Below are 57671 nucleotides of genomic sequence, written 5' to 3'. Positions count from 1 at the left end.
CGAGCGGGCACGCAAAGAGTCGGTGGGTGATGCCGGTTCGTTACAGTCTCTTTGCTGGGGAGCAACCGCTGTTGGCGGAATTCTCACTGCCTACTTCAGTGGCTCTCTACTCCAGCACTTCAGTACCCGCACGGTCTTCGGCATTACAGCCACTTTTCCCTTGATCGTGACTCTGGTAGCTCTGCTGATCAACGAGTCTAGGATTACGGAACAAGCCAACTGGGCGGTCGTGCGGCAACAGTTTGGACAACTGCGGCAGGCAGTCAGCCAGAAGGTAATCTGGATGCCAACGGTGTTTTTGTTTCTGTGGCAGGCAACCCCAACGGCTGAATCCGCCTTCTTTTTCTTTACGACCAATGAGTTGGGGTTTGACCCAGAGTTTTTAGGGCGGGTACGCCTGGTGACCAGTCTGGCTTCCTTACTAGGTGTATGGACGTTTCAGCGTTTCTTGCGTAACGTTCCCTATCGAACCATTTTTGGCTGGTCTACGGTGATTTCAGCCGTTTTGGGATTGACCATGTTGATCCTGGTGACCCATGCCAATCGATCGCTGGGAATTAGCGATCGCTGGTTCAGTATTGGCGACAGCCTCGTACTCACCGTCATGGGACAAATTGCCTTTATGCCAGTGCTGGTGCTAGCGGCGCGACTGTGTCCCCCTGGGGTTGAAGCGACGTTGTTTGCGTTGCTGATGTCTGTGGTCAACCTGGCGGGGTTGCTTTCCTACGAATCGGGTGCCCTGCTGATGCACTGGATGGGCATTACGGAAAACAATTTTTCCAACCTGGCGCTGCTAGTTGTGATTACCAACCTCAGTACTCTGCTACCACTGCCGCTACTGGGATTGCTACCTTCTCCGTCTGACCAATCAGCGGATGCGGCAGCGTCTACACTCCGACTTCAAACAGTGCCTGTGGCATTGGACTTTGACTCTTCCGCCTCCAAACACCTTGAGCAGCCTTTTATTCCAGACCTGGTGACTGAACTCGTCCATTCAGCAAACCGGGAAACCGAGGAAACCCTATTGATCCCTGACGATTGAGGGCAAGATAAGAATGTCCTCGCCAAGGGGAATTTTGTGGATCAGTCTTTGGATGTTGCAGCGCAAATTCAATCCCTCATCAGATTAGACAGGGGATTGCTAAATAGCAGGATGAAGTGAAAACTTTGTTTCATTTCATCCTGCTCTAAATTCATCCTTAGAATCAGCAACGCTCGTTAGACATACCAACTGGGGTAGATGCCGAAGATTTTCTTAGCATTCATCCTGCTTTCAAGAAGACAGATTATTGTGTGCCGCCTCGTGCCTGTATCTTTCTCTTAATTTTGCCATAACTATAATCCCTGAATCCCCATGCAAACCCTGACTGATACCCCCATCTCTTTTAATCGTGAAGACTGGCAAAGGGGTTACAACTCTTTGCAGCAAGAGTTTGACTACTGGATTGAGGATATAGAGGGAAAAATTCCGCCTGACCTTTACGGAACCCTGTTTCGGAATGGTCCCGGTTTGCTGGATGTAAATGGGGAGCGTCTTCACCATCCCTTCGATGGCGACGGCATGATCTGTGCGGTCTCATTTAAAGACGGTCGTGCCCATTTTCGGAACCGCTTCGTGCGCACGGAAGGTTATGTCCAGGAGCAGCAAGCGGGACGCATTCTCTACCGGGGGGTATTTGGGACTCAAAAGTCTGGGGGCTGGTTGACAAATGCCTTTGACTTTCGGCTGAAAAATATTGCCAATACCCATGTCGTTTACTGGGGCGGAAAACTACTGGCACTGTGGGAAGCTGCCGAGCCACACCGGCTTGATCCGTCCACATTGGAAACATTGGGACTGGATTATCTGGATGGCGTGCTGCAACCTGGCGATGCGTTTGGTGCCCATCCCCGCATTGACCCGGCTTGCGATCGCAACCATGGCGAACCTTGCCTGGTCAACTTTTCCATCAAGCCAGGACTGTCTTCAACCTTTACAATTTATGAATTCAACTCACTGGGTCGGCTGATCTCTAACTACTCTCAGGTCGTTCCCGGCTTTGCCTTTGTGCACGATTTTGTGATTACCCCTAACTACTGCATCTTTTTCCAAAATCCTGTCAGCTTTAACCCACTGCCCTATGTGATCGGTATCCGTGCTGCTGGACAGTGCATTACCTTTCACCCGGAGCAGCCAACTAAGATTGTGCTGATTCCAAGGGAGTCAGGAATGCAAGCTCAGACAGGAGGCAGCGAGCAAGCGAACAAAAACCAGGAATGGACCGTAGGGAAGAAACGAGCAAAAACCTTTGAGGTGTCGGCTGGTTTTGTCTTCCATCATGTCAATGCTTTTGAGCAGGACGATGAACTGGTAATCGACTCGGTGTGCTATGAGTCTTTGCCAGCCGTAGAACCTGAAGCTGACTATCGACAGACCGACTTTGACGCGATCGCACCAGGGCAGCTCTGGCGCTTTCAGCTAAACCTGAAGACGGGAGAGATTCAGCGTCAACCGTTGGAAAGCCGCTGCTGTGAATTCCCATCCATCCATCCCAACTATGTGGGGAGACCCTACCGCTACACCTATATGGCAGCGGCGCATACACCAATCGGTAATGCACCAAACCAGGCAATTTTGAAGGTCGATGTCGAGTCAAATCAGCGCCAGATCTGGAGTGCTGCCCCCAGAGGGTTTGTCAGTGAGCCAGTTTTTGTGCCCAACCCAAGTGGGAAAGAAGATGACGGTTGGCTATTGGCACTGGTGTTTGATGCGGCATGCGATCGCTCCGATGTGGTAATTCTGGATGCCCAAAACCTGGACCGGGGACCCGTTGCCCGCCTGCATCTGAAACACCATGTACCCTATGGTTTACATGGCAGTTTTACCCCTCAATGGTTCATAGATTGATGCAGGTTGGCAAAAATTACAGTCCATTCGCCCCAGGGGAGGCAGGTTGATCCGCTGCCCCACTTATTCCAGCAATCATGGTTCCTGATGTGGTTCGGGATGAAAGGGGATGACATTTAAATCGAGTGTATCGTGGATCATAGGCAGACGATAGCAACAGAGGTCAATCACGATGACCCAAATTCTAGACAAACCCACTGAACAGCGATTTATCCAAACTGGAGTTAGTTGGGAGAGCTTTAAGGCGATTCAAAGCGGGTTCGCTGACTCACCTGGAGTTCGTCTGTTCTATTACAAGGGGGAGCTAGAGATTTTGTCTACTTCGCCAGAATATGAGATTGTGAAAGGCAATATTGGCTATTTGCTTGAAGATTTCATGCTCAATCAGAGTTTAGAATTTGTTGCCACTGGTTCTTTCTCCCAGGAAAAGGAAGCAGTCGCTTCAGCCCAAGCAGATGAATCCTATTGTTTTGGTGCAAGAAAGCCAATTCCAGACCTGGAGATCGAAGTTGTCATCACTAGCGGTGGACCTAACAAGCTGAAGCGGTATAAGGCGTTAGGAGTTCAGGAAGTCTGGTTTTGGGAGGATGGCGCGATTAGTATTTATCAGTTGGCTCCGACAGACTACCAGAAGGTGAATGAAAGCCAATTCATTAATGGTATCAATCTTGACCAACTAGCCAAGTGTGCAGCGATTGAGTCTCGCCCTCAAGCAGTGAAAGCGTTTAGGCAAAGCGGATAACTCAGCCTTGAATGAGATCGATGCTGTGAGATTTTTACACTCGATCATCAGTTTCTTTAGTCCCATATCCTTAATCGGAAAATATGAGATTTGATGGGTGGCGAAGACCATCCGCGTAGTTCATCTGCATGGAGCAAATCGCATGACTTACCTTAGGGATTAACGGCAAAAAGGAATCGGTTTTCCCAGACTTAGATCCTTTGAGGTCAAGATCTGATTTGCACTGGCATCACTAGATAGGTCATCTTCACCCCACCTAGAGGAGTCAAGATCGCCGGACTGGTTGCCGTATTCAATTGCATTTGCACTTCTGAAGTTGTTACCACCTTCAGTCCATCCATCAGGTATTTCACGTTGAAGGCAATATCCAGGTCATCTCCAGTAATTTGAGCTGGAATGGTTTCCTTACCACTACCCACATCCTGCGCGTCCACCGATAGGGAAAGCTGCTGATTAACACTATCCATCGTCAATTTGACAATATTGTTCTTCTGGTCTGCCAGTACCGCAATTCGTTCCAAGGCACTTAAAAAGAGGCGGCGATCGCAGGTCATCTGGCGGGCAAACTGACGGGGAACAAGCTGCTGGTAGTTGGGATACTGCCCTTCCAGTAAGCGACTGGTCAGCCGCTGATCCGTCCATTCAACGACAAGCTGGCTCTGGTCAAACTTGACTGCCACTGAATCACCCGTCTGCCGCTCTAACATCTTCATCAACTCTTGCAGCGCCTTTGCCGGAATCGTGACATCCAGTTGGGCTGTGGATTCCTCAGCAGGTAAATCCTTTGCCCCCGTCTTACCTTTTCCCTTCGCAGGCTTCGAGGACTCCTCTCGCTCCTCAGAATTCACGGTTTGCACCACAGCCAACCGATGCCCATCCGTTGCAGCAAACTCCAAACCATCGGGCTGAATCGTTAAATGCACCCCCGTTAACACCTGCTTTGTCTCATCACCGCTAGCCGCAAATAGCGAACTCCGTAAGCCTTCAATCACACTTTCTACAGACAACTGGATTGCACTTCCATCTTCCACCACTGGCAGTTCAGGAAACTCTTCCGCCCCCATCCCCCGCACCTGATAGCGTCCTGAGGAGCAGGTTAGCGTTACCACATGGGTTGCATCCGCTGGATTCTCCTCCTCCCCAGCCTCCAGGGTAATTTCACCATCTGGCAATCGCGACACAATGTCGTTCAACAACTTTGCAGGCAGCGTCAGCTTTCCGCCTACTTGCACATCTGCGCCAAAACTGGTTTGAATCCCCAAACTGAGATCAAAAGCACTGAGCTTGACCTGTTGCGCATCTTCATCAGCTACCAGCAACACATTTGCCAAAACTGGATGACTGGGACGGGCAGAAACGGCACGGCTAACCAGAGAAAGATTGGAGCTAAGGCTGTTTTGGGAGCAGACCAGTTTCATGGGATTCAACCTTTTGAGGAGGAATAAAAAGTTGGGCAAGTGGCTGTAGCTGGGGATAACGGCATCTGGAAACCACTAGATTTAGTGTTCTGAAGCGTTGCTTGGGTATGTTAGCACCCTTGTCTCCATCGATCTAGAGGCAATTTTTACATGCTGTCCAGCCTCTCCGGATCGATCCCTACTTAAGAAATTCTTATTTAAACAGTAGTAGTAGAGGCTGTGGAAAATGTGGAAAAAGTTGTGGAGTGTTGGTAATTCGACCTTTAAGGAGGTTTTAAACCTGTGGAAAACCTGTGGAAAAAAACGGGAGTTATTCACATAGTATTTATACTCATCTAGCTTTTCCACGATCGCCCAGTGGTTATTTACAGGTTTTCCCCAAAGTTTTCCACAGAAATCATCTGTGTTTTCCACAGCCTGATTTACCTGTTTAAAACCTCTCAAATGCAAGAATTGTTGAAAATTAATAATTCAATAGAATCCTTAGAAAACAAAAAAGAACTGTTATAGATCTTCATCTGGAGTGTGGAATTGATAAGGAGAGGTGATCGTTCAATTGCGTTCAAGAACCGACTCATGCAAGCTAAGAGGTGCCCAATCAAACCCAAACGGCAAACAGGTTTTAGCCCCCCAGAATCAAGATTCTGGGGGGCTGGGTAAAAGCAAAAACTGTTGAGAACTTATTAGCTAAGTCTCAGCCGCACTGCTCGCAGGAACGCTTACTCCCTAGGCAACCTATTTTTTCCCTGACTTGCCGTATTAATGCGATCGCTCAACTGCCTTAATGTTTGTGTCATTGAAGGATCGTTATCCTTAAGCTGGGCAATCTTATCGCAACTATAGAGGACGGTTGTGTGGTCTTTACCCCCAAACTCTTCACCAATTTTGGGCAGGCTGAGGTCGGTATGCTGCCGCATTAAATACATGCCAATCTGCCGCGCCACACTAATTTCACGCCTGCGAGAATTGCCTTTTAAGTCTTCAATCGAGACATCAAAGGCTTCTGCAATGATTACAATGACCGATTCAGGAGAAGCCTCTACCTTTTCTACCGGAGGATTGAGCACAGGTGCAATATTCTCCACGGTCATCGGTAGTCCTGAGATAGAGATATAGGCAACTGCCCGAATCAAGGCTCCTTCCAGTTCTCGAATGTTGGAGGTGTAGCTTGAAGCAATGTACTCAATCACCTCACGGGGCAGACGCATGTTTTCATACTCTGCCTTCTTTTGCAGAATTGCCATTCGGGTTTCCAGATCCGGTGGTTGAATATCAGCAATCAGCCCCATAGAAAACCGAGAACAGAGTCGTTCCTGAAGGCGGGGAATCTGGTTAGGGGGGCGATCGGACGCAAGCACAACCTGCTTTCCGGCTTCGTGCAGCGTATTAAACGTGTGAAAAAACTCTTCCTGGGTGTATTCCTTCCCTTCAATGAACTGGATGTCATCCACCAATAGCACATCGGCTGCCCGGTAGTGCTCCCGAAAGCTTTGCATACTGTCCTTACGGATAGCGGCAATCAGGTCGTTGGTGAACTGTTCAGTGGAAACGTAAAACACCCGCGAACTTGGGCAAATATCCAGGCGATAATGCCCGATCGCCTGCATCAGGTGCGTTTTGCCTAGACCAACACCGCCGCACAGGAAGAGGGGATTAAACTCGCGTCCAGGAGACTCTGCCACTGCCAGGGATGCTGCATGAGCCATCCGGTTATTCGAGCCAACAACCAGGCGTGAAAACACATACTTTGGATTGAGGTCGCTGCGGTTGCCGCTATTTCCATTCGCCGCAGGAGGTTGAACGATTGCAGGTACTTCTGGCGGACTATCATCCAGCGTCGGGCGAGGCCAAAACATTTCAAAATCTTCGACTGCCGCACTATCCCCTTGAGCAATGGTGATGTGGATGTCAACCGGATGTCCTACGACTTCCTGAACGACTTCTGTGATGGTTTTGATGTAATACTTCTGGAGCCAGTTGCGGGCAAAGGGATGGGGAGTTCGGATCACCAGGCAACCGTTTTCTAATTGCTCAACCTTGGCAGTTTTAATCCAGGTCTCAAAGGTAGGGCGATTCAACTGGAGCTGCAAGCGATCGAGCACCTGTGTCCAAATATTTTCAAGCGTAGTTTCCACCGCAACCCCTAACCCTCATGATGAGGATGGCTAATGTTCAACAAATCTACAAGTAGAAGAAAAAGTCTTCCCAGGCAGGGAGCATGACCAGTTCATTATCTGAAAAAGGCACCCAAGAATTTGCCAATCCAGAGATCAGCAGTGAGCGTGGGGCTAACCACATATAGCGTTTAGTTTGATTCATCCATGCTACGCATAGTGTATCAGGTCGTTATCCGAAATCAAGCTTTGCCGGATGTTGTCCAGAATCGAGGATAAACCAAAACGCTAGAATCCTTGACTGATGAAGTTTACCTGATTTTTCCACAGGCTGGTGATAAGCTTTGTCCTTCTTTAGGATTGGGGTCAGGTGGTGGGTGTGAGGTGTGAGGGATGAGGGATGAGGAGTGAATACAACTCATCAATCATTACTCTGCCCGATCGCCCCTTACCAACCCTACTTTCCTATCTGCTCACCACTCAACACGGTTTCTGGAAGGCTGGCTTGCATTTTGAGGCAGTTACGTCCATCGATGTGGAGACGGTATTCAACGCTGTCCATCAGACGATTCAGGATCAACCAGCCGTAGCCGCTTTCTTGCTTTGCCTCTGGTGTTGGGGGAAGGTAGTTGTCAGTGTCGTAGCCTTTGCCCTGATCCCAAATTTCCAGGGCAATGTCGCGATCGCGAAGTTCCAGCCGAATCAGGACGGGCAAGTTGGGCTGGTCTTTGTGAGCATGACGAACCACATTAGAATAGGCTTCTACGAGAACCAGTCGCAGGCGATTTGACTGGCGGGGCCAATCGACATGGGTGCCAACTTCGACTTCCAAACTGCCCAACAGCCAGTTCTCGACGATAGACAAAAACTTCAGTTCACTGGGTATATGAAGCTCAGTTCTCATTACCTACAGAACCTCCAGAGAGAGTATAGTTTGGTCGTCTTCCTGAATTGTATTTTGCGATCGAATCCGGGAGAGCAAATTGGACAGGTCTAAAGGTTTTTGCTCTTGCAGTAAAAGTTGCCACAATCCCGCCTGTTGCAGCATGGCAGTGGAGGCTGGTTGGCTCCCATTGCCGTTCTGATTGGTAAAGGTCGCTTCCGTGATCCCGTCGCTGGTTAATAGCAGCACCTCACCTGGATTAAGATCCATGCTACCGGAGGCTGCTTTCCAGTTAGGCAAAATGCCCAGCGGAACGCCCCTTACCTTGAGGTAGTTGGGTTCTACTGGTTGATCTGTTCCGGCACCTGCAACGGGACTCATGACAACCCGGTTTGACCAGACCAGCGGGTAAATGTGCCCCGCATTGGCATAAACCAGGGTATGGGTCGAGGGGGTATATCGTGCCAGAACCATTGTGATGAAGCAGTTGGTGCTGATTAAATCTTCAGAAAGGCTGCGATTCAGATTTTGCATCACAATATGGGGGTTGGGCGGCACTTCTTGAGAGAGTTCTCGCCGCAGAACTGAAATGGCACTTGCCATAAATAAGGCGGCGGGTACGCCTTTGCCGGATACGTCTCCCACTGCCAGCCAGATGTCGCCTTGAGGGTGAGCGTAAACCTCAAAGAAGTCGCCGCCCACTTCACGAGCGGGGTAACAACACGCCTGTACTTTCATGCCGTCGAGTTCGGGTAGGCTTTGCCGGAGCAGATTGCCCTGGATCTGGCGAGCGACTTCCAGTTCTGCCCGCATCTGTTCTGCCTGTTCCTGGGTGCGGCGGTAAAGTTTTGCCTGGGAGATCGCCAGAGATGCCTGCTCGGCAACGCCCTGAATCAGTTCGGTATCTTCGGTAGACCAGGGTGGTTGTTGGGACGATCGCTGAAGTGAGAGAATTCCCAGAAAGTCTTGCTGATAGGTGAGGGGAACGACTAATCGAGGGTCGGAGCCGGATGCCTGGTCTGATTGCACCTGCCGTTTTTGCAAAACCCATTGAATTAAGGGATCGCTGCCTGCCTCTTTGATAATGCTGTTCAGGGTTTCCTGAGATTCTTCACCGTTGGCAAAATAAATGAATGCCTCTGGGATCAGGCGATCGGACTCAATTGGATACAGCACACAACGGTGAGCCTCAAAAGTCTGCCCTAGCCTTGCCGCGATCGTTTGCAGCATACTGTGGTAATCCAGCGACTCCCGAATCGCTGTAGTCACCACGTTAAACAACGACTCCCGCCGTAGGGCGCGCTGCAACTCATGCGTGCGTTGTTTGACGACATGGTAAGTGTCGGCTGCCTGTTGCACTACACCCTTGAGTTGATCGGGATTCCAGGGTTTGGTGATATATTTGAACACCTTACCGGCGTTGATGGCTTCGACCAGATCTTCAACATCGGTATAGCCGGTAAGGACAATGCGAATGGTATCGGGAAATCGGTCTACGGTTTTGCTGAGAAACTCCGTTCCTAGCATTTCTGGCATCCGCTGATCCGAGATGATGATTGCCATCTCGCCCTGCTGGTCCAGGATTTCTAGAGCCGCGATCGCGCTGTCTGCTTTAATGACATTGAAATCTCGCCGGAACGTGCGATACAACAAATCCAGGTTATCAGGTTCGTCATCAACGACCATCAATTTGAGTTTATAACCTGTTCCCTGAGACATTTGATGCTCCCGCATGTGAAGGCTAGGGTTTTCTACTGGAGGTTAGACTACCGCTAAAGTCGCCCTATCAACTGTTTGCTTATTACAACTCTCTGTAGAGTAAGGTACCCAGGAATGTGTTATCCCTAACAGGCGGAATGGGATTGTACGGATGAGGAAGGGGGAAGGAGTTGAGATTTGAGAGTTCAGAAGTCATGGGTGTGTAGGTAATGGTTTTTTTGCCTTTTGCTCTGGACCGATTACCTGTCCTAAATCTTCAACTCTTCCCCTACTTTTCACTGTCTTCGGCGAAACTGGTAAGATTCGGTTGCGGCTCCCCAGACTTGCTTGCCGTTGGCATCGAAGCCTCTGTCCCAGGTGTCCATTCCAGCCTGGTGCAGGACAACGTGGTTTGTGATTCGGACTGCTCCGCGCACGTTGGCAGGGCAGCCGTCAACGGGGGTGTTGCCTGCGTAGCCGCTGGGAGTGCGTTTGAGAAAGACGCTGCAAACGGGTGTGCCGAGATCGGAAAGGCGGATGACTCGCTCCGTCACGGGTTTGGCACAAAAGCTTACCATCTGGGTGGGGTTTGGAGGTCTGAAGGAGAGCGATCGCACACTCTGGCTCAAGGAACTGGGAGCAATCTGCAAAAACCTTTGTCGGTAAGGTTTAGCCAGGTCTTTGGAGAGGGCTTGTTCCTGGTAGAGAAAGATGGCTCCATCTGAATCATCAGGAGTGTCTGCCAGGGTGATGCGACAGGTCGTCATTCTGACATTAGGAGCTTTAGGGTTGGCGGTTGCCTGGAGGGAAGTATCCATCATGCCTTCCAGATAAGCAGCGACTTCGTTCGCTTGCTGTTTGAGCGTGATGAAAGATGGATTGGCAAAAGCAGGGTAATGAATAACGAATGAATGGATTCCTGCTAACAGGGCGATCGCGGGTTGAGGTTTCACGGGATAGAAAGTCGCAACGATTCGAGAGGCATCGTAAACCTCACCAACTTAGAAATCCGTAGTTTTTCCTAGGAAAAATCTCCACTTCTCAACTTGGATGAGGTTTATAGCGTTTCCTTTCTGGGTGAGGTACATCTCATCGTTTTGACTCAAAGGTTCTACGGCTATCCATGTACCTCACTGGATTCAAAAACGCTATAACGTGATTTTCCCATGAAAAAACTCCAACTTCTTCAAGAAGTTGGAGAAATAAGATGGGTATGGTTTTATGACCTTTTCCCAACCAAACGGATTTGGACTAGAGAACTAAAAGGTGAGAACTCAAGGATGAGAATTAAAGGGTGCGGGTGCGGGTGAGTAAACCCCATAGGAAAATGGCAACAATCGCACCAATGACGGCGACAAACAGACCAGGAATACTCAAACTGGTGGCAACCAATTGCAAACTTCCTGTTTGGATAAAGGTGAACAGGGTTCCTCCCACAAAGGCACCAATGATGCCGAGAATGATGGTGCCAAGAATACCACCAGGTCCACCGGGATAAATGGCTTTGGCGATCGCTCCTGCAACAAGACCCAAAACGATCCAGGCAATGATATTCATATAGTTTTAAACCAAACGTTGTTTATGAACAACTCAAATCTACCAACGTCTGATTAGTGATGACCTATACCAGGAGAGATAATTCATCCCTCATCTAAAGACCGATTTTTATTCAGAAAGCTTTTCATTCAGATGGGCGTTCAGATGGGCATTTAGAATAACTACCTGGCTCCACCACTTCCCGTACCCGGTAGATAGGACGACCCTGGGACTCGTGGTAGGTTCGCATTAGTAACTCTGCTAATAAGCCAAAACTGAATAACTGCACTCCAGCTAGAAGCAGCACAATGCAGAGAATTAAAAGGGGGCGGTTACCAATACTGGCTCCAAAGACCAGTTTGATGAAGGTTAGATGACCTCCGATCGCCAGCCCCACCACTAAAGATGCAAGCCCAAATAACCCAAATACATGCATGGGCTTGGTGAGAAACTTCTGCATAAACCAGATGGTGAGCATATCCATCACAACGCGGAAGGTTCGCCACAACCCGTATTTGCTCTGACCGTAAACGCGGGCATGATGACGCACCGGCATTTCAGCAATCCGTGCGCCCTCTATAAATGCCAGTGCCGGTAAAAAACGGTGGAGTTCCCCATACAGGTTCATATCGGCAACTAATTCTGAGCGGTATGCCTTGAGGGAACAGCCATAGTCATGCAACTTTACCCCAGTCACCTGCCCAATCAGTGAATTAGCAATTTTTGAGGGCAGCAGCCGGGTCAGGGCTGCATCCTGTCGGTCTTTGCGCCAGCCACTCACCAGATCAAATCCTTCTTCCAGCTTGGCAAGTAATTTAGGAATATCTGCTGGGTCATTTTGCAGATCCCCATCCATTGTCACTACGGTTTTCCCTTTGGCATGGCTGAATCCGGCTGCCATTGCAGCCGTTTGACCGTAATTGCGACGCAGGATAACGGCACATAAATCAGTCCGGCTGAGGGCAAGTTGCTTCAGTAAATCCGTAGAACCGTCGGTAGAGCCATCATCAACACAAATAATTTCGTAGGAGAGATGAGCATTCTTCAGGCTGGTGGCGATCGCCTCAATTAAATGCGGTAAACTCTCAAACTCATCCCGAATGGGCACCACAACCGATACCGAAAGGTTGTTCAGAGACGGAACCAGTTGAAATTTACTTTCCTCAGAGCGCAGTGAAATACTCATTTCCTTAGTAACAGGTAATTTCTGGTGGATGCCAGCGATGGAAAATTTGGCTTTACGAGAACTTCAAGTAAACCTATCACAAGAAAGGGGAGGGGGGAGCAGAGGAGAGGGGGGAGTAGAGGGAGAGGGGGGAGCAGAGGGAGAGGGGGAGAACTCTCGACTTTTAACTTTTCCCCACTAACAACCAACAACTAAAAACTTTTTCCCCCCTCCCCTCCATAACCCGCAACTACCCTTCCCGCTCCCCGAATCTGAGCCTGGTAATTCTGGCTGATGGGGTCGTCTCCACCGGAGAGGTAATCAATGCCGATGCCGTTGCGTCCCTGGTCTTTACCAGAACTGTGAATATACCGATCGCCTCCCAAGTAAATGCCGACATGTGTGGCTTTGGCGGGGGGACCAAAGAAGACCAGATCACCCGGTAAGAGGTGGTCAAGGGCGATCGCCGGCACAAACGCTTCTTGCTGGTAGGCATCCCGTGGGAGCCAGATGCCTGTAGAGGCAAAGGCAGTCTGTACCAGTCCAGAGCAATCGAAGTTGGGACCTACGGTGCCGCCCCAGAGATATTCGTTTGGTTGGGTCATGGCAGCCTGGGCAAAGGCGATCGCGGCTGGTATCCGGTTGAGAATCTCTGCTTCCGAAATTAGGGTGGGTTCGTAAGGAGGATCAGCGACTTCCAGGTGTGCCAGGTCATCGACTGCCAGCCAACCTGGATAGCCATCCTCGCACAGACATACCTTTACGGCTCCAGTGTCAGGGTTCTTAGTAAGGTTAGGAGTTTCGGGAGAAGGGGAGATTCTCCTCAAACAGCGTCCGATGGCTGCCTGGGTTGCCAGACTTTGCAGCGCCAGGGAGTCATAGAGGTTTAAATTTGCCCGACAGCGATACTGCATGGAGGGGAGAGGAGTGAGGAGTAGGGGCAAGCAAAGGTTTTTTCTGGAACTGAATGACCAATGACCCAAAACCCCTTTTACCTCCGTTACTTTAGACTCTGAATCCCTCAAAATCAAATTCGCATCACATTTTCTCCGGATGGAATAGAGACTAGACGAAGAGTGGAGTGGTAGATGCACCCTGATTTCGCCCCTGGCTCTTACGCTGGGGGCTTTCTGTCTTTAAGGACAACATTATAGGTTCAAAACTTAATGAATTCCTTGTAAATCGTGGCTCTGGGAGATGGGGACAAGGGGTAATAATTTTGTAGCCTGGAAGTAGTGTGTTTCCAGAATCTATCTGCTACGTGACCCCATCAATCAAATTGCCCAGCCATCTGCATCTGTGTAAGGAATGACCCCAGAAACTGTTGAAATCGACGGCAAAACATTTGTCCCTGCCGAGCAATTGCCGGTTCCAGAGTGGCCTTGTGTACTGAGTGAACGCCCTCAACCCATCCTGACGCTGAAGGATGATGATCTGTTCTTGTTGACCGATACGTTAGGCAATATTGGCGGTTGTATTGGAGATGACCGCAGTGCCAGTATGGGTCTATTTTGCAAAGATACGCGATTTCTGAGTCGGTTGGAGATTCAGATTGATGGGCGATCGCCCATTCTCCTGAGCAGTACCGCCGATAAGGGATTTATTCTATCGGTGTTATGCACCAACCCTCATATTGAAGATCGAATCAAAGCGGAATCGATTGGCATGAAGCGGGAACTGGTTCTCAATGGCGGGCTGTTTGAGGAAATTGAAATTGCAAACTACAGCACCAGTGCAGTGACCTTTGAACTGAGTCTCAGCTTTGATTCAGATTTTATTGACCTGTTTGAAGTCAGAGGATTTGGGCGAGAGAAACGGGGACGGCTATTGCGAATGATACAGCCGTCGGAGAATGACGCGATCGCGGATTCAGCCGATGACGCAACGGAGGCAACGTCTCATGACCCGGAAAAAGTTGTCCTTGAAACCAACTCATTGCTTCCTTCTCCCCCTTCTCCCCAACGTCCGGTCGAGCACATCCTTGCCTATCAGGGATTGGACGGTTCTCTATTAGAGTCTCGAATTCAGTTTGCTCACCGTCAACCTGACTTCATGAAGGGGAATACGGCAATCTGGCAACTTCATCTGGAATCCCACGAAACTCAAATTTTGGGCTACCGCCTCCAGATGTTAAATAGTGGACACTCGGCTTCGACGGTCAGTGCTCCTGCTATGCTGGCACAGGCAAAAGCCGCAGAACTGATGGAAGAAGAGACCTGGCGACAACAGGTCACCCGCATTCGGTCAGACAAAAACACCTTTAACCAGATCATTGAACGGGCAGAGCAGGATATTTACTTGCTGCGACAATCCTTTGGCAAAGGGAAAGCGCTTTCTGCGGGAGTACCCTGGTTTTCAACCCTATTTGGGCGCGACTCTATCATCGCCGCTTCCCAAATCTTGATGCTGGATCCCCAGATTGCCCGTGAAACCCTGTACATTCTGGGGCAGTATCAGGGCACAGCCGAGGACGAATGGCGCGATGAACAACCGGGCAAAATTTTGCATGAAATTCGCTTTGGTGAGATGGCACGCTGTCAGGAGATCCCGCACACTCCCTATTACGGTACCGTCGATGCGACTCCTTTATGGATCATGCTCTATGCGGAGTATTTTGCCTGGACGGCAGACCATGAGACCCTAGAGAACCTGTGGAGCAATGCTCTGGCGGCAATGGACTGGATCGATCGCACGATGAAGTATACGGGCTATCTCAGTTATTTCCGTAAATCTAAGCGAGGACTGGACAATCAGGGGTGGAAGGATTCTGGGGATTGCATTGTCAATCGGCGGGGACAGTTGGCACATGGGGACATTTCCCTCTGTGAAGTGCAGGCATACGTTTATGCCTCTAAGATTCGGCTGTCGCAAATCGCCCGCATGAAGAAGCGGATTGACCTGGCAGATCGGTGGGAAGAGGAAGCCAGGGATTTGAAAATGCGCTTTAACCGGGACTTCTGGATGGAAGATCAGGACTTTTGTGCCCTGGCGCTGGATGGGGAGGGCAAACCTGTAGACAGTATCACCTCTAATCCTGGGCACTGTCTCAGCCTGGGTATCTTCACGCCAGAAAAGGCGTACAGTGTGGCGGAACGGCTCCGCGCTCCCGATATGTTTAACGGGTGGGGCATTCGCACGTTGAGCAGTCTGTCACCTGCCTATAACCCGATGGGTTATCACATTGGCTCTGTGTGGCCCCATGACAATGCGTTGACGGCAATGGGGCTGCGATCGCTGGGGTTGATTGATCAGGCGCTGGAACTGGCTCAGGGCATTCTGGACATGACCAAGCGTCAACCCTACCACCGTCCCCCAGAACTGTTCTGCGGCTATGTGCGGGCGGATGACAATGACCCGGTGCAGTATCCAGTCGCTTGTACACCTCAGGCATGGGCAACCGGCAGTATCTTTCAACTGCTGCATACAATGGTGAATCTGGTGCCCGATGCCCCCAGTAACACTCTGCGAATCATTGACCCGGCATTGCCAGAAAGTATTAGCTATCTGTCTTTGCATAACCTGCGGGTGGGTCCTACCTTGCTGGATCTGGAGTTTGAGCGATCGGGGTCTACCACTGCCTGTCGGGTGTCGAAGAAGCGGGGCAACTTGCGGGTGATCATTGAGGCGTAAAGTCTGGTGCAGCGAAGCAGGCATATAACAGGTGACAGGAGTCAGGAGTCAGGAGTTTAGCAAAAAGCCTGAACAGTTGGTTTAATACGATCCTAGAAACTGATGCGGTGAGCCAGATTGATTGGGCGATCGATGATCTGGTGCAATTGCTGTCTCAGGTAGACATGGGCTTACCGAAGTGACTTATAACCCCACAGAGCAACGGGTTTATATCAACAAAACCCGCTATTTTGAAGGCATTGCACCTGATGTATGGGAATTTAAGATTGGTGGCTATCAAGTACTAGACAAATGGTTGAAAGATCGCAAAAAAGCTAAACGAACTCTGTCTTTTGACGATGTATTGCACTATCAGAAGGTTGTGATTGCTCTGAAAGAAACGATGCAACTGATGCAAGAAATTGATCAACTCATTCCTGACTTTCCAATTGAGTAGGATTCAATAGTTAAATATCGAAAGGAGGGAGTGGCATGACAGAAATCATTTTTTGGGTTGAGGATGATGTAGAGGGAGGTTACACAGCTAGAGCGATCGGAGAATCTATTTTTACACAAGCTGACAGCATTCAAGAACTGCGAGAGATGGTTAAAGATGCTGTTCATTATCATTATCCTGATGAAGCAACTCGTCCAAAACTCATTCGCCTACATATCGTGCATGATGAGGTAATTGCTTCATGAAATTATCCAGAGACTTATCTGGTGAGATATTAGCAAAGGCTCTGGAAAAGCTGGGATATACTATTGATCGCCAAACGGGAAGTCATATTCGATTAACAAATGGGAATTTATCAATGAGGTGCATTGGTAGAATGCTGTGAAATACAACCCGGACAAACATCAGAGGCGATCGCTCCGATTGAAAGGATATGATTATTCATCTCCTGGCGCGTATTTCATCACCATTTGCACCCATCAACGGCAATGTCTATTTAGCGAAATTGTTGCTGGTGAAATGCAATTGAGTGAGATAGGAGAAATAATACAATTTTGCTGGCAAGCAATTCCAGATCATTTTGCCAGGGTTCAATTGGATGGATTTGTGGTGATGCCTAATCACCTACATGGAATTATTGTTATCACAGACACCCGTAGGGGCATGGCATTGCCATGCCCCTACCCGACAATGCAACCTGAAGAACGAAAATTTGGAAAACCGATCGCGGGTTCATTATCGACAATTATGGGTTCATTTAAATCAGCAGCAACCAAACAAATCAACATCCTTCGTAACGCACCAGGAACTCCGGTTTGGCAACCTAATTATTATGAACATATCATTCGAAGCGAATTATCTTTAGAACGGCTGCGTCAGTATATTTACAACAACCCTTTGTCTTGGTCTAAAGATCAATTGCACCCTGATTGCCCATCAAAGTGGTAGTAGAGCGATCGCAAGAAAACTCACGATTTTTCCAGCGATCGCCTTTGCAGATCCTCGGCGTTGCTGAAGCAGGCGCAGGTTGCAAACCCATCCTTCCAATTGCTCCGATCAAGTGATGGGTGTTCTCAATCGCGTCATGGTTTGAAGCAGGTGGGCGATCGCACAAATCATCTACTACGCTTTCTGCGCCAGCGGAGGAATAGCTTTTGAAACTCAACTGCCCAAAAGCCCACGGTACTGATTGCCAGACTGATCCAGAGTTCCTGGGTGGTCAGTGACCGGGTTTCAAACAGTCCTTGCATCCAGGGAACGTAGATGACCGCCATTTGCAAAGAAAACGTCACCAATACGGCTGCCAGCATCGGTTTATTCGACAGTAACCCCTGTTTAACCAGCAAATCCCGCTCCGATCGCATTGCCAGTGCCAGACTCATGCGGGAAAATGCCAGCGTTGCAAATACCATTGTCTGCCAGTTTTCCCAGCCTGCATCCAGGAAATAGTTGCCTGCTAACAGAAACACCATTCCCATCAGCAGTCCCACCCAGATGATGTCTCTGCCTACGCCCCGACTGAAGACACTTTCATTGGGAGGGTAGGGCGGACGGCGCATGACATTGCTCTCGGCAGGTTCCACACTGAGCGCCAGTGCCAGCAGACCATCTGCCAGCAGGTTGATCCAGAGAATTTGGGTGGGGCGCAGGGGCAGGGGCATTGCCAGCAGCGGAGCCAGCAGCATGATCACAACACCACTGGTGTTACCTGTCAGGTTATAGCGAATGAATTTCCGGATGTTGTCATAAATCACGCGCCCTTCTTCGACGGCAGCTACGATGGTGGCAAAGTTATCGTTCAGCAGCACCATGTCGGCGGCTTCTTTCGCAACATCTGTACCTGTAATGCCCATTGCCACCCCGATGTCTGCCTTACTCAGAGCGGGGGCATCATTGACCCCATCTCCCGTCATAGACACGATATGCCCCCGGTTTTTGAGGGCTTCCACAATCGACAGCTTTTGCTGGGGTGACACTCTGGCATAAACCGAGATGCTCTCCACTTGCTGCTCCAGTTCAGCCAGGGAAAGCTTGTTAAGGTCTTGCCCGGTGAGGTAGCGCCCAGTGTGGGAAATATCCAGTTCTTCGGCGATGTGTTTTGCCATCAGCGGGTGATCACCCGTGATCATGACGGTACGAATGCCTGCCTGGTTGCAGGTTTGGACGGCAGCTTTTGCCTCTGGACGGGCGGGATCTAGCATACCTACCAGACCGGCAAAGATCAGGTCTTGCTCAATGGTGGCTTCGGAACCGGGTTCTGGTAGGGTTTCAATCGGACGGAAGGCAACCCCCAATACACGGGTGCCCGAACTGGCAAGGCGATCGTTCTGGCTGTGAATCTGCTCTTCCCAGTCGGCATTCATCGGTTCTACCTGATCATCCAGCCAAACCTGACTACAAATTTGCAGCAACCCATCGACCGATCCCTTGGTAAAGGCAATATAGGGTGTAGAGGGCAGCGAGGAAACGGGCGGCAGCAGGGAGGAGGAGGGGTTGCTATGGTTCCACTGGTCTCCTTCGCGCTCGATCCGGTGGATGGTGGTCATGCGTTTGCGATCGGAGTCGAAAGGAGCTTCCGCGACACGAGGAAACAGGTCTTCCAGTTCGTCCTTATCCAGACCGAGGCGATCGGCGGCTACGACCATCGCAATTTCGGTGGGATCTCCGATCGCCTTGGGTACTTCAGAATCGGGTCTATCCTCATCCCCCTCTAATTCTGGGTGATCTAATTCTGTTTCTGTCCGATCGGCTTCTTTGTTATTGGGTAACAGCGCGTTATTACAGAGCGCACTACCCACCAGTGTTACCGCCATCGGAGGCGGTAGTGCGGTTCCCTCACCGGGTCTAAAAATCGACTTTTTGCCATCCATGCGCGAGGTGATTTCAGCAAAGGACTCGCGCAAATCCACCCGCTGACCTGCCAGGGAGAGGATGGTGACGGTCATCCGGTTTTCGGTCAGGGTGCCGGTTTTGTCGGAACAGATGGTGGTGACTGAGCCGAGGGTTTCGACCGCAGGCAACTTGCGGATCAGTGCCTGACGTTTTAGCATTCGACGGGAGCCTAATGCCAGCGCAATGGTTACGACCGCAGGCAGCCCTTCGGGGATGATGGCAACTGCCAGACTGACGGCAGTAATGAACATATCTTCAACGTTTTCGCCCCGGACAATGCCGACCGCAAAGATCACCGCTACCAGGGCAAGTGCCATCAATGCTAGTCTGCGCCCCAGTTGATCGAGCCGACGCTGGAGGGGGGTCTGCTGCTGCTCGACCGACTGCATCGAGTCGGCAATTTTACCCAACTCGGTGTTCATGCCGGTTTCGGTGACAATGGCTCGTCCCCGCCCGTAGGTGATGATGGTGCCCATAAACAACATATTGTGGCGATCGCCCAGGGGCAGGGATTCACCGGAAATGGGGGCAGCACTCTTTTCTACCGACTCGGACTCACCCGTAAACGCCGATTCCTGGGCACGCAGGTTGGTCGATTCCAGCAGACGAACATCGGCAGGCACCTGATCGCCATCCTCAAGCTGCACCATATCTCCTGGCACCAGTTCACTGGCAACCACCTGCTGCCACTCGCGATCGCGCCAGACCAACGCCCTCGGCACCGCCATTTTTTTGAGTGCAGCAAATTCCTTGCCAGCCCGGTACTCCTGGGTAAACCCCAGAATGCCGTTAAAGACCACGATCGCCATAATGGCAGCGGCATCTTTATAGTCACCCAACACCGCCGCCACCACTGCCGCTACAATCAGCACCAGTACGGTGGTTGCCGTAAACTGTTCCCACAGCATGACCCAGGTTTTTTTGGGTGGGCGTTCTCTCAGTTCATTCCGTCCATCCTCTGACAGACGGCGGCTTGCTTCAGCAGAACTTAAGCCAGAGTCTTGATTCGTTTCTAGCTGACGCAGGACTTCAGCAGTATCCAGTTGATACCAATCGTTCATAGAGAAAAATGTGGGGCGATCGCAGCGTTAATCATCAAGATTAAACCATACCTGCCAGGGGAGGGGTGGTATTTAGGAAAGATGGGTTGGAATAGGAGTGAGGAGTGAGGAGTGAGGCTTCGACGTGAGCGCTCAGCCGAACGGTATCAGGGGTGAGGAGGTTCGGCGTCCCAGGTTTGTGGTTGATGACGCTACTGATGACCAATGACTAATGACCAATGACCACTGCCCCTTCAGTCTCAACGCTTAACTTTCAACTTTCAACTCTTAACTCTCAACTTCACCCCCATCCTTCCAATCCTTAAAAGAGACTGAGATGCAATCAAAGCTGGGATTTACCGATATACCCTTTATAGGTAGCTGTGGCAGACCTCACGATCCGCAAGACATTAATGGCAAGGACAAACGCCCTTGCTGAACCCTGGCACCTAACACCTGCTACCTTCTTCTACATCTCTTTCCGTTTTGACAGGAGTTTTATATCATGTCCACTTTGAAAGTTGGAATTAATGGATTTGGTCGGATTGGACGCCTGGTGATGCGGGCTGGGATGGCTTACCCAGAGATTGAGTTTGTTGGAATTAATGATCTGGTGCCGCCGGATAATCTGGGTTATCTGTTGAAGTATGACTCTACCCACGGGATGTATAAGGGTTCGGTGGAAAGCCGTGAGGATGGAATTGTAGTCGATGGTCGGTTTATTCCCTGTACGGCGGTTAGAAATCCGGCAGAACTACCCTGGGGTGACCTGGGTGCCGATTATGTGGTGGAATCGACGGGTTTGTTCACCGGCTATGAGGGAGCCGAAAACCATCTGAAAGCGGGGGCAAAACGGGTTGTGATTTCTGCTCCTACGAAAGATCCGGAGCGGGTGCGGACGTTTGTGATGGGGGTGAATCACCACGAATACGATGCGTCTAAGGATGTGATTGTCTCGAACGCAAGCTGCACAACGAATTGCCTTGCACCTGTGGCGAAGGTGCTGCATGAGACGTTTGGATTGGCTGAGGGGCTGATGACGACGGTTCACGCGATGACGGCAACCCAACCCACGGTGGATGGTCCCAGTAAGAAGGACTGGCGGGGTGGACGCGGGGCAACCCAAAACATTATTCCGTCTTCTACGGGAGCGGCAAAGGCTGTAGCGCTGGTGCTGCCAGAGTTGAAGGGCAAGCTGACCGGGATGGCCTTCCGGGTAGGTACTCCAGATGTTTCGGTGGTAGATCTGACGTTTAAAACTACGAAGTCAACCAGCTATAAGGAAATTTGTGCAGCCATGAAGGAAGCGTCGGAGGGTGCTCTGGCTGGAATTCTGGGTTATACAGATGACCAAGTCGTTTCGATGGATTTCCGTACCGATCCGCGTTCCAGCATTTTTGATGCCAAGGCTGGGATGGAACTAAACTCCAATTTCTTTAAGGTAGTTTCCTGGTATGACAATGAGTGGGGCTATTCTTGCCGGGTGATTGACCTGATGTTGGAGATGGCAAAGAAGGAAGGCATCCTGGAGGCGGGTAAGGTGGCGGCAACCGTTTAGGGGGTTGGTGTTGTGAGCAGCGATCGCGATCGCTGCTCTTCAGACAGAAACGACGAATGAGGAGAAACCCAAATGGCAACCAACACTTCTTTAGAGGATCGGCTTGCTGTAGTAGAAGCCGCGATCGCTGAGTTGCAAAAGCAAGTTGCTACGCCTCAACCGACGAATTGGCTGCAACAAATAACAGGATCTTTCAAAGATGAACCTGCCTTTGAGCAGGTACTTGCTTATGGAAGAGGGATTCGCCAGGGCGATAAGTCGCTTCTGGAAGCTCAAGATGAGCTATGAAGTATTTACTGGATACGGATCATCTGAGCATTCTTCAGCGTCAAGCAGGGGAAGATTACAGTAAACTTTTGACGCGCATGACTCGCTATCCGCTATCAGATTTCGCTGTATCGACTGTAACATTTCATGAACAGATGCTTGGCAGTCACGTTTATATCAGTCGCGCTCGTAACCTCAATGACGTAGTGAAAGGATATGAAATAATGGCACGCCTTGTCAGCGATTTCAAGGTGTTGCCCCTTGTCTCGTTCGATGCGGGTGCAGCTACGACATTTAACCAGTTACAGTCACAACGAATTCAACTGGCAAAGATGGATGCCCGAATTGCTGCAATTGCGCTGTTCCATGAATTGATTTTGTTGACCCGTAATCGCCGAGATTTTGGTAAAGTATCGGGCCTACTACTTGAAGATTGGACAGTCTGACCCCAAAAACTATTCCTTGTTCTCAAGGGAACTGTCGTCTTCTGGAAAGTCACGCAGGAAGTAGAAGCGATCTGTTTGCAAGCTAGTTCCCTTAACCCTGCCTAAATAACCTGTTAGAGGTGAAGAAAGTTCTATTAATAATTCATGCACTGTTTGGTTGTCCAGGATAGCGTTGTCCTGTCTCCCAAAAGCAATGTTGTATTGTACTCGAATTTCAGCAACTTCAAATTGTCTTCGATCAGGTTCAGTGTCAGCTAGTTGTTTAACCGCTTTAACCATTTGAGAGCGTAACTTAATTTCCTTTAAAGTCTTTTCAACATATTCGTCAATTTTATAATCAATCATTCCAGGAACTAAGTATTGCTTGAGATCAATTAAATCTACTGAACCTGGATATTTTGCTTGAAGTTCAACCAATTTCTCAAAAGTCATAGCAGTAATGATACTTGTCTTTGAAATCTGTGCGGAGTCTTGAAGATTCCTTGTGGGTTGCCCTGGTCCAATAATTAGTCTGGTAGCCGTTAGAAAATTTTCTTTAAGGTGGCGCTTCCCAATTCGATCTAATTCCTCAACGGCCCTATCTGGAATACTTCTACCAGCTTTACATTCCCCAACTAATGGATAAGGATGTGAGCAAAATAAGTCTAATCCACCAGCACCCCCTTTAAAGGCTTCTTCAACCTTAAAGCCTATAAATTCAAGTCCATTGCGAACAATAATTTCAAAATCTGTTCCTGCCTGATAATTACTTTTCTTTCCATCATCCTGTTCTTTACTCCGTTCGCCTAATTCTGTAATTGTTTTTATCCAAGTTAAATCAGCACCGAGTGTATGTTTAGCTTTACTGTCTGACCAACTCAAAAATGTCCTAATATCATGAACAAGAGTTTCAGCAGCATGGCTAGTTATAGTTTGAGCAACAAGAGATTGCAATTCTTCCAGTTCAGAATAGGGAAATGGGCGCAATTCGATTAATCTTCGCTGTTGTCTATGAAAGGTTAAATCGCTCAAAATGGGCAAAGATTTTTCGATTTGGATTGAGTTGACGAATTGTTCACCTAAAAAGTTTAAACCTACAAACTTTCCACATTTTTCGGTGTTAATAGCATTATTAGATACTTTGATAGGCTCAGATAGTTGATAGACTCGCAGCAGAGCAAGAAATAAATGGTTTCGTTCGCTTAAATTCTTCCTCAAAGCATCTTTCGTCCAGATCGTTAAACTAGACAATGCTTCTACCTGCTGAGGTTCATGTAGTATTGTGCAATGTTCACATCTTGCCCATGCTTCAATTGCTGCATTTTCGGGATGATACTGAGAAAATGCAGTACTAGCTAAAGACCAATATGGTGAGCGATACTGCTGTTCAAAATTCAAAGTATTAGTTGATTCTGGGCAAGGATATAGAGCAAATGACCATCCCTTTTGCACAGAAACTCTAGGGATTACTGCAATAAGTTGACCTTTCAGTAGTGCAGTAATATCGACAGCAGGTAGACACAGTACTCTATCAAGTTGAGTTATTTCAAGCATGAACCATCAACTCTTCTAGATCTTCTTCAGTGGAATCAGGTTCTTGAACACTGTTTTGTGCCGAAACTTGAGGCTCATCCTCAATATCATCGGGTATTTGATAAGATGGATTACTCAAAATCTCCTTCAGTAGGGGATTATGAATACCTAACCAATACTTTGCACCTTTTCCAGCAATAAAATTCAAAATCTCCTCTTCGCTTACACCATATTCTGACTGGCGCTTTTGATAAACTGAACGAATTGCAATTAATGGTTTAATTTCTGTCTCTCTAAGTTTTACAAATTCTCCTCCACTCTCAATTAAAGGAGTAAGATATGTCCTCTGAAAATGATTATTAATTGGTTTTTCTTTAGAACGCACTAAACAACCACGAGTTAGTTCAAAATGATTATCTACATCTAAAAGTCTTTTAAAGCCTGCTCCTAATCCTTTACCCCCGTCATACTGTAAGACTGCAACACCTATACTTACTGATTTTCCTTCTTCCTGCCCAAGGATTTTGAAATTGAGATAAGCGTCTTTACGTCCTTTCTTTCCTACACCAATAGTTACATCTTTGATGTGTACTCCCTCTACTTTTTGACCAATTAATGCCTGGAAACTATAGATTAAAGCATCAGCCAGAAAATAGTTATCATCTAAAAAGTTTTTAACGTCCTCACTCAGTTCGTTAGTAAAAGCTAGTTCAGTTCGATCTGTATCTACTATGGGAGGATCTATTACACTTGTAGGAGGCTTACAATGCTCTCGGCACCACTGCAATACTTCTCGAACAGTTGGTTTTTCACGTCCGATTGCTCTAAGTTGCCCTTCATCAAAAGGATAAACAGAATGTGGAGGAATTAAATCTCTTGCATCGTAATACTCTTTTAAGAAGAAAGAAACGACTTCAAGAGTAGTATCGCTGTCTAAGTACTTTAAGTCTAAAGGAGGGCAGTAAGTAGTCATTTTACTTGAAACGCTTGCAGGAAGTTCTTTTTGAATTTTTTCATTCCAAATTCCTGGCATCATGACACTCACGATAACCCCACGTTTGAGGTTTTCAGAAAGCTCTTTAACCAAACCTGCTACAACTTGTGATTTATACAAACCTGTATCACTTACTTCAGGCAGATCAAGTTCGTCAAAACAAATAATTAACTCGTAGTACTCACTGATTAAACCTAGGATCTGTAGAACTGTATCAAAAGACTGGTTTTGATTTGGTAATCTGAGATCATTTGCCTTGAATTGAGCCAGTTCTTTTCCTGCTAACCAATTGGATGCATAGGAAGCTTCATTCTCTGAAAGCGTCCAAAAAACAGCTCGGATAATATCTGGATCTTGAATGGTTTTAACTTTGCAGAATAATTTAGTGAGCCTAGTAATCCATGCTGAAATTTGTTCTTCAGTGCTGGTTTCAATTTTTTTCACCAAATCCTTGGCTTCCCAGGGTTGAGAGTTCGGGTTTGCAACCTTGAAAACATCATTAGCCATAGAAGTGGCAAGTTCCTGCCATTGCTTTACTCCTTGGCTGCCAATATTACTAAGACTGTCCGCTAAAAGCTGCTGAAATCCTTGCTTAACTTGGTTAATGTCATTAAACTTGTTCGCAAAAATAAATAATGCTCCACCCTGACTCTGAAGTCGATGACGAATTCGACTAATGATATGAGTTTTGCCCGTGCCGTTTTGAGCTGTAATTAAAATTGAGGCTGTAGAATAGTGACCTGTACGAATTTCATCTAAAACTTTGAAAACAGCATCAGAGGCATGAGCGTTTAGTTTGTCAACATCAGGAAATCCCTTTCCCCAAACATTGTTGGCATTGACAAAAGGGGGTTGAGAAAAAGGGTTATGGTCGAGCAAAGCCGCATTAATCTCTTCAATCGGTGAAACGAGTGAGCTGTTCATATTCTGTAGCTGGAAGATAAATTGAAAACTTTAACCTGGCAAGCTAGCAACCCTGAATTGCATACCTTAGAGCCGTTTTGCGTAGTAACGTACACCACCTAATGCAGTTTTGATAGAGTCCTCTGCTTTATCAGGTGTGAGTTCTGGCATTTCCCCACCAATAAGTTGCCAAATATCTTTGGTTTGCATCTCTAAAATCCACTCATCAAATTGAGAGCGTTTCATCTGATCACCGATTTCCCGACGGATTCTATAAATAGGCACTAAATCATCAAGATTGTAGTCACGGTTTAGACGATCATAGGTTTCTAATGCAACTTGCTTGAATTGATCGTAGGATGCGATCGCACTTGCACCACCATGACCATTACTTTCAGCATGGTTCGCTGAACCACTGCGCAACAGACTTAGTAAAGCATTCGCAGTCTTCCCGCTAATCACAGCACCAAATTTAAAATCGGGATGGACAATTCCCTGCAAGAGCATCTTCTCTCCTGCTGAAGTCACAGAAATTTTGTCATACCGCTTTTTCTCTTGAGTAATCACAATTGCGCCCGATTCTTCCAGCGCTTTGAAACTTTTCCCGTACTTCCCAGGCTTCCCTTTTGCCCCTTTAATCGAATCTGGAAGAGCGCCCCGACCAACCTTACCGCCTGATTGCCCTCCTCCCAATGCCCACAGCGTCAGTAAGACCCAAACCTCATCCGTAGCAATTGTTGTAGCGGTAGCTTTGGTCGGCATAGTTTCAGCCCTTCATAAATGGACAATTAGTTTCCTTATCCAGGATTCCCAGGACCCTCCGGAGAAACCACAGATCTCTCATTAAAACCTTACAAACTTTTATTAACACCCTCAAGGAAAATACGGTGAATTCACCGTTTCAACACTAACAGGGGCAAATCGCTTGTTTGGAAATTGATGAAGTGGTCAGTGATCCGTAGCCTCATTGGTCAGTGGTAAAGCTCCCCAGACCTTGGAAGTTTTGAAATCGAGGTCTTAGCCTGACAATTGCCAAAATAATTCCAATTGAAGAAGCGCGATCGCCCATCCATCGGGAACAATCAAACCAACCACCATTCAGGATGAAACCCATTGTTGCCCCAGCCCCCAGCCCAAAAACCGAACGCCAACCCCATCGATCCCCAGGGTTATCCCCACTTCATGCTGCAAGAAATCCACGCCCAGCCCGAAGTTTTACAAACCTGCCTCTCCACCTACCTGCTCCCCTACCCCTCCGCTCCTCTGCTCCCCTGTCCCCCTGCCCAAATCCACATCCTCGCCAGCGGCACCAGCCGCCACGCCGGACTCATTGCCCAGTACTGGTTAGAGCAAATCGCAGGGATTCCCACCAGAGTGCGATCGCCCTCCGAATTTTTGTCCGCCCCGCTGCCCCTCACCCCCAACACCCTGACCATCGCCATCACCCAATCCGGCGAAACCGCCGATACCCTGGCAGCCGCCAAACACCAGAAAACCCGCTACACCCATCTGGCAGATGCCCTCCCCAACCCCCTGTTTGGCATTACCAATCACCCCCATAGCACCCTAGCCACCATCGTCGATCGCCTGCTGCCCACCCTCGCCGGAAAAGAAACAGGCGTTGCCGCCACCAAAACCTTTACTGCCCAGTTAGCCGTTCTGGCTTGCCTCAGCCTGGAACTTGCCAATCAGCTTCACGCCATTGGTCACGACGAATGGCAACCACTCACCACCGACCTGCGATCGCTGCCCAGCCAGATCCAAACGATCCTGGAGCAGCAGTCATCCATTCAGGCAATCGCCCAGAAACTCGCGTCCGCTAAAAACTGCATTGTGCTAGGACAGGGAGTGAACCGCGCGATCGCCCTCGAAGGTGCCCTCAAACTGAAAGAGACCACCTACATTCATGCCGAAGGGTACGCCGCAGGCGAATTCCTCCACGGACCCATCGCCTTACTGGAACCTGGCATTCCCGTAATTGCGATTCTGGTTCCAAACAATGGTGCTAACCTGACTCCCGACCTCACCAGCGAGCAGGTTCTTGCCACCCTTCGCCGAATCAAATCCCACCCCGTTCCCGTGATTGGCATCACCACCACAGCCAGCCACAGCCAGTTATTTGATCACTCCATCCTGTTGCCTGCGATCGATGAGCGACTATCCCCCTTTCTGACCGTCATTCCCCTACAACTGCTGGCATACTACATCGCCCTCGAACGGGGCTTAAACATCGATCAACCGAGAAACATCACTAAGACCTTGACCAGACAGTAGGGTGGTTTACAGAGATTATTACTGCCCCAGTACGGTAGCCAGAGTTCTTGCCACCAGCGGAATGGCTGTAAGGGACTCGCAAATTAATAAAGTCTCAACGTCATTCCCGCGCAGGCGGGAATCCATCGTGGAGCATCTTGTCTAGCAGGTACTTTATTTGGGGGCACATCCCTTATGAGATCAAAGGCATCGTAAAAAGGGAGCCTACAGAACTTTTTTCCAGAAAGGTTCTTCTTTCTTCTCTATCTGGAGGAAACTGAAATTTGACTCCCGCAATCTTTGCCGTTCTGATTCATTCAGTAGACTGGTAAAAACCATCAGAATGATCGCGATCGCGATCGCCATCAGAAATAGGTTCGGTAACTCATCACCCACCTGGCTGATCCGTCGCCATTCCCCACACACCCGGCAATACTCTACATCTTGTTTATCAGGGTGCATCGCAATCTGACAACGGGGCATGAAACTGTCACTGTAGGGGCATCTCATAGGGCTATCCTCGATGATCAACAAAAGCTGTCATGCTGTATTGCAAGTAAATTCATTAGTAATTCTATTTGATATACGTTTGATATACAATATTCTGTAGTGAAAGATACATATCTCAGAAATTGGGGTCGCTATTGTTCGGCACGGCAGCGAGGCAAGCAAGGCGATCGCGCCTCAAATACCCCAAAATTTACAGACAGGACTTGAAGATTTAGTAAACTGCCTCTAGAATTAATTCCAATTGGCGTTAAGCTAGCTCGGTGCCAGCATAAGGTTCTTGGCTAAAGCGGAGCGGGTAAACAAATGATGAAACTCGACAGCAATGTCTATGTTTCTGTTCCAGGGTTGGATACAATTGATAGCCGGAAGAATACAAATTCAGTCAACTGTATATCAACGGAGTCTTCTGAAGCCACCATGGACAGAAAATCTGATAGAAAACTGGTTAGCTTCCGCTTGCCCGAAGATCTCATGCAAGACCTGCGGCAACGGGCAGAAAGCGATAATATTTCTGTGACTGAACTGGTTTACCGGCTACTGAAACAGGGACTACACGCCAATGCGGACGATCGCATTTCGGTCTTGGAAGCAGAGATCCAGGAGTTGAGAAGACTCAGGCAGATGAATTTCAGCAGTATTTCTCCCGCTCCTGTTTACACCATGCTGCCCCACAGCGGCTACACCCCAGAAAATGACATCGAAACCAAGCAGCGAGTCGCTAAGTTAGAGGCACGCTTGGAAGAGGTCATGACGAATGTTGAACACATTGGGGCTTTACCCGCCTATCTGGCAAAGCTAGAAACCCTGATTCAGGAGGTGCAAACCAATCGAGCAGCGACTCAGGATCCCCTGACCAATGCTCCAGCAAATACCTGGCGTGAGGAGGCTGAACCTAAGAACGTTGACCGGGAAGTTGTGCAGTCAGCGTATCCAACCAAAAAGCCGCCTTCAGAGACAGGGCGATCGTCTGAGGAAGTGGCATAAAACACCTGTTGATGATAAGTAGTTTGGTTCGTTAGGTCTCATTCATGTCCGCATTGTGTCCCATAGGGTGTTATGCGCAATGCCTTAATTACTGCAAACGTTTTCCAGAACGTTTTTAAAGATGTTTTGGGAAAATCAACTCCGTATCAGCGGTACTATGTCGATCTGCTGCGTCGATTGACAGTGCAAGACGTTCGCTGGTACATGACCGATCATGACTACGCTTTAGCTTGCAACTTCTGGGGAATTTTCAGTTTCTATGAAGACCCGGTTTGCATGGAAGCTTACCGGAACCTGTTGCAACTGGTTCACGTTTGCCCCATCGACACCTGGATTTTGGAAGAAGCTGGGTACTACCACCAGATCAACTTCTGCGATGCCCTACGGTTAGCTTGTGCCGTTGCCTACCACCTGGATGTGATTGTCACCTGGGAACCCTATTTGTTTGCCCGCACTCTGAAAGAGCATCATCAATTTGAAAGCAACTGGTCGCTGTTTGTGCGGATTCCCAGTCACAATGCGGAATCAGACGAAACCGCAGAATGCAAAATTGGTGTTTTTTCAGTGGGGGCTTTTCTGCTCTCGCCCGATAGCAATACCGAACTGGTTTCCACCGAATTGCAAACCGTGCAATACTTCCATCTGGAGCAAAGCACCCTTATCTGCGGCAACGAAAATCAGGCATCGATCCTGCTCCGCGATTCCTGCGGCAAACTCTTTGAAGCGACTGCCGAGGGAGTGACTCCCTTTGATGCGATTCAGCGGGCAGTGGACCAGATTGCCAACGAATGTTTCCCCACGATGCCACCCCGCCATTTGAGCCGCTTTTTTGTCCCCCAGGCAACCCTGTTTGGGGCAGATGCACCGATTGAAGTGGTGATCCGCATTGAGTGTGCCAGCCAGAGTTTTCAGGAAGGAGCCAGTCACAGCAGCGTCTTCCATGCCGCAACCGATGCCTACGTCAAAGTGATCAACAAAATTTGCCAGCATCCTAATCTGTCAGTGGTTGCGTGATTTAGGGAGCTACCCATTGCCAAGAAACCTTGTTTGTAAAGCTTGAATGAAGTAAAAAATTACCAGGCGTGAAACCTGCTTGGAAAAAAGGGTTTTCTCGTTGACTTTTCACGGTTGCCCTTTACCCCTCATTCATCGTCCTAAAATTCGACCTAAATTCTTTTCGTAAAAAAGCCTAGTTGGCTTGTTTCTAAGAAGAATATGGTGTTAAGGGAATGGTTACAGGGCAACCTTGCTCCCAGGAAAAAGCGATGATTCTTGATTCCAGCGATCTAGAGGCAATTCGAGAGTGCTGTCGGGATGATGCCGCCTTTGAGCAGGTGCAGGCAATCCTGACAAGAAAGTTAGTTGACTTCGGGAATGCGGTTGCGTCGGCGCAGCGGCACGGGCGATATGAAGCAATTTTGAATGCCCTCCCCGATCGCGTTTTCCTGACCAACCGCAACGGCGATAACCTTGACTTTAAAGGGACTCCAGAGGACGCTGAGCATGGATTTAGTCCAGAGACTATCAGAGGCACCAACTTAAGGGAATTTGTACCGCCTGAAATTGCTGAACGTTGCCTGGAGGCAATCAATCAAGCGTTGGATACCGGCAAGTTGCAAACGGTGGAGTATGAGCTTGGAAATATCTGGGAGCCTCATGATGGAGAACAGCGGGAGTATGAGGTGCGGGTTGTTGCCAGTGGGGAAGAAGAAGTGCTGGCGATCGAGCGGGATGTGACGGACTTAAAACAGGCAAAAAAACGTCAGCAACAGGCAGAAACTCAGTACCGCAGTATTTTTGAAGCCATTAGTGATGGGTTAATCATTGGTGACTCAGACACGGGCGCTGTCATAGAGGCGAACCCGGCAGTCTGTGAGATGCACGGTTACACTCGCGAAGAATTTATTGGGTTGTCTCCCCAAACGTTCATCCATCCAGACAGCTATTACCTGTTTGATGAATATGTAGCAGCGATCAAAGCCAATCGACCGTTTCGCTGTCGTGCTGTCGATGTCAAAAAAGATGGGACTCCATTTCATATCGAAGTGATTGGAACCCGTTTCCATTACCTGGGAAAACTCCATCTGCTCGCCGTCATCAGAGACATCACTGAGCAAGTGGCGGCAGAAGAGGCACTGCGGCAAAGTCAGGCACGATCGCGGGCACTGATCGATGCCATCCCCGATTTTGTCTTTCACCTCCATGCGGATGGCAGGTTTTTGGGGGTGAAGGCAGCCCTGAATGAAGACTTACTTCTACCTCCATCGGAATGTCTTGGCAAGACCGTAGAAATGTTGCTGGCACCTGCCATTGCGCGGCGATGGATGCATTATGTGCAACAGGCATTGCAGACGGGGGAATTACAAAGCTTTGAGTATCAAATTGCGGCGCATGGAGCCGTCCGCGATCGCGAAGCCAGGGTCGTCGTCTGTGGTGAACAGGAAGTGGTCATGTTCATGCGCGACATTACCGAACGCAAGCAGGCAGAACGTGCCAGCGATCGAGAGCGCCGCCTGTTTGCCGAAGGTCCCGTTGTTGTGTTTCGCTGGGTTGCCGGAGACAACTGGCCCGTGGATTATGTTTCTGCCAACATTGCCCAGTTTGGTTATACGCCCGAAGAATTTACCAGCGGGAGACTGCTCTACGGTCAAATTGTCCATCCGGAAGACTTGCCACGGGTTGGCAAAGAGGTCGAAGCAGGAGTGGCTGCCCATCTCAGTGCTGTGGAGCAAGACTATCGCATTATTCAGGCAGACGGCGAAATTCGCTGGATTTATGACCTGTGTGGCATTGTCCGGAATGAGCAGGGAGAAGTGACTCACTACGAGGGTTATGTATTAGACATTACCGATCGCAAACGAGTCGAAGCCGCCCTGCGAGAAAACGAGACCCGCTTCCGGCTGCTGGTAGAGCAATCGCTGGTTGGCATCTACGTGCTTCAGCAGGGCAAGATTGCCTACGTCAACCCCAGACTGGCTGAAATCATGGGTTACCCCGTTGATGAACTGGTGGGCACCTCGGTTCTCGACCTGGTGGTACCAGAAGACCGGGCAATGGCGGCTGAAAACATTCGCAGGCGGATTGAGGGAGAAATTGATGCACTCCATTACAACCTGCGAACGATCCGTAAGGACGGCGTTCAACGTGATATGGAAGTTCTGGGCAGCAAGACCATCTACAACGGACAGCCTGCCATTATGGGTACGCTGCTAGACATTACCGAACGCAAACAGGCAGAAGCCGCGCTCCGAGAGTCCGAGGAGAAATTTTCCAAGGCTTTCCATTCCAGCCCAGCCGCCATGTCACTGTCAGCTTTGGCAGATGCCCGCCTGATTGATGTGAATGGCAGCTTTCTGAAAACGGTTGGCTTCCAACGGGATGAAGTAATTGGCAAAACCTCCCTGGAACTGAACATTTGGGCAGAAGATTCCCTACGTCAGGAGGAAATGCTGCAACTTCTGGTAGAGATGGGGACGGTATATAACCTGGAAACCAAAATTCGCCGCAAGTCTGGTGAAATTGGGGTAGTGCTGTTTTCTGCGGATGTGATTACTTTCAAGGGAGAACCCTGTGTTTTAGCCGTCACCATTGACATTACAGAGCGAAAACAGGCACAGGAAGCCCTGGAACGTAGTGAAGCCCGCAATCAAGCCTTTCTGAATGCGATTCCTGACCTGATGCTGCGCATTCGTCGAGATGGAACCTATCTGGATTGTAAAGCCGATCTGGAAAGCGATTTTGTGGTTCCTCCCAGCAAAATGATTGGCAAGACCGTATCTGAGGTATTGCCACCGGATGTTGCGGAAGAGCGGATGTACTACATCGAACAAACGCTGGAAACGGGAGAAACCCAGATCTTTGAGTACCAGCTCGACCACCACGGCGAACTGCGGGATTATGAAGCTCGGCTGGTTGTGAGCGGAGTGGACGAAGTGCTGGCAATTATGCGCGACATTACCGATCGCAAGCTAACCGAAGCACAACTGCGGGCAAATGCCGAACGCGATCGCCTGCTGGGGCAGATTGCCCTCCGGATTCGGCGATCGCTGAATCTGGACCAAATCCTGACAACCACTGTGGAAGAAGTGCGCCAGTTTTTAGAAGCTGACCGCGTCTTCATCGGTCAGATTGACCCCAACTGGCAGGGCAGGATTATGGCAGAGTCCTTTGCAGAAGAGTGGGGTTCTATCCTGTCCTGGATTTCCAATGACCTGCATCTGCGGGAGATCCGAACCCTGTTTGCTCAGGGGCAGGTGCAGGCGATCGACGATACGGCTCAAGCTCATATATCGCCTATGCTGGCAGACTATTACAGCCAGTGCAACATCCAAGCCAGCTTGGGAGTGCCTATTTTGCTGGAAGATCAGTTTTTTGCGGTCCTGGTTGCCCAGCAGTGCAGTCGTTCCCGGCATTGGACACCATTTGAAATTGAGTTAATGTCTCAACTGGCAACCCAGGCGGCGATCGCCATTCAGCAAGCCCAGCTTTACCAGCAAGTGCAAGACCTGATTGCTAACCTGGAACAGCAGGTACAGGAACGCACTGCCCAGCTTCAGCAAAGTATGGTCGAACTGCAAGAACTCAGCCAGGTTAAGGACGACTTTTTACACGCCGTTTCCCACGATTTGCGGACTCCCGTGATGGGAATGCTGATGGTCTTGAAAAATCTGCAAAACAAAACAACCGATTCAGTCACGCTCTCTCGCTCAGTCTTAGACCGCATGGTCCAGAGCTGCGATCGCCAGGTCAACATGATTAACTCCTTGCTGGAGGCTCACTCTACCGAAGTTCAGGGTATAGCTCTCCATTGTGAGACGGTCAATCTCAGTCAACTGGCACGGGCGATTGTGGATGACCTGGAGGCGTTGGCGATCGAAAACCAGGCAACCCTAAATAACCAGATATCTGACAATTTGCCCGTTATCCATGCGGATCCTGCCCAGATCCGGCGAGTGTTTGAAAACCTGATCACCAATGCCCTCAAACACAACCCACCCGGACTGTGCATTACCCTCACCGCAATTGTGGAAGAGGACATGCTCCGCTGTTGCGTCCAGGACAACGGGGTTGGGATGACCGCAAAAGAATGTGAAACTTTATTCGAGCGCTATGCCCAGGGCAACCGCACCCGCCGCTCTCCTGGGATCGGTCTCGGCTTATATGTCTGTCGCCAGATTATTACTGCCCACGGCGGTGTGATTGGGGCAACCAGTTCCCCCGGTGAGGGGGCAGCTTTTTGGTTTACGCTGCCTTTAGGGGGGAGTGAATGAGTGGGGGAGTGAATGAGTGAATATTTCCCCTCTACCGTTCTACTCCTCTACCCCTCTACCCCTCTACCGATTTTGCTTCAACACAGGGCTGGGAAACCCTACGGTAAAAGTAGCCACTAAAGTAAGCAATATTCGTCGCAATCAAAAGGCTTCTGGCAACCCAGGAGTCGAGCATGGGAAAAATATAAAAAGTTGCTGCCAGAACCAGCAGTTTTTCCATCAGGCTGACCAACTTCCCGTGGTAACGAGGATCCCAGTAAGAAAAGGGGCTGATAAACCGATAGTGACTGAAGGGCAAAAAGTGACGATGGGCATCGTGATTGTGAATGGGTAAATCCCCCAGCGAGTGGAGAATGGCACTCAGAAACAGCAACTCAGCTACTTGCCAACCTGCAATATGGGCTGCGATCGCCCCTATCACTGCCAGCGGGATGGAATGGAAGCTATGGTTAACTGTTTGCCAGAATGGCTCCCAGTAAGTCTCTTGCCAGATTTGTCGCTCACACTGGCGACGAACTCCCCTTGCCCAAACGTACATAACAAACATTGGCACATCGGGCAGGATGGCTCCTACTGCAATCGGCACAACCGCTAAAGGTTGCTGATCGACCAGCAAAGCAAGGTTCACAATCGCGTGGCTGGGAGTGTTCATGGAAAGGGGGGAGTTGGATAATTGAAAGTTTTGAGTTTTGAAGCTTATGGAGAATGGCTAAAGGCTACCTGACACCTAACACCTAATCCTCATCTCCAAACCGCGTTTTACCGCTCAAACCAGTATGGCTTAAACCCTATCCGAAAACTTCCTGGGCTTAGTACCTGGTTCAGGCATTTGCGGCTTTTCCGATAGGCTTTTAGAATCGAAATGATCATTGAAGTGCAAGTGAATGATTAAGACTGATACTCCACCCGCGATCGCATCTGGTTTCCACGCCCTATCAGACCCCCTGCGGATCAAAGTAATCGACCTGCTGCGGCAGCAGGAACTTTGTGTCTGTGACCTGTGCGAACAGCTAGAGGTGAGCCAGTCCAAGCTATCTTTTCATCTGAAAACTTTGAAAGAGGCAGAGTTGGTGCGTGCCCGCCAGGATGGACGCTGGATTTACTACAGCCTTAACCTGCCCCAATTCGCTGTGTTAGAGCAGTACTTAGCAGAATATCGCCGCTTTAGCCCGATTCTGCCCGCCCGTTCTTGCCAGGATAAGTCTTGATCGGAAGGGGCGTTGATTCTGCCCTGATCCCGGACTTAATGAAAATATAGGTTCTATGTGTTCTAGATAACCTGGAGAAATCAACTTTTTTTGAAATGATTAGGAGATATAAACCCTGAGCTGAATGTGGGGTAATCTCTGTATGATTTTCGATACAAAGGCAAAATTTAGTATAGGTCTGAGTTCAATTGCGGTGATGGTGCTCTTGCTGTCTGCCTGTAATGAGCAGCAACAGGCAACTAACACGAATTCAGCGACCGAAGAGGCTGAGATTATTGAAATTTCTGCACCGATCGCAGCTGGTGTTCAAATTGATGGTTCCAGCACAGTTTATCCAGTCACAGATTTAGTTGCAAAAGAATTCCGCAAAACCCCTGAAGGGGAAAAAAGCCAAATTTCTGTTCAGTTCTCTGGGACCAGTGCTGGGTTTAGAAAGTTTTGTGCCGCTGAAACGGATATCAGCAACGCTTCTCGCCCGATATTGCTGAAAGAAATCGAAGCCTGTAACAAGGCGGGCATTCGCTTCATTGAGCTACCTGTGGCATTCGATGCGCTGACCCTGGCAGTGAATCCAAAAAACACCTGGGCAAAAGATATTACGATTGCAGAACTAAAGAAAGTTTGGGAGCCTGCTGCCCAGGGCAAAATCACTAATTGGAATCAGATTCGTAGTTCCTATCCCAACCGTCCCTTAACCTTGTTTGGGGCGGGAAAAGATTCTGGGACCTTTGATTATTTCAATGAAGTTACGACTGGAGATCCGAAGGCAAGTCGATTGGACTTTACAGGCAGCGAAGATGACAACGAACTTGTTGCGGGAATTGAAAAAGATATCAACGCCATGGGATATATTCCCTTCGCTTATTTTGAGCCAAGTCAAAATCGGCTGAAAGCCCTGGCAATTGATAGTGGTAACGGTCCGGTTGCACCCAACCGCGAAACCGTAGAAGGCGCAACTTACCAACCCTTTTCTCGACCTCTGTTCATTTACGTGAACGCCAAGTCAGCTCAAGATAAACCAGAAGTCAAGGCATTTGTTGAGTTTTACCTGAAGAATGCCAAGACTTTAGTTCCTTCCATTGGCTATGTGCCCTTACCAGATGAAGGTTACCACCTGACCAAAATTCAGTTTGCGAAAGGCAAAATCGGAACGGTGTTTGAAGGCGTACCCCAACCGAACGTGACTATTGCCCAACTGCTGCGCAGGCAGGCAGTGTTTCAACTCAGCACTAAAAATTGATGTGAGCCAGCGAGATTTTCCTGTACTGATTTCAAAGCGAAAAGCTGATTGAACAAGGAAAACTTACATAGGTGGGAGTCCTTATTCTTGATTAATGGAGGCTTCCTTTTTAGGAAAATATCAAATTTTCTTGAAATGATTAGGCATTGTGGTTAACAATAGTGAGTGGTAACCGCCACAGTCTCTCAGGAGGAAATCAATGACCATTCGGGTTGGGATCAATGGGTTTGGCAGAATGGGGCGGTTAGCATTACGGGCTGCCTGGGACTGGTCAGATCTGGAGTTTGTTCACATTAACGAGGTCAAAGGAGGTACAGCAACGGCTGCCCATCTGTTGAAGTTTGACTCGGTGCATGGGCGCTGGGCACCCGAGGTGGAAGCAGACGGCAGCGATCGCGTTTGCATTGACAGCAAATGTCTGACGTTTACGGAGTATTCCAAACCGGGTGAGGTTCCCTGGGAGGACTTTAGTGTCGATCTGGTGCTGGAGTGCTCGGGTAAATTCCGTGATACCGAGTCCCTCGATCCCTACTTCAAACGGGGGGTGCAGAAAGTGATTGTGGCAGCTCCTGTGAAGCAGGGCGCACTCAATGTAGTGGTGGGTGTCAACGACCATCTTTACAATCCCAGTGAGCACCACTTACTCACAGCAGCATCCTGCACCACCAACTGTTTAGCACCTATTGTGAAAGTGATCCATGAAGGGATTGGCATCAAACATGGAGTTATCACCACCATTCATGATCACACCAATACCCAAACCATTGTAGATGCCCCCCATAAAGACCTGAGACGGGCACGGGCAACGGGACTGTCATTGATCCCCACCACCACCGGATCAGCAACCGCGATCGCCCTCATTTACCCTGAACTCAAAGGAAAACTCAATGGTCTGGCAGTCCGTGTTCCTTTACTCAACGCATCCCTAACCGACTGTGTATTTGAAGTGTCGCGCCCAACCACCGTTGAAGAAATTAATGGCATGTTGAAAACCGCCGCAAACGGTTCCCTCAAAGGAATTTTGGGCTACGAAGAGCGCCCCTTAGTTTCCATCGATTACAAAGATGACCCGCACTCTTCCATCATTGACGCGCTCTCCACAATGGTGGTCGATGAAACCCAGGTGAAAATCCTCGCCTGGTACGACAACGAATGGGGCTACGTCAACCGCATGGTAGAACTGGCAAGCAAGGTCGCAGCAAGTTTGAAATAGTTGAGAGTTGAGAGTTTATGGGTAATGGGTCGTCCTTTGTCCTTTGTCATCCGTCATTTGTTACCGCTAAATACCAATGACCAATGACCAATGACTACTGACCAATGACCAATGACTACTGACTACCAACCAACAACCCCTCTCCCTCCCCCCTCTTATGGCTACCAAAAGCGCCTCTAAAGCCAATCTGAGAAATTACATCCTCGTGACCCTCGCCTACTGGGGGTTCACCCTTACAGACGGTGCCCTGCGGATGCTGGTGCTACTGTATTTCTACGAAATCGGCTACAGCCCATTAGAAGTGGCAATGCTGTTTCTGTTCTACGAAATCTTTGGCATCGTCACCAACTTTTTGGGTGGTTGGATTGGTTCTCAAATGGGGCTGAAAGTAACCCTCTATGCCGGAATTGGGCTGCAAATCTTTGCGCTGGTTATGCTCTCATTCCTGAATCGAGACTGGGCACAGTGGATAGCTGTAGGTTACGTCATGGTGTCACAGGCATTTTCGGGGATTGCCAAAGATTTGACCAAGATGAGTACCAAGAGTGCCATTCGGCTTGTCGTACCGCAGGATGCTCAGTCTTCCTTGTTCAAATGGGTGGCAATTTTAACCGGCTCTAAGAATGCATTGAAGGGGGTTGGCTTTTTTGTGGGTGCGGTATTGCTGGAAACGGTTGGGTTTGTGCCCGCCCTGTGGATGATGGCAATTGGGTTATTTGCCATCATGTTTACTGGGCTGTTGCTACCGAAGGGCATGGGTAAAATCAAAACCAAGGTGAAATTTAACCAACTTTTTTCCAAGAGTCGAGAAATCAATATTCTGTCGGCTGCTCGCTTCTTTCTGTTTGGCTCTAGGGATGTCTGGTTTGTCGTGGGTCTGCCGGTGTTTTTGCGGGGTCCGTTGGGCTGGTCTTTTTATGAGGTGGGCGGATTCCTGGCAATCTGGGTGATTGGCTACGGAATTGTGCAGTCGCTGGCTCCGATGTTGCTAAAACGGTTTGGCTCTGGTCGTCCACCCAATGCCAATACAATTCAGTTTTGGACGTTTACATTAACAGCCGTTCCAGCCGCGATCGCGATCGCGCTTCAATCTGGGGCATCTCCTAACGCTGTGATTATTATTGGGCTAATGATCTTTGGCGTTGTGTTCGCCTTTAACTCTGCGGTTCATTCCTACCTGGTGCTGGCATTTACCGACGACGATAAGGTGGCGCTAAATGTTGGCTTTTACTATATGGCAAACTCAGCCGGACGACTGCTAGGAACGGTTTTATCCGGTCTAGTTTATCAGTGGTTTGGGATTGTCGGTTGCTTGTGGACAGCCACTTTCCTGGTGCTTGCCGCGGGCATCGTTTCACTTAAATTGCCCAATCCTAAACCATCTAAGGCGATCGCATGGAAAGCAGAGGGCGGAGACTAAATGAACCATCCCGTTAATCTCAATCGGAAGGCGGTTCAGGCTGGGGGCAAACTCAGCTTCTTTGAACGTTACCTGACCCTATGGGTATTTCTGTGTATTGGGGCAGGCATTTTGCTGGGGCGGCTATTTCCAGGGATTGCTACCACCCTGGATGCCATGAGCTTCTATCAGGTGTCAATTCCCATTGCAGTTTGCCTGTTTTTCATGATGTATCCCATCATGGTCAAAATCGATTTCACTCAGGCAAAGAAAGCCTTTCGGACTCCTAAACCTGTGGTTTTGACTCTGGTTGTGAACTGGTTGATTAAACCGTTCACAATGGTGGTGTTTGCCCAGTTCTTTTTGGGTTGGTTGTTTCGCCCCTTGATGACGGGCACCGAAATCATCCGTGGCACCGAAATTGCCCTGGCAAACTCCTACATTGCAGGGACAATTTTGCTGGGGATTGCTCCCTGTACGGCAATGGTGTTGATGTGGGGCTACCTTTCCTACGGCAATCAGGGGCACACATTAGTCATGGTAGCGGTGAATTCGCTGGCGATGCTGTTCTTGTATGCTCCTTTGGGCAGGTGGCTTCTGGCAGCCAACGATTTAATCGTGCCCTGGCAGACGATCGCCCTCTCCGTCCTGATTTACGTGGGGTTGCCCTTAATCGCTGGGATGTATTCACGCTACTGGATTTTGACCTATAAAGGGCGAGAGTGGTTTGAATCCCGGTTTCTCAAATACCTGACTCCAGTGGCGATCGCCGCGTTGCTCCTAACGTTAGTACTGCTATTTGCCTTTAAGGGCGAGTTGATTGTCACCAATCCCCTTCACATTTTGCTGATTGCAGTGCCCCTGTTCATCCAAACCAATTTCATTTTTGTCATTACCTATGTCGCCGCATTAAAGCTCAATCTGTCCTATGAAGATGCCGCTCCGGCAGCACTGATTGGGGCAAGTAATCATTTTGAAGTGGCGATCGCGACTGCGGTTGTGTTGTTTGGGTTAAACTCTGGGGCTGCCCTGGCTACTGTGGTTGGGGTTTTAATCGAAGTGCCGGTGATGTTGATGTTGGTTCAGCTTTGCAAACGTACTGCCGCCTGGTTTCCCAGAGAACCTGAAAAAGCAACCTTACCTGACCCCCGCTGCTATTAATTCTGGGCGTTGCTGATTTTGGGTATGAATTGAGAGTTGTATGAATTGGAACGAAGTTTCAATTCATACGGCTATTCAGCACCACCTAGTTCTGTTTCTTTAGTTCACCTAAAGTTAAACCCCATTTCTAAATTGCCTCCCTAAGATAGGAGTTAGCTAATTCAGGCATCAGTAACCTGGAAAAAAGCAGGTCAACCCTACACAAACGGGGAGGATGAAACGATGGTTGATGCCTACCAACCTCTAGACTACCAATTTTCACTGGATCGGGACTGCACGACGCTGTCTCGCCACGTTCTCCAGCAATTGCAAAACTTCGGTCCTGATGCGCAAGACCTGAGTGCCTTGATGAACCGGATTGCCCTGGCAGGTAAACTGATTGCCCGCCGCCTCAGCCATGCTGGACTGATGGAAGGGGCACTGGGTTTTACAGGTGAAACGAATGTTCAGGGCGAGTCCGTTAAAAAAATGGATATTTACGCCAATGAGGTCTTTATCTCTGTTTTCAAGCAAAGCGGTTTAGTTTGCCGCCTTGCCTCCGAGGAAATGGAAAAGCCTTACTACATCCCGGAGAACTGTCCTATTGGGCGCTACACCCTACTATATGACCCGATTGATGGTTCCTCCAACGTAGACATTAACCTGAATGTGGGTTCTATTTTTTCTATCCGCCAGCAGGAAGGGGAAGATAAGGACGGCACTGCTAGCGATCTGCTTCAGAACGGGCGTAAGCAAATTGCTGCGGGCTATATCCTTTATGGACCCAGCACGATGCTGGTTTATTCCATCGGTCGCGGCGTTCATGCTTTTACCCTGGATCCCAGTCTCGGCGAGTTTATTCTCTCCGATGAAAATATTCAGATCCCAAAACATGGACCTATCTACAGCGTCAACGAAGGAAACTTCTGGCAGTGGGATGAATCCATCCGTGACTATACCCGCTACGTTCACCGCCACGAAGGCTACACCGCCCGATACAGTGGTGCCCTGGTTGGCGACATTCACCGCATCCTGTACCAGGGGGGGGTCTTCCTCTACCCTGGCACCTTAAAGCAACCCGAAGGCAAACTACGGCTGCTCTACGAAACGGCACCACTAGGTTTCCTGATAGAGCAGGCAGGCGGACGTGCCAGCACCGGCACCCAGGAGATTCTAGATGTCATCCCCGACAAAATCCATGCCCGTACACCTTTAGTCATAGGCAGTCAGGAAGATGTTGCCCTGGTTGAATCTTTTATTCAGGAACGAGTACGAGAGAAGGAGGAAAAAGTTCCAGCACCGCGTTAGATATGGAGGGAGAGGGTAGGGGAGTCAATTCAAAGTTGAGAGTTCAGAGTGCGAGTTGGCAGGTGGGAGTCCACACTTGACCACTGACCACTGACCGCCCCCTTACCCCCTGATTTTTCACCGTTTGGAGTATACGCAATGACTGCTAATCATTTACAAGAAATCGCCTCCCTTGGTCAGAGTATCTGGATGGATAACTTGACCCGTGACCTGATTCAATCGGGTGAACTACAGAAGATGATTGAAACACGGGGGCTGAGAGGAATTACCTCAAATCCGGCGATTTTTGAGAAGGCGATCGCCGGTAATCAGATGTACGATGCCGATATCGAAGCGGGGATCAAAGCAGGTAAGCCACTTCTGGAGATCTATGAATCCCTCATCTTTGATGACATTCGGCATGCCTGCGACATTTTCCGCCCGATCTATGAGGAGACGGGTGGTTTGGATGGTTACATCAGCATTGAAGTGCCACCCAATATTGCCCGCGATACGGAATCTACCATCAATGAAGCCCGTCGCTATTATCGGGAAATTGGTCGCCCCAACGTGATGATCAAAATCCCTGGCACCCCAGAAGGACTGCCTGCGGTTGAGCAAGCAATTAGCGAGGGGATCAACGTCAACATCACCCTTCTGTTCTCAGTCCAAAGCTATGTTGAAAGCGCCTGGGCGTATATTCGTGGCTTAGAGAAACGGGTGGCGCAGGGTGAAGCGATTAACAAAATTTCCTCCGTTGCTAGCTTCTTCCTCAGCCGAATTGACATCATGATTGATGACCAGCTTGAGACGAGGATTAAAGGTACCGATTCCCCTGAAATTGCTGAAAAGCTGAAGTTTATTGAAGGAAAAGTGGCGATCGCCAACGCTAAAATCGCCTATCAGGAATATAAAAAGATTATCCAGAGCGATCGCTGGAAAGCCCTGGCTGACAAAGGTGCCAACGTTCAACGCCTGCTCTGGGCGAGTACCAGCACCAAAAATCCTGACTACAGCGATGTCATGTACGTAGACGAATTGGTAGGTCCTGATACAGTCAATACCCTGCCACCGTCTACGATTGAAGCGTGCTTCGATCATTGCGATGTCGCAAATCGGATCGAGACCGATGTCGATTCTGCCTATCAACTGATCGAGAGCCTCAAAGATCCCGACATCGACGTTGATCTGGATCAGGTCATGGACAAACTCCTGGACGAAGGTATCGACAAATTCATCCAGCCCTTCAACTCTTTAATGAAGTCTCTGGAGAATAAAGCCAGTCAGCTTGCAGCCGTTTAGGGAGGGAGGAGTTGTTGGTTGTTAGTCAGGGGTCAGTAGTTATTGGTCATTTTCAACTCTTAACCTCTACTCCCTCTACTCCCTCAACTCCAAACTCCAAACTCTCAACTCCTCCCCCTCCCCTCTGCTCCCCCTCACCCCTTACACCTCTCCCCCTATGGTCGCACTCCTCGAAAACCCCCTTCGCGTTGGTTTACAGCAAGACCGCATTCCAGAACCGCAAATTCTGGTCATTTTCGGCGCATCGGGTGACCTGACCCAGCGCAAATTGGTTCCCGCCCTTTACCAGATGAAGCGGGAACGCCGCCTGCCCCCAGAGTTGACCATTGTAGGGGTTGCCCGCCGCGACTGGTCCCATGATTATTTCCGGGAACACATGCGGGAAGGCGTTGAACAGTTTGGTAGTGGCTTGGGGTCCGAAGCGGTCTGGAAGGAGTTTGCCAGAGGGCTATACTACTGCTCTGCTGACATGGATGATCCCGATAGCTACCAGAAGCTGAAAAACTTTTTGGCTACCCTGGATGAGCAGCGGGGAACCCGTGGTAATCGGGTGTTTTACCTGTCCGTTGCGCCCAAGTTCTTCTCTGAGGCGATTCTTCAGCTTGGGGCAGCCGGCATGATCGACAATCCCAAAAAGCATCGTTTGGTGATCGAAAAACCGTTTGGGCGGGATCTGAACTCTGCCCAGGCACTCAATCGGGTGGTTCGTAAAGCCTGTGACGAACGGCAGGTCTATCGGATTGACCACTACCTGGGCAAGGAAACGGTTCAGAACCTGATGGTATTTCGATTTGCTAACGCCATTTTTGAGCCATTGTGGAATCGCCAGTTTGTCGATCACATTCAAATTACTGTAGCTGAGACGGTTGGTTTGGAGGGACGGGCAGGCTATTACGAAACCTCCGGTGCCCTGCGCGACATGGTGCAAAACCATCTGATGCAGTTATTCTCCCTAACGGCGATGGAAGCCCCTAATTCCCTGGATGCTGACAGTATTCGGGGTGAGAAAGTGAAGGTGCTACAAGCTACCCGACTGGCAGATGTGGAAGATTTGGTCAAAACCTCTACCCGTGGGCAATACACCGCCGGTTGGATGAAAGGAAATACGATTCCCGGTTATCGGGAAGAAGAGGGAGCGGCTGCCGATTCTACAACCCCCACCTACGCCGCTCTCAAGCTATATGTAGACAACTGGCGCTGGAAAGGCGTTCCCATCTACATGCGGACGGGTAAACGGATGCCAAAGAAAGTATCGGAAATTGCCATCCAATTTAAAGAAGTTCCATTCATGATGTTTCAGTCTGCTGCCCAGCAGTTGAACCCAAATGTTCTGGCGCTCAGAATTCAGCCAGATGAGGGCATTTCTCTTCGGTTTGATGTGAAAACACCGGGTAACTCTCTCCGCACCCGTCCAGTGGATATGGACTTCCGCTATGACAGTGCTTTTGGTCAACCCAATACCGATGCCTATGCCCGTCTACTGGTTGACTGTATGTTAGGAGATCAAACCCTGTTTACACGCGGTGATGAGGTCGAAGCTTCCTGGAAAATTTTAACTCCCCTGCTGCAAGTGTGGGACGCCCCGGCTCCTCGTGATACGATTCCGCTTTACGAGGCGGGAACGTGGGGGCCTGTTGAAGCTGAATTACTATTAAATCGGGATGGTCGCAAGTGGCGCAGGCTGTGATTGAAAGGCTGAAGGCTCTACGGCTTGCCGTTTCCGAAGGGTAAGCTGAAGGCTAAAAGGGTAATTAAGAATTGGTAACGGAACCCAACCACTAAACAAGTGAGACAGCAAATCTATGATTACAACTTCTGCCGTTGCACTCCAACAACCGAAGGATATTTCGCTTCATGAAATTGAGGAGGAGTTGAACTCTATTTGGAACAGTCAGAGTGTGAGTGACGCGGCTCTGATTGCAACCAGAGCGTCAACATTTTGCATGGTCATCTATGAGCCGGAAGAGTTTCAGCAACTATTGGCAATTCTGGGCTTTTATGACGGACCTGTCGATGGTATTCATGGACCCTTAACTAAGGCGGCGGTTCATGAGGCGCAGAGAACCTATGGCTTGTCTATTACAGGTCGGGTGGATCCTGAAACCTTAGCCCGGTTAAGGCAGGAGGTGACAAAGCTACCCCCGGAGAAGATGCAAATCCCGAACCCTAACTTGCGTGGGTTTAATGTCAATGATGCGATCGCCGCCCTCAATCCCCGCCGCATCATTACCCTCTGCCCCACCCTGGGAGAAGATAAAGGGGTCAAGGCGGAGGTGTCGGCATTCTGCCCGGTGCAGAAAGTTTCTGGCGACAACCTGATCTGCTCCGAGTACATCACGTTGCGGGGTACTAAGGATGCACTTAACCGGGTTGGAGACCTGACCGCCTCTCTGTTTATCCAGAATCTGCCCAAGTTTCTTTGGTGGAAGGCGACCCCCAACCCTGAGCAAGAATTGTTCAAGAAGGTGGTTGAGGCTTGCCACTGCATCATTATGGACTCCAGCTACTTCAGTGATCCCCAGTCAGAATTTCTCAAGATTCAGGAGTTGATCGATCGCGACATTTCCGTGGCTGACCTCAACTGGCACCGATTGTTACCCTGGCAGGAGTTGACCGCCGAAACCTTTGATCCACCAGAGCGGCGGGCAGACATTGGCGAAGTGGATCGGGTTGTGATTGATTACGAGAAAGGAAACGATGCCCAGGCGCTGATGTTTTTGGGCTGGCTTGCCAGTCGCCTGAACTGGGAACCCATTTCATACCTGGAAACCGGTGGTGACTATGACCTGAAGCATATCAAGTTTACCGGATCCCATCAGCGCGAGATTGTGGCTGAACTGGCAGCCACCCCAACCGCTGATGCGGGCGAAATTGTGGGAGATTTGATTGGCTTGCGTCTGGCATCGACCAATCCCCAGGCAAATTGCAACACCATTCTGTGTTCTGAAACCACGGGTTGTATGCGTCTGGAGGCAGGCGGCAGTGCCCAGGCTGCCCGGACTGAAATGGTAACTGCCATTAACGATCAGAAAGCCGAATTTCTGCTCAGCCAGCAGTTGCAGCGCTGGGGGCGGGAGGTGCTGTATGAGGAAAGCCTTGCGGTTGCTGTCAAAGTCCTGAAGTTGAAATGTTAATTGATCGTCATGTAGATTGAGATCCCCGGAATCTTTAAGATTCCGGGGATCTCAATCTATAGGGGTATAGCAGTCAATCCATGACTTTAGTCATTGCCGGAGAGCGGAGTGGGGTGGGTAAAACCACCATTACCCTGGCAATTCTTTCCTATTTGCAGAAAATTGGTCTTAAGGTTCAATCCTTTAAGGTTGGACCCGATTACATTGACCCGATGTTTCATGGCTATGTAACGGGACGACCCTGCCGCAATCTGGATCCCGTATTGACCTCAGAAGCGTACATTCGCCAGTGTTTTGCTTTGAACCTCCAGGAGGTCACGCATGGGTTGGTGGAAGGGGTCATGGGTCTATTTGATGGAGCGGCAGGTCAGGAAGACTATGCCAGTACTGCCCATATTGCCCGTCTGCTCAGTCTCCCAGTTTTACTGGTTGTGGACTGTAGCCGTATGTCCCATTCCATCGCGGCTCTGGTGCATGGCTACCGTTCCTTTGATCCCCGGCTTCAGTTCGCTGGAGTCGTGCTGAACCGGATCGGCAGCGATCGCCACCTCGCTCTCCTGAAATCTGCCCTGGAACCCCTTAACGTCCCGATTCTGGGAGTTCTGCGCCGCCAGGACAATATCACCATTCCCGATCGCCACCTGGGGCTTGTCCCCACCGCTGAACTGAATCATTTGAATCCCTTAATTGAACAACTGGCAGAGTTAGGCAAAACCAGCTTTGACTGGGCAAAGTTGATGCCCCTGCTAGAGACTGCCCAGACCTCGGAGGTCCCGCAAACCTCCGAGGTTTTAGAGAGGGTGCCCATCGCGATCGCCCAGGATGCTGCTTTTAGCTTCTATTACCAGGACAACCTGGACCTGTTAGAACGTCTGGGCGGCACACTCATTCCCTGGAGTCCTTTAGCTGATAAGGAATTGCCGAAAGGGGTCCAGGGGCTTTATCTGGGTGGGGGTTTCCCGGAAATGTTTGCAGAACAACTCAGTGCCAATGAATCTGTTCGTCAATCCGTTCGCGTTGCCATTCAAGCAGGCATACCAACCTACGCCGAATGCGGTGGATTGATGTACCTCTGTCAGCAAATTGTCGATTTCGAGGGGCGATCGCACCCAATGGTCGGCATATTACCCCCCACTGCCATGATGGGAAAACGCCTCACCTTAGGCTATCGGCAGGCGATCGCCTGCCAGGACAGCATTCTGTTTCCCAAGGGGACCCCCATCAATGGCCATGAATTTCACCGCTCCCATCTGAGCCAGGAGCCGGATGTTCCACTTTACAGGGTGCAGGGTACACGGGGCGGGGAGCCGGGGAGATGGGGAGCCGGGGAGACTTTTGAAGGCTGGCACCTGCCGCACCTTCACGCCTCCTACATTCATCTTCACTGGGGAGCCACGCCTGAGATTCCTGAACGCTTTTTGAACTGCTGTAGCCGATTTACTCGACGATTGCCGTAAATTCCTTTCCCCAATTCTGGCGATCGCCCAGTTCTTCCAGCAGCCTTTCATAGGTCTGCCAGCTAATTCCCGAAAGATGAATAATTTCAGTGGGGGGATCAGCAGCGTTGCAGCCATAGAAATTCCGAGCAGTACGGTATCTAAATTCTAGTGCTTTGTCAGCTTTGGCTTTGTCAGTCTAGGTCGCCAAGATGGCTTGCACAAATGATGCCAATTTGGCTTCAGACTAAACCCAGAGGCTCAAACCGCTATCCTGGGGATAGAATCATCTCTGGCAGTCGATTCAAGTATGGATAGGATCACAGTGGAGCGGATAGAGAAAGATTTGGCAGCAATGCATGAGGCGATCGCCACCCTTGCCCATGAGTTTCACAATGCCTACTCAGACTACCTGACGCTCCTGGGTAAATCAGTCCGGCAGCAGCTAATTCTTGCCAGCTACCATGTCTGCACCCAGGGTTATCCCGATCGCTTCCTGAAGCTGGGATATAACCAGCGCTACGAACTGCAACAGACCCTACGCAGACTGGCAGACCAGACCCAGGAAGAATTACTGGCTCAACTCCATCCTCCCGTGGTTCCCGCCGAGCCAGAACCTCCCATTTTGCCCGATTTTACCTGGCACACTGCCGAGCTACCCCCTGCCAGCGATGCTTCTGAACTAACCAATCACCCAACCCCATCAGAGAAACCCCCACTCACGCCTGTGCATCTGGCTCAGTGGCAGCAAGATCTGGAAGAGGCGATCGCCCAGGAGCTAGGAACGGCTTCTCATGCAGCAAATCGCCTGCTACAACAGGCAAGCATCCTGCCATCAAAACTTCCAGAACCGATTCTGGAAGCCGCTGCCAAAGCCGATATGTCTGAAATTGGCGGACGCACCCCCAACTTAATGAATCTGCTGGTTGAGGCAGTGCGTAACGATTCAGCAGGCAAAGAGGACGAAGAACTGAAAGGTCACACCGTCATGCATATTGTGGCGATTCACCTGCGGCTTGCCGAAATTGAATTTGCAGATCCGGCGGTTAACTCTGCCCGTAACCGAATTCGAGGACTGCTGGCACAACTCAAATCCCTGGGACGGGAGTATCAGAAAAAACAACAAGAACGGGCGATCGCGGAAGCACAGGCAGCCTGGCGAGCCAGTTGGACAGAAGAGTAGAGGAGCTTAACTTGCAACCATCTCCCCTGCCCCCTACCCCTGCGGCTGACGATCGCGGCGGCAGCCCCCACCCCCCACCGGACACCTCCACCCCACCGGACTGGATTCGCCTGCAAAAAGCACTCTCCGTAGAAGCCGACCGGGGCTTTAATGATCTGGAAGGCAACCAGCATCGCTTCAGCGAATTTCTCAGCCTTTCCCTCAGCCAACCACCCCAAAAGTTTGCCATCAAGGATCAACACTACTGGCAAGAACTCGGTACTCGGTTCACCACCTACTCCGAACTCACCTTCGCCCAACGCCAACATCTGGTCGCTGATACCCGCCGATTTTTGCATCAGATGAAGCGATCATGGGAAAGTAACGAGACAGGCAGACGGGGAGAGGGGGGGACAGGGAGAGAGGAGGATAGGAAAAATCCCTCTCCTTCAAAAACCCCAAAGGCTTCCCCCCTTTCCCCCCACCCCTCTTCCCACCCTACGGGAATGCCAAAGGCGAACACCCCTCTCTCCTCTCTTCCTAAGCTCGACCAACCCCTCACCTATTTACCCAAAATTGGTCCCAAAAACTCGGAACGGTTGGCGAAGCTAGGACTGTTGACCGTGCGGGATTTACTCTTCTACTACCCCCGCGACCATATTGACTATGCCCGTCAGGTCGATATTCGGAGTCTGGTAGAAGGGGAAACCGTGACCCTGATTGCCAAAGTCAAACGCTGTAACTGTTTCACCAGTCCCCGCAACCCCAAGCTGACCATCCTGGAACTGGTGATTCGGGACTATACGGGTCAAATTAAGCTGAGCCGCTTCTATCCGGGAAATCGCTATAGCAGTCGGGCATGGCAGGAGCAGCAACGGCGAGTTTATTTACCGGGAGCGACGATCGCCGCCTCTGGGCTGGTCAAACGCAGTAAATATGGCGTGACCCTGGAAGACCCGGAAATTGAGGTGTTGGAACACGAAGAAGACTCGATCGATTCTCTTAAAGTCGGGCGGGTGGTGCCCATTTATCCCCTGACAGAAGGTGTCCCAGCGGATCTGGTCAGGCGGGCGGTGACTTCTGCCCTGCCAGCGGTGCAGCAAATTCAGGAACCCCTGCCCGATGGGTTGCGGGAGACCTATGGACTGGTGGGGATTCAGGACGCGATCGCCCACATTCACTTTCCCCCCGATGCCAATGCCGTGGCAACTGCCCGCCATCGCCTGGTGTTTGACGAGTTCTTCTACCTCCAACTGGGTTTGCTCAAACGCCGCAAAACCCAGCAGCAAATCCAGGCAGGGGCAGTTCTGGCTCCCACCGGACAACTGATTGACCAGTTTTACGACATTCTTCCCTTCCGCCTCACCAATGCCCAGGAACGAGTGGTCAACGATATTCTGAACGATTTACAAAAGCCAACTCCCATGAATCGCCTGGTGCAGGGCGATGTCGGCTCTGGTAAAACCGTGGTGGCGGTGATTGCCTGTCTGGCTGCCATTCAATCGGGCTACCAGACTGCTCTGATGGCTCCTACGGAGGTTTTGGCAGAACAGCATTATCACAAAATGGTGCAGTGGTTCAACCTGCTACATCTGCCGGTTGAACTGTTGACTGGCTCCACCAAAGCGGCTAAGCGACGAGAAATCCATGCCCAGCTTGAGACAGGCGAATTGCCGTTATTGATAGGCACCCATGCCCTAATTCAGGATTCGGTCAATTTTCAGCGGTTGGGGTTGGTCGTGATTGATGAACAGCATCGGTTTGGGGTGCAGCAACGGGCACGGCTCCAGCAGAAGGGACAAAATCCCCATGTGCTGACGATGACCGCGACTCCCATTCCCCGCACCCTGGCGCTGACTCTCCACGGCGACCTGGATGTGAGCCAGATTGATGAACTACCCCCCGGACGCAAACCGATTCAAACCACCATGTTGCTGGGACGGGAGCGGATGCAGGCGTATGACCTGATCCGGCGCGAGATTGCCCAGGGGCGGCAGGTGTATGTGGTGTTGCCTCTGGTGGAAGAGTCGGAAAAGCTGGATCTGAAGTCGGCGATCGACGAATATGAGGAACTCAAGGAGCGGGTGTTTCCCGAATTTGCAGTGGGTTTGTTGCACGGACGCATGACCTCGGCTGACAAGGAGGATGCGATTAACCGCTTCCGCCAGAACGAAACGCAAATTCTCGTATCTACAACAGTGGTGGAAGTGGGGGTGGATGTGCCCAATGCCACGGTGATGCTGATTGAACACGCTGAACGGTTTGGACTTTCCCAACTGCACCAGTTACGGGGACGGGTGGGGCGGGGAGGCTCTCAGTCCTTCTGTCTGCTAATGAACAGTTCCAAAACCGAAGCCGCCCGCCAGCGCTTGAAGGTACTGGAGCAGTCCCAGGATGGCTTCTTTATCTCAGAAATGGATCTGCGCTTTCGGGGTCCCGGCGAGGTATTGGGCACCCGCCAGTCGGGACTACCGGACTTTGCCCTGGCAAGCTTAGTAGAAGACCAGGAAGTGCTGGAACTGGCACGGCAGGCAGCGGAAAAGGTGATTGCCAGGGATGAAACCTTAAACTGCTGGGAATTGATGAAAGAGGAACTGGAGTATCGTTACCAAAAACTAATGGGCGGCACGATTTTGACGTAACGGGTGTGCGATCGCCCCCAGATCCCTGGTTTCTGAAGGGCAATTGAGTTGAACTGAAATAGGTTGAGCCAGAAACCAGGTCTTGACCATAGGAAGAGTCAGGCTGACGAAGGAGTTGATCAGCGCCTATTATCGAAATAACCTGCCTGCCAGAAATTTTGGATGACCACTCCAGATTTTCAGGATTATTTGCGATCGCTGCCCCATCCTTCTAATCAAGACTGGGGCGATCGCTACACGCCAACACAGGTGGAGTTGCCCTTGAAGGTGCAGGCGATCGCTGAAAACAAAGATGCCCCAACCGCTCAACGCCAGCCCCAGAAACAGGTACGAGAACGCTTTGAAGTGTTGACTGGATTACGGAAGGCGGTGCAGGAGCACCATCATGTTTTGCTGGTCGGAAAACCCGGTTCCGGCAAATCAACCGCACTACGCCGTTTGCTGTGGGAAGAAGCCCAGAAATGTCTTGAGTTCACCCCATCACCCCACCATCCCATCACTCCATCACCCCTCCCCGTTCTCATCGAATTACGCGACTGCCGCAGCGGTGATGTATTGGGGTGGATTCAGAAATCACTGCGAAGACTACGATTGAGTCGGGAAGACATTGAAGATCTGTTGTTTCAAAACCGAGTGCTGTTGTTGTTCGATGGTTTGAATGAATTGCCGTCAACGGATGCCTGGACTGCACTGGATGAGTTTCGGCGGGATGAGGACTTCCAGGCTACTCGATCGATCATCACTACGCGGGAACTGGGAGTGGGAGCAGACCTGGGGATTGAGAAAAAGCTGGAAATGGTACCGCTGACCGAACCCCAGATGCGGGACTTTATCCAGAAGCGGCTGCCAGAACAGGCGGATAACCTGCTAAGACAGCTTCGGGGGCGATTACGGGAACTGGCAGAAACCCCTTTATTGTTGCAAATGCTTTGTGAGGTAGTGGCACAGAGCAAAGATGGGCAGATTCCTCAAAATCGCGGGGAACTGTTTCGTCAGGAATTTGCCCGCCGCTATGAGGCATTTAAACCTTTGCGGGGAAGGGTTTCGGAAGACTCACGTCGGTTTGCTCCGGAGCTGCTCCAGCATCTCGCGTTTATCATGATCCAGGGAGCACCGCACACCGATCCGCTTAAACCCACGCCTTCCTGGTTAACCATTCCCAAAACGCAGGCTGAAACTATCCTGGAGACTTACCTTACAGGTCGTGTGGCGGCTCCGGCTCAAGCTGCAAAGGAATGGCTGGAAGATCTGGTGGAACATCACCTGCTTCAGCTCGCCAGTGACCCTGATGAGATCGAGTTTCACCATCAACTGTTTCAGGAATACTATGGGGCTGAAGCACTGCTACAAAAGCTTCTTGACTTTCTTAAAGATGAAACAAGCAGTGCTAAGTTCCAACAGGATTACTTGAATTATTTGAAGTGGACCGAAGTAATCTCTCTTATGGCGGGACTCCTAGATGATGAAATTCAAGGATTGAAGTTAGTTGATTTGGCTCTAAGAATTGATCTAATGCTAGGAGCAAGATTATCAGGAAAGGTTAAAAATCAGATCCAAAAACAATCTATAAACTTAATAACTCGATCTGCAATACCACAGTTACTAAGAATTGAAATTTTAGGAGCTACTTCTTCTAGTCATGCAATTCCAGAAGTTCAAAAATCCCTAGAGCAACCAGAGCTAGATTTGCGTAAAAAGGCTGTAGATGCGTTAGAAAGAATTGGTAGTGATGGTGCCATCGAAGAGCTACTGAAGTTGTTGGAAGATCCAAATAATGATATTGCTGATAAAGCTGCCAAAGCTTTGAGTAAAATCGGAAATAGTGGGTGGATTGCAGGTTATATTAGAGTAAAAAAATCAGAAGAAAAAAATCCACTTTTATTTGCAGAAAATGAGATTTTTCAATCAGAAATAAAACAAGGAATAAAGTACTCAAAATCTGCAAATAAAAATGCTATTCATGAACTGAAATATATTACCAACCTGGCAAAGGTTCCTAATTTAACTGAAAAATTAAACGACGAAGAAGCTGACGCTTACCCAAGAATTTTAGAAATCCTTTCTAAGGAAACCGTAATAGTAGAACTACTTGAATTATTAGATCATCAGAATAATTTCGTCCGTGAAATCACTTCCTATTGGCTAGGAAAATCTGGCAATATATCTGTTGTTCCAGGGTTACTAAAAGCATTAAATGATCGAGATATAGGTGTTCGTTGGAATGCTGCTTATTGGCTAGGAGAATTTGGCAGTGAGGCTGCTATTCCAGAACTCGTTAAAGCATTAGAAGATGAAGAACCTAGCATACGCTGGAGAGCAGCTTATTCTCTAGAAAAAATTGGAAGCCAATCTGCTATGCCAGGACTCTTTAGAGTATTGAAAAACTCAAATTCTGATGTTCGGTGGAAAGCTGCTTATACATTAGGAAAGCTCGGCAGTAAAATTGCTATCCCAGAATTACTGGAAGCTTCGAAGAGTTCAGTTCCTAATATTCGAGCTACAGCAAATGAGGTGATAAAAGAATTAACAGAAGATGAAAGTGTTATAGAAATGCTTGATATTTTACAAAGTAAAAATCTTGATATCTGGTTAGAATTTGCTGAAGCTTTAGAAAAACTCGATAGTAGCTTTCTAATTTTAGAGGGGATCAGGGCATTAGAAGATCAAAACCCTTTGCTTCGTTGGAGTGCTGTTGAAGTTTTAGGAAAAAGTAGTAGCAGCAATAAAAGAGTTATTCAGTGTCTTTGTAAAGCAACTAAGGATGAAAGTGCTCCCGTTCGTTGGAGTGCTATTAAAGTATTAGGCACAATTAATGATAAAGATGCTGTTACAGTGTTACTTGAAGCATTAGAAAATAAAGATTCAAGTACTCGTTGGAGAGCAGCAGAGGCATTAGGAGAAATCGGCTACCAAGACACAGAACTAAAATTAGTTAAGGTTTTGGATGATCAAGACTCTTTTGTTCGTTGCAAAGCTGCTGAAGCACTAGGCAAAATTTCTTCAGAACATGCGGTTCCATCTTTGATCAAAGGTTTAAGGGATGATGACTATTTTGTCTGTTGGAGTGCTGTAGAGGCATTAGAAAAAATTGGGGGTGAAGTTGCTATACAGGAATTAGCCAATACTTTGAACCATCGAGATATGCATATCCGTGAAAGAATAGCTGAGGCAATTGGAAGGATGGGTGAACCATCTCTAATTCCAACTCTGTGGAATTTACAACAAACATGTCCAACATCTTGCCTTAGTTTCTCGATAACATCTATCCAAAAGCGTTGTAGGTTCTACAACTACGAAATTGCTCAGTCGGCAGTAGAGGAAGGGGATGGGATGTCAAGTACTGTGGGTAAAGGAGCGCAGATCATCAACAATATTTACAACTTTGATTCAGTTGGAAATGTCAATACTGGTAAGGTAAACATTCATGGGAATCAAGTAGGTGAGCAGCATCTAATTTCCATGCAATCTGGGGAGGAGTTTAATCCCAAAAACTTTGAGGAGGAGGATAAGCCTTCTAATCCAGTTGTGAAAACGATTTTGGTTCTGGCATCCAGTCCTGTGGATATGGCGCGGCTTCGACTGGACAAAGAAGTGCGTGAAATTGAACAAGCATTAAAGCGCTCTCAAAAACGCGACCAGTTCAAGTTAGAGCCAAAATGGGCAGTCCGGGCTAACGATTTGCGCCGCGCATTATTAGACGTTCAACCCCAAATCGTTCACTTCTGTGGGCATGGGATCGGTGCAGGAGGATTGCTTCTGGAAGATCAAGCGGGACAGTCGAAACCAGTTAGCACAGAAGCCCTAGCTGATCTGTTCGCCCTGTTCGCTAATCAGATTGAATGTGTTGTGCTGAATGCTTGCTACTCTGACATACAAGCCCATGCAATTGTCCAGCAGATCCCCTACGTGATTGGGATGCAGGATGCCGTTGGTGATACCGCTGCCATTCAATTCGCGATCGGTTTCTATGATGGACTTGGCGGCAGAGGTACGGATGGCAACGGATATGAAGCTGCTTATCAATTTGGTCGTAATGCCATTCATTTGGAAAACCTTCCGGACTATTTAACTCCCAAACTGCTTAAAAAATCTGACTTGACCAGCTACTAACAAACTTATACGAGAGTCAAAATTAAACTCCATTGAAGGAGAGATGAAAAATGGCTAAAGCACTCACAATTCAGCTCCCAGAAGATTTAGAGCTTAAACTAAACGCCCAGGCTAAAAAACTCAACGTCTCCCTGGAAAGCCTGATACTCCAATCCCTGGAGCAGTCAGTGACTCAACTGGAACTAGACCAGGATGATCCGCTTGTGCAACTGTTTGGCTCGATTAAAACCGACATCAAAGATGTAGCTGATAACCACGATTACTACATTGGTCAAGCTCTTTACGAGGAGTTACGCGGTGCCGAGTAATCTCTTTGCAGATACCTCTGGCTGGTCTTGCTTATTGGTTGAAGCGGAACCCCAACATGGACTGGCAACCCAATGTTTTGCCCGTGCTCGGTTGCAAGGGCGATCGCTGGTTACCACCAATTACATCATTGCCGAACTGGTTGCCTTACTTCATCGCCCGTTACGTGTGCCTCGGAGCAAACTGTTTCAAATTGTCGATACCATCAAATCCGCTTCCTACGTGCAAATCATCCATCTTGATGAAGCCACTGACGCAGCCGCCTGGAATCTCTGCAAAAACAGACCTGACAAGTCATGGTCGCTGGTAGATTGCGCCTCATTTGTCGTTATGCAGCAAATAGGTCTTCAGGAGGCACTGACAACGGATCACCACTTTGAACAGGCTGGCTTTATCCGGTTACTCAAGTCCTAACAATTGGAAGAGAATTCAAACAATGGTAAAAACCCGCCAGATTCCGCCCACTCCCCATCCAGTACTGCTCAACCTGGCAGAAGCTTTACAGCAGGTTGCCAGCCAGAGGTTAACCAGTCAACATCTGGTACAGATTGCCGAAGGGCTTTACTGGTCGCTGCTGGAAGGGGAATATCGGAGCGATCGCACCCCCGCCGCTAATCAACTGCGTGAAATACTTTCTGACATTACCATCCAATGGGAATGCCTTCTGGCTAATTTGCATGGGCAAGCAAACACCCAACCCGCTCTGTCTCCTATGTTTCCGCCAGAGTGGCTCAATCAGTGGCTAGAGCAAACTCAACGACTTGAGGCAAATACGATGGCAGAAGTACCCAAAAACCAACCGACCTTTAATATTCGGCGTTGCTGAATAGAAATATGATTTACTGCGGGACGGGCACATCACCAAATTTGAGGTAGTGTAGTAGCAAGCGAATCGAGTGCTTCAGCATTTCTACGGACTTGGAATAGCACAAGGTCTTGCGATGCAACCGGGCA

46 protein-coding genes and 1 pseudogene (1 of these 47 running past the window's edge) are annotated in these 57671 nt (G+C 49.4%); 31 read left to right on the top strand and 16 right to left on the bottom strand.

Annotation, left to right across the window (positions count from 1 at the left end; all coding sequences use genetic code 11):
- From AC1S52_RS27005 to AC1S52_RS26995, 3 genes are all read left to right on the top strand, one after another.
- Window positions 1-1042 carry the 3' portion of a folate/biopterin family MFS transporter gene (locus tag AC1S52_RS27005; protein ID WP_482032140.1) on the top strand. 395 nt of this gene lie to the left of the window's left edge, so only the last 1042 of its 1437 coding nucleotides appear in the window; its start codon lies beyond the left edge, outside the window; it ends in the stop codon at window positions 1040-1042.
- 312 nt (window positions 1043-1354) lie between these two features.
- Window positions 1355-2887: a carotenoid oxygenase family protein gene (locus tag AC1S52_RS27000; protein ID WP_482032139.1), complete on the top strand. Its 1533-nt coding sequence runs from the start codon at window positions 1355-1357 to the stop codon at window positions 2885-2887.
- A 172-nt stretch (window positions 2888-3059) separates the two neighbouring features.
- On the top strand, window positions 3060-3629 hold the full coding sequence (locus tag AC1S52_RS26995) for a Uma2 family endonuclease (RefSeq protein ID WP_482032138.1): 570 nt from the start codon (window positions 3060-3062) through the stop codon (window positions 3627-3629).
- 206 nt (window positions 3630-3835) lie between these two features.
- Here the strand turns inward: AC1S52_RS26995 and dnaN are convergent, their stop codons facing one another.
- The 9 genes from dnaN to AC1S52_RS26950 all read right to left on the bottom strand — a co-directional run bounded on the left by dnaN (window position 3836) and on the right by AC1S52_RS26950 (window position 13357).
- Window positions 3836-5047 carry a DNA polymerase III subunit beta gene (gene dnaN, locus AC1S52_RS26990; RefSeq protein ID WP_482032137.1) on the bottom strand — a complete coding sequence of 404 codons (1212 nt, stop codon included), beginning with the start codon at window positions 5045-5047 and terminating at the stop codon, window positions 3836-3838.
- Between the two features lie 719 nt (window positions 5048-5766).
- Complete coding sequence (dnaA, locus tag AC1S52_RS26985) at window positions 5767-7182, bottom strand: chromosomal replication initiator protein DnaA (RefSeq protein ID WP_482032136.1); 1416 nt, start codon at window positions 7180-7182, stop codon at window positions 5767-5769.
- 46 nt (window positions 7183-7228) lie between these two features.
- A complete protein-coding gene (locus AC1S52_RS26980; protein WP_482032135.1) occupies window positions 7229-7366 on the bottom strand; it encodes a hypothetical protein in 138 nt (45 codons plus the stop codon).
- A gap of 252 nt (window positions 7367-7618) precedes the next feature.
- The gene (locus tag AC1S52_RS26975) at window positions 7619-8065 is read right to left on the bottom strand and encodes an ATP-binding protein (RefSeq protein ID WP_482032134.1); all 447 of its coding nucleotides are present in this window, start codon (window positions 8063-8065) and stop codon (window positions 7619-7621) included.
- Between the two features lie 3 nt (window positions 8066-8068).
- A complete protein-coding gene (locus AC1S52_RS26970; protein ID WP_482032133.1) occupies window positions 8069-9763 on the bottom strand; it encodes a SpoIIE family protein phosphatase in 1695 nt (564 codons plus the stop codon).
- Between the two features lie 275 nt (window positions 9764-10038).
- Complete coding sequence (locus AC1S52_RS26965) at window positions 10039-10695, bottom strand: chromophore lyase CpcT/CpeT (RefSeq protein ID WP_482032132.1); 657 nt, start codon at window positions 10693-10695, stop codon at window positions 10039-10041.
- Between the two features lie 334 nt (window positions 10696-11029).
- A complete protein-coding gene (locus AC1S52_RS26960) occupies window positions 11030-11299 on the bottom strand; it encodes a GlsB/YeaQ/YmgE family stress response membrane protein (protein WP_482032131.1) in 270 nt (89 codons plus the stop codon).
- 124 nt (window positions 11300-11423) lie between these two features.
- A complete protein-coding gene (locus AC1S52_RS26955) occupies window positions 11424-12464 on the bottom strand; it encodes a glycosyltransferase family 2 protein (protein WP_482032130.1) in 1041 nt (346 codons plus the stop codon).
- A gap of 191 nt (window positions 12465-12655) precedes the next feature.
- Window positions 12656-13357, bottom strand: a complete 702-nt coding sequence (locus AC1S52_RS26950; protein ID WP_482032129.1) for a C40 family peptidase — start codon at window positions 13355-13357, stop codon at window positions 12656-12658.
- 394 nt (window positions 13358-13751) lie between these two features.
- Between AC1S52_RS26950 and AC1S52_RS26945 the strand changes: the two genes are divergently transcribed.
- The 5 genes from AC1S52_RS26945 to AC1S52_RS26925 all read left to right on the top strand — a co-directional run bounded on the left by AC1S52_RS26945 (window position 13752) and on the right by AC1S52_RS26925 (window position 17457).
- Window positions 13752-16073 (top strand): amylo-alpha-1,6-glucosidase, encoded by a 2322-nt coding sequence (locus tag AC1S52_RS26945; protein WP_482032128.1) that lies wholly within the window; start codon window positions 13752-13754, stop codon window positions 16071-16073.
- 145 nt (window positions 16074-16218) lie between these two features.
- Window positions 16219-16509 (top strand): type ISP restriction/modification enzyme, encoded by a 291-nt coding sequence (locus AC1S52_RS26940; RefSeq protein WP_482032247.1) that lies wholly within the window; start codon window positions 16219-16221, stop codon window positions 16507-16509.
- 35 nt (window positions 16510-16544) lie between these two features.
- On the top strand, window positions 16545-16754 hold the full coding sequence (locus tag AC1S52_RS26935; RefSeq protein ID WP_482032127.1) for a 2-oxoisovalerate dehydrogenase: 210 nt from the start codon (window positions 16545-16547) through the stop codon (window positions 16752-16754).
- Window positions 16751-16894, top strand: a complete 144-nt coding sequence (locus AC1S52_RS26930) for a type II toxin-antitoxin system HicA family toxin (RefSeq protein ID WP_482032126.1) — start codon at window positions 16751-16753, stop codon at window positions 16892-16894. Before AC1S52_RS26935 ends, AC1S52_RS26930 begins: the two co-directional genes overlap by 4 nt.
- A complete protein-coding gene (locus tag AC1S52_RS26925; protein ID WP_482032125.1) occupies window positions 16891-17457 on the top strand; it encodes a transposase in 567 nt (188 codons plus the stop codon). The genes AC1S52_RS26930 and AC1S52_RS26925 overlap by 4 nt, the downstream gene beginning before the upstream one ends.
- A gap of 167 nt (window positions 17458-17624) precedes the next feature.
- Here AC1S52_RS26925 and AC1S52_RS26920 read toward each other — a convergent pair whose 3' ends face one another.
- Complete coding sequence (locus AC1S52_RS26920) at window positions 17625-20462, bottom strand: cation-translocating P-type ATPase (protein WP_482032124.1); 2838 nt, start codon at window positions 20460-20462, stop codon at window positions 17625-17627.
- A 484-nt stretch (window positions 20463-20946) separates the two neighbouring features.
- Here AC1S52_RS26920 and gap point away from each other — a divergent pair, with 484 nt between their 5' ends.
- The 3 genes from gap (at window position 20947) to AC1S52_RS26905 (ending at window position 22712) form a co-directional block, all read left to right on the top strand.
- Complete coding sequence (gene gap / locus AC1S52_RS26915) at window positions 20947-21999, top strand: type I glyceraldehyde-3-phosphate dehydrogenase (protein WP_482032123.1); 1053 nt, start codon at window positions 20947-20949, stop codon at window positions 21997-21999.
- Between the two features lie 72 nt (window positions 22000-22071).
- Window positions 22072-22287, top strand: coding sequence for a hypothetical protein (locus AC1S52_RS26910; RefSeq protein ID WP_482032122.1), 216 nt, complete (start codon window positions 22072-22074; stop codon window positions 22285-22287).
- Window positions 22284-22712, top strand: coding sequence for a type II toxin-antitoxin system VapC family toxin (locus AC1S52_RS26905; protein WP_482032121.1), 429 nt, complete (start codon window positions 22284-22286; stop codon window positions 22710-22712). The genes AC1S52_RS26910 and AC1S52_RS26905 overlap by 4 nt, the downstream gene beginning before the upstream one ends.
- Before the next feature lie 9 nt (window positions 22713-22721).
- Here AC1S52_RS26905 and AC1S52_RS26900 read toward each other — a convergent pair whose 3' ends face one another.
- The 3 genes from AC1S52_RS26900 to AC1S52_RS26890 all read right to left on the bottom strand — a co-directional run bounded on the left by AC1S52_RS26900 (window position 22722) and on the right by AC1S52_RS26890 (window position 26883).
- Complete coding sequence (locus tag AC1S52_RS26900; protein ID WP_482032120.1) at window positions 22722-24245, bottom strand: DUF1802 family protein; 1524 nt, start codon at window positions 24243-24245, stop codon at window positions 22722-22724.
- Window positions 24238-26142, bottom strand: coding sequence for a hypothetical protein (locus AC1S52_RS26895; protein WP_482032119.1), 1905 nt, complete (start codon window positions 26140-26142; stop codon window positions 24238-24240). The genes AC1S52_RS26900 and AC1S52_RS26895 overlap by 8 nt, the downstream gene beginning before the upstream one ends.
- A 66-nt stretch (window positions 26143-26208) precedes the next feature.
- On the bottom strand, window positions 26209-26883 hold the full coding sequence (locus AC1S52_RS26890; RefSeq protein WP_482032118.1) for a hypothetical protein: 675 nt from the start codon (window positions 26881-26883) through the stop codon (window positions 26209-26211).
- Window positions 26884-27234: 351 nt separating this feature from the next.
- On the opposite strand from AC1S52_RS26890, the gene AC1S52_RS26885 reads away from it, so the two are divergent.
- Complete coding sequence (locus tag AC1S52_RS26885; protein ID WP_482032117.1) at window positions 27235-28395, top strand: SIS domain-containing protein; 1161 nt, start codon at window positions 27235-27237, stop codon at window positions 28393-28395.
- A 204-nt stretch (window positions 28396-28599) separates the two neighbouring features.
- Here AC1S52_RS26885 and AC1S52_RS26880 read toward each other — a convergent pair whose 3' ends face one another.
- Window positions 28600-28884, bottom strand: coding sequence for a hypothetical protein (locus tag AC1S52_RS26880; protein ID WP_482032116.1), 285 nt, complete (start codon window positions 28882-28884; stop codon window positions 28600-28602).
- Between the two features lie 303 nt (window positions 28885-29187).
- Between AC1S52_RS26880 and AC1S52_RS26875 the strand changes: the two genes are divergently transcribed.
- The 3 genes from AC1S52_RS26875 (at window position 29188) to AC1S52_RS26865 (ending at window position 35138) form a co-directional block, all read left to right on the top strand.
- Window positions 29188-29868 carry a hypothetical protein gene (locus AC1S52_RS26875; RefSeq protein WP_482032115.1) on the top strand — a complete coding sequence of 227 codons (681 nt, stop codon included), beginning with the start codon at window positions 29188-29190 and terminating at the stop codon, window positions 29866-29868.
- 72 nt (window positions 29869-29940) lie between these two features.
- A complete protein-coding gene (locus AC1S52_RS26870; RefSeq protein ID WP_482032114.1) occupies window positions 29941-30882 on the top strand; it encodes an alpha-isopropylmalate synthase regulatory domain-containing protein in 942 nt (313 codons plus the stop codon).
- Window positions 30883-31133: 251 nt separating this feature from the next.
- A complete protein-coding gene (locus AC1S52_RS26865) occupies window positions 31134-35138 on the top strand; it encodes a PAS domain S-box protein (RefSeq protein WP_482032113.1) in 4005 nt (1334 codons plus the stop codon).
- Between the two features lie 55 nt (window positions 35139-35193).
- On the opposite strand, the gene AC1S52_RS26860 is transcribed toward AC1S52_RS26865, so the two are convergent.
- Window positions 35194-35790, bottom strand: a complete 597-nt coding sequence (locus tag AC1S52_RS26860; protein ID WP_482032112.1) for a hypothetical protein — start codon at window positions 35788-35790, stop codon at window positions 35194-35196.
- A 232-nt stretch (window positions 35791-36022) separates the two neighbouring features.
- Here AC1S52_RS26860 and AC1S52_RS26855 point away from each other — a divergent pair, with 232 nt between their 5' ends.
- The 16 genes from AC1S52_RS26855 (at window position 36023) to AC1S52_RS26780 (ending at window position 57543) form a co-directional block, all read left to right on the top strand.
- The gene (locus AC1S52_RS26855) at window positions 36023-36346 is read left to right on the top strand and encodes an ArsR/SmtB family transcription factor (RefSeq protein WP_482032111.1); all 324 of its coding nucleotides are present in this window, start codon (window positions 36023-36025) and stop codon (window positions 36344-36346) included.
- Window positions 36347-36542: 196 nt separating this feature from the next.
- Window positions 36543-37586, top strand: coding sequence for a PstS family phosphate ABC transporter substrate-binding protein (locus AC1S52_RS26850; RefSeq protein ID WP_482032110.1), 1044 nt, complete (start codon window positions 36543-36545; stop codon window positions 37584-37586).
- Window positions 37587-37785: 199 nt separating this feature from the next.
- The gene (locus tag AC1S52_RS26845) at window positions 37786-38799 is read left to right on the top strand and encodes an ArsJ-associated glyceraldehyde-3-phosphate dehydrogenase (protein ID WP_482032109.1); all 1014 of its coding nucleotides are present in this window, start codon (window positions 37786-37788) and stop codon (window positions 38797-38799) included.
- A gap of 157 nt (window positions 38800-38956) precedes the next feature.
- The gene (gene arsJ, locus AC1S52_RS26840) at window positions 38957-40219 is read left to right on the top strand and encodes an organoarsenical effux MFS transporter ArsJ (RefSeq protein WP_482032108.1); all 1263 of its coding nucleotides are present in this window, start codon (window positions 38957-38959) and stop codon (window positions 40217-40219) included.
- The gene (gene arsB / locus AC1S52_RS26835; RefSeq protein WP_482032107.1) at window positions 40220-41359 is read left to right on the top strand and encodes an ACR3 family arsenite efflux transporter; all 1140 of its coding nucleotides are present in this window, start codon (window positions 40220-40222) and stop codon (window positions 41357-41359) included.
- Between the two features lie 222 nt (window positions 41360-41581).
- The gene (gene fbp / locus AC1S52_RS26830) at window positions 41582-42646 is read left to right on the top strand and encodes a class 1 fructose-bisphosphatase (RefSeq protein ID WP_482032106.1); all 1065 of its coding nucleotides are present in this window, start codon (window positions 41582-41584) and stop codon (window positions 42644-42646) included.
- 138 nt (window positions 42647-42784) lie between these two features.
- Window positions 42785-43927 carry a transaldolase gene (gene tal / locus AC1S52_RS26825; protein ID WP_482032105.1) on the top strand — a complete coding sequence of 381 codons (1143 nt, stop codon included), beginning with the start codon at window positions 42785-42787 and terminating at the stop codon, window positions 43925-43927.
- A 157-nt stretch (window positions 43928-44084) separates the two neighbouring features.
- On the top strand, window positions 44085-45614 hold the full coding sequence (gene zwf, locus AC1S52_RS26820) for a glucose-6-phosphate dehydrogenase (RefSeq protein WP_482032104.1): 1530 nt from the start codon (window positions 44085-44087) through the stop codon (window positions 45612-45614).
- 115 nt (window positions 45615-45729) lie between these two features.
- Window positions 45730-47061 carry a glucose-6-phosphate dehydrogenase assembly protein OpcA gene (gene opcA, locus AC1S52_RS26815; RefSeq protein WP_482032103.1) on the top strand — a complete coding sequence of 444 codons (1332 nt, stop codon included), beginning with the start codon at window positions 45730-45732 and terminating at the stop codon, window positions 47059-47061.
- Between the two features lie 80 nt (window positions 47062-47141).
- Complete coding sequence (locus AC1S52_RS26810) at window positions 47142-48518, top strand: cobyrinic acid a,c-diamide synthase CobB (RefSeq protein ID WP_482032102.1); 1377 nt, start codon at window positions 47142-47144, stop codon at window positions 48516-48518.
- A 289-nt stretch (window positions 48519-48807) separates the two neighbouring features.
- The gene (locus AC1S52_RS26805; protein ID WP_482032101.1) at window positions 48808-49680 is read left to right on the top strand and encodes a hypothetical protein; all 873 of its coding nucleotides are present in this window, start codon (window positions 48808-48810) and stop codon (window positions 49678-49680) included.
- Window positions 49681-49691: 11 nt separating this feature from the next.
- Complete coding sequence (gene recG / locus AC1S52_RS26800; RefSeq protein ID WP_482032100.1) at window positions 49692-52301, top strand: ATP-dependent DNA helicase RecG; 2610 nt, start codon at window positions 49692-49694, stop codon at window positions 52299-52301.
- A 162-nt stretch (window positions 52302-52463) separates the two neighbouring features.
- Window positions 52464-56411, top strand: coding sequence for a HEAT repeat domain-containing protein (locus tag AC1S52_RS26795; RefSeq protein WP_482032099.1), 3948 nt, complete (start codon window positions 52464-52466; stop codon window positions 56409-56411).
- A gap of 50 nt (window positions 56412-56461) precedes the next feature.
- The gene (locus AC1S52_RS26790) at window positions 56462-56719 is read left to right on the top strand and encodes a hypothetical protein (protein WP_482032098.1); all 258 of its coding nucleotides are present in this window, start codon (window positions 56462-56464) and stop codon (window positions 56717-56719) included.
- A complete protein-coding gene (locus AC1S52_RS26785) occupies window positions 56709-57131 on the top strand; it encodes a type II toxin-antitoxin system VapC family toxin (protein WP_482032097.1) in 423 nt (140 codons plus the stop codon). The genes AC1S52_RS26790 and AC1S52_RS26785 overlap by 11 nt, the downstream gene beginning before the upstream one ends.
- A gap of 22 nt (window positions 57132-57153) precedes the next feature.
- Complete coding sequence (locus tag AC1S52_RS26780) at window positions 57154-57543, top strand: hypothetical protein (protein ID WP_482032096.1); 390 nt, start codon at window positions 57154-57156, stop codon at window positions 57541-57543.
- Between the two features lie 13 nt (window positions 57544-57556).
- On the opposite strand, the pseudogene AC1S52_RS26775 reads toward AC1S52_RS26780, so the two are convergent.
- Window positions 57557-57671, bottom strand: a pseudogene (locus AC1S52_RS26775) (IS1 family transposase); the annotation flags it as partial.

It is taken from the genome of Kovacikia sp. CALU 1929 (assembly GCF_056784235.1).
This window is presented reverse-complemented; position numbering and strand designations above follow the sequence as displayed.

What these genes read in the sequence shown, in the direction of transcription:
- AC1S52_RS26860 (WP_482032112.1), bottom strand. Translation starts at nt 35,790, where the DNA reads ATGAACACTCCCAGCCACGCGATTGTGAACCTTGCTTTGCTGGTCGAT.
- AC1S52_RS26780 (WP_482032096.1), top strand. Translation starts at nt 57,154, where the DNA reads ATGGTAAAAACCCGCCAGATTCCGCCCACTCCCCATCCAGTACTGCTC.
- dnaN (WP_482032137.1), bottom strand. Translation starts at nt 5,047, where the DNA reads ATGAAACTGGTCTGCTCCCAAAACAGCCTTAGCTCCAATCTTTCTCTG.
- AC1S52_RS26900 (WP_482032120.1), bottom strand. Translation starts at nt 24,245, where the DNA reads ATGCTTGAAATAACTCAACTTGATAGAGTACTGTGTCTACCTGCTGTC.
- AC1S52_RS27000 (WP_482032139.1), top strand. Translation starts at nt 1,355, where the DNA reads ATGCAAACCCTGACTGATACCCCCATCTCTTTTAATCGTGAAGACTGG.
- AC1S52_RS26870 (WP_482032114.1), top strand. Translation starts at nt 29,941, where the DNA reads ATGCGCAATGCCTTAATTACTGCAAACGTTTTCCAGAACGTTTTTAAA.
- AC1S52_RS26960 (WP_482032131.1), bottom strand. Translation starts at nt 11,299, where the DNA reads ATGAATATCATTGCCTGGATCGTTTTGGGTCTTGTTGCAGGAGCGATC.
- AC1S52_RS26845 (WP_482032109.1), top strand. Translation starts at nt 37,786, where the DNA reads ATGACCATTCGGGTTGGGATCAATGGGTTTGGCAGAATGGGGCGGTTA.
- AC1S52_RS26895 (WP_482032119.1), bottom strand. Translation starts at nt 26,142, where the DNA reads ATGAACAGCTCACTCGTTTCACCGATTGAAGAGATTAATGCGGCTTTG.
- AC1S52_RS26865 (WP_482032113.1), top strand. Translation starts at nt 31,134, where the DNA reads ATGATTCTTGATTCCAGCGATCTAGAGGCAATTCGAGAGTGCTGTCGG.
- gap (WP_482032123.1), top strand. Translation starts at nt 20,947, where the DNA reads ATGTCCACTTTGAAAGTTGGAATTAATGGATTTGGTCGGATTGGACGC.
- AC1S52_RS26890 (WP_482032118.1), bottom strand. Translation starts at nt 26,883, where the DNA reads ATGCCGACCAAAGCTACCGCTACAACAATTGCTACGGATGAGGTTTGG.
- zwf (WP_482032104.1), top strand. Translation starts at nt 44,085, where the DNA reads ATGGTCGCACTCCTCGAAAACCCCCTTCGCGTTGGTTTACAGCAAGAC.
- AC1S52_RS26975 (WP_482032134.1), bottom strand. Translation starts at nt 8,065, where the DNA reads ATGAGAACTGAGCTTCATATACCCAGTGAACTGAAGTTTTTGTCTATC.
- AC1S52_RS26805 (WP_482032101.1), top strand. Translation starts at nt 48,808, where the DNA reads ATGGATAGGATCACAGTGGAGCGGATAGAGAAAGATTTGGCAGCAATG.
- AC1S52_RS26980 (WP_482032135.1), bottom strand. Translation starts at nt 7,366, where the DNA reads ATGAATCAAACTAAACGCTATATGTGGTTAGCCCCACGCTCACTGCTG.
- AC1S52_RS26935 (WP_482032127.1), top strand. Translation starts at nt 16,545, where the DNA reads ATGACAGAAATCATTTTTTGGGTTGAGGATGATGTAGAGGGAGGTTAC.
- AC1S52_RS26920 (WP_482032124.1), bottom strand. Translation starts at nt 20,462, where the DNA reads ATGAACGATTGGTATCAACTGGATACTGCTGAAGTCCTGCGTCAGCTA.
- AC1S52_RS26810 (WP_482032102.1), top strand. Translation starts at nt 47,142, where the DNA reads ATGACTTTAGTCATTGCCGGAGAGCGGAGTGGGGTGGGTAAAACCACC.
- AC1S52_RS26955 (WP_482032130.1), bottom strand. Translation starts at nt 12,464, where the DNA reads ATGAGTATTTCACTGCGCTCTGAGGAAAGTAAATTTCAACTGGTTCCG.
- AC1S52_RS26910 (WP_482032122.1), top strand. Translation starts at nt 22,072, where the DNA reads ATGGCAACCAACACTTCTTTAGAGGATCGGCTTGCTGTAGTAGAAGCC.
- AC1S52_RS26790 (WP_482032098.1), top strand. Translation starts at nt 56,462, where the DNA reads ATGGCTAAAGCACTCACAATTCAGCTCCCAGAAGATTTAGAGCTTAAA.
- AC1S52_RS26875 (WP_482032115.1), top strand. Translation starts at nt 29,188, where the DNA reads ATGATGAAACTCGACAGCAATGTCTATGTTTCTGTTCCAGGGTTGGAT.
- AC1S52_RS26905 (WP_482032121.1), top strand. Translation starts at nt 22,284, where the DNA reads ATGAAGTATTTACTGGATACGGATCATCTGAGCATTCTTCAGCGTCAA.
- AC1S52_RS26970 (WP_482032133.1), bottom strand. Translation starts at nt 9,763, where the DNA reads ATGTCTCAGGGAACAGGTTATAAACTCAAATTGATGGTCGTTGATGAC.
- tal (WP_482032105.1), top strand. Translation starts at nt 42,785, where the DNA reads ATGACTGCTAATCATTTACAAGAAATCGCCTCCCTTGGTCAGAGTATC.
- opcA (WP_482032103.1), top strand. Translation starts at nt 45,730, where the DNA reads ATGATTACAACTTCTGCCGTTGCACTCCAACAACCGAAGGATATTTCG.
- AC1S52_RS26850 (WP_482032110.1), top strand. Translation starts at nt 36,543, where the DNA reads ATGGTGCTCTTGCTGTCTGCCTGTAATGAGCAGCAACAGGCAACTAAC.
- arsJ (WP_482032108.1), top strand. Translation starts at nt 38,957, where the DNA reads ATGGCTACCAAAAGCGCCTCTAAAGCCAATCTGAGAAATTACATCCTC.
- AC1S52_RS26950 (WP_482032129.1), bottom strand. Translation starts at nt 13,357, where the DNA reads ATGCAGTATCGCTGTCGGGCAAATTTAAACCTCTATGACTCCCTGGCG.
- AC1S52_RS26795 (WP_482032099.1), top strand. Translation starts at nt 52,464, where the DNA reads ATGACCACTCCAGATTTTCAGGATTATTTGCGATCGCTGCCCCATCCT.
- fbp (WP_482032106.1), top strand. Translation starts at nt 41,582, where the DNA reads ATGGTTGATGCCTACCAACCTCTAGACTACCAATTTTCACTGGATCGG.
- arsB (WP_482032107.1), top strand. Translation starts at nt 40,220, where the DNA reads ATGAACCATCCCGTTAATCTCAATCGGAAGGCGGTTCAGGCTGGGGGC.
- AC1S52_RS26880 (WP_482032116.1), bottom strand. Translation starts at nt 28,884, where the DNA reads ATGAGATGCCCCTACAGTGACAGTTTCATGCCCCGTTGTCAGATTGCG.
- AC1S52_RS26855 (WP_482032111.1), top strand. Translation starts at nt 36,023, where the DNA reads ATGATTAAGACTGATACTCCACCCGCGATCGCATCTGGTTTCCACGCC.
- AC1S52_RS26995 (WP_482032138.1), top strand. Translation starts at nt 3,060, where the DNA reads ATGACCCAAATTCTAGACAAACCCACTGAACAGCGATTTATCCAAACT.
- AC1S52_RS26945 (WP_482032128.1), top strand. Translation starts at nt 13,752, where the DNA reads ATGACCCCAGAAACTGTTGAAATCGACGGCAAAACATTTGTCCCTGCC.
- AC1S52_RS26930 (WP_482032126.1), top strand. Translation starts at nt 16,751, where the DNA reads ATGAAATTATCCAGAGACTTATCTGGTGAGATATTAGCAAAGGCTCTG.